The sequence below is a fragment of the Dokdonella ginsengisoli genome (genome assembly GCF_042652785.1).
Lineage (GTDB): Bacteria > Pseudomonadota > Gammaproteobacteria > Xanthomonadales > Rhodanobacteraceae > Dokdonella_A > Dokdonella_A ginsengisoli.
The window spans coordinates 1-56,345 of record NZ_JBHSHD010000017.1 but is presented as its reverse complement, the minus strand read 5'-3'; the positions used below and the strand labels follow the sequence as shown (position 1 = coordinate 56,345).

49 protein-coding genes and 7 tRNA genes (1 of these 56 running past the window's edge) are annotated in these 56,345 nt (G+C 69.0%); 42 read left to right on the top strand and 14 right to left on the bottom strand.

Annotated features, from left to right (window positions below):
- The 3 genes from ACFO6Q_RS19245 to ppnN all read left to right on the top strand — a co-directional run.
- Nucleotides 1–1,606, top strand: partial view of a TonB-dependent receptor gene (locus ACFO6Q_RS19245; protein ID WP_380022777.1) — the 3' portion only. 1,625 nt of this gene lie to the left of the window's left edge; the window shows 1,606 of its 3,231 coding nt (coding positions 1,626–3,231); its start codon lies off the left edge, out of view; the stop codon is at nt 1,604–1,606.
- Between the two features lie 124 nt (nt 1,607–1,730).
- Nucleotides 1,731–2,297, top strand: coding sequence for a hypothetical protein (locus tag ACFO6Q_RS19240; protein WP_380022776.1), 567 nt, complete (start codon nt 1,731–1,733; stop codon nt 2,295–2,297).
- Nucleotides 2,298–2,444: 147 nt separating this feature from the next.
- Complete coding sequence (gene ppnN, locus ACFO6Q_RS19235; protein WP_380022775.1) at nt 2,445–3,875, top strand: nucleotide 5'-monophosphate nucleosidase PpnN; 1,431 nt, start codon at nt 2,445–2,447, stop codon at nt 3,873–3,875.
- A gap of 372 nt (nt 3,876–4,247) precedes the next feature.
- On the opposite strand, the gene ACFO6Q_RS19230 is transcribed toward ppnN, so the two are convergent.
- Together ACFO6Q_RS19230 and ACFO6Q_RS19225 are read right to left on the bottom strand one after the other, a co-directional pair.
- A tRNA-Asn gene (locus ACFO6Q_RS19230) sits at nt 4,248–4,324 on the bottom strand.
- A gap of 59 nt (nt 4,325–4,383) precedes the next feature.
- A complete protein-coding gene (locus ACFO6Q_RS19225; protein ID WP_380022773.1) occupies nt 4,384–4,941 on the bottom strand; it encodes a GspH/FimT family pseudopilin in 558 nt (185 codons plus the stop codon).
- A 154-nt stretch (nt 4,942–5,095) separates the two neighbouring features.
- Here ACFO6Q_RS19225 and uvrB point away from each other — a divergent pair, with 154 nt between their 5' ends.
- From uvrB to pip, 15 genes are all read left to right on the top strand, one after another.
- Nucleotides 5,096–7,123, top strand: a complete 2,028-nt coding sequence (uvrB, locus tag ACFO6Q_RS19220; protein WP_380022771.1) for an excinuclease ABC subunit UvrB — start codon at nt 5,096–5,098, stop codon at nt 7,121–7,123.
- A 128-nt stretch (nt 7,124–7,251) separates the two neighbouring features.
- Nucleotides 7,252–8,586, top strand: coding sequence for a sensor histidine kinase (locus ACFO6Q_RS19215; RefSeq protein WP_380022770.1), 1,335 nt, complete (start codon nt 7,252–7,254; stop codon nt 8,584–8,586).
- Complete coding sequence (locus tag ACFO6Q_RS19210; protein ID WP_380022768.1) at nt 8,583–9,524, top strand: response regulator; 942 nt, start codon at nt 8,583–8,585, stop codon at nt 9,522–9,524. Before ACFO6Q_RS19215 ends, ACFO6Q_RS19210 begins: the two co-directional genes overlap by 4 nt.
- A gap of 103 nt (nt 9,525–9,627) precedes the next feature.
- Nucleotides 9,628–9,702: transfer RNA gene (locus ACFO6Q_RS19205), tRNA-Val, on the top strand.
- A gap of 181 nt (nt 9,703–9,883) precedes the next feature.
- Nucleotides 9,884–11,983 carry a TonB-dependent receptor plug domain-containing protein gene (locus tag ACFO6Q_RS19200; protein WP_380022767.1) on the top strand — a complete coding sequence of 700 codons (2,100 nt, stop codon included), beginning with the start codon at nt 9,884–9,886 and terminating at the stop codon, nt 11,981–11,983.
- Between the two features lie 316 nt (nt 11,984–12,299).
- Entirely contained in the window at nt 12,300–14,204 is a 1,905-nt protein-coding gene (thrS, locus tag ACFO6Q_RS19195; protein ID WP_380022765.1) for a threonine--tRNA ligase, read from the top strand.
- Nucleotides 14,205–14,246: 42 nt separating this feature from the next.
- Nucleotides 14,247–14,771, top strand: a complete 525-nt coding sequence (gene infC / locus ACFO6Q_RS19190; RefSeq protein ID WP_380022889.1) for a translation initiation factor IF-3 — start codon at nt 14,247–14,249, stop codon at nt 14,769–14,771.
- Between the two features lie 214 nt (nt 14,772–14,985).
- Entirely contained in the window at nt 14,986–15,183 is a 198-nt protein-coding gene (gene rpmI, locus ACFO6Q_RS19185; protein ID WP_380022764.1) for a 50S ribosomal protein L35, read from the top strand.
- Between the two features lie 12 nt (nt 15,184–15,195).
- Entirely contained in the window at nt 15,196–15,555 is a 360-nt protein-coding gene (gene rplT, locus ACFO6Q_RS19180) for a 50S ribosomal protein L20 (protein WP_380022762.1), read from the top strand.
- A 131-nt stretch (nt 15,556–15,686) separates the two neighbouring features.
- On the top strand, nt 15,687–16,694 hold the full coding sequence (gene pheS / locus ACFO6Q_RS19175; protein WP_380022760.1) for a phenylalanine--tRNA ligase subunit alpha: 1,008 nt from the start codon (nt 15,687–15,689) through the stop codon (nt 16,692–16,694).
- A gap of 57 nt (nt 16,695–16,751) precedes the next feature.
- On the top strand, nt 16,752–19,124 hold the full coding sequence (gene pheT / locus ACFO6Q_RS19170; protein WP_380022759.1) for a phenylalanine--tRNA ligase subunit beta: 2,373 nt from the start codon (nt 16,752–16,754) through the stop codon (nt 19,122–19,124).
- A gap of 1 nt (nt 19,125) precedes the next feature.
- Nucleotides 19,126–19,428 carry an integration host factor subunit alpha gene (gene ihfA / locus ACFO6Q_RS19165; protein ID WP_300621111.1) on the top strand — a complete coding sequence of 101 codons (303 nt, stop codon included), beginning with the start codon at nt 19,126–19,128 and terminating at the stop codon, nt 19,426–19,428.
- Nucleotides 19,406–19,762, top strand: coding sequence for a MerR family transcriptional regulator (locus ACFO6Q_RS19160; RefSeq protein ID WP_380022756.1), 357 nt, complete (start codon nt 19,406–19,408; stop codon nt 19,760–19,762). The genes ihfA and ACFO6Q_RS19160 overlap by 23 nt, the downstream gene beginning before the upstream one ends.
- Before the next feature lie 401 nt (nt 19,763–20,163).
- Nucleotides 20,164–20,240 (top strand) — tRNA-Pro (locus ACFO6Q_RS19155).
- Nucleotides 20,241–20,403: 163 nt separating this feature from the next.
- Nucleotides 20,404–21,354 carry a prolyl aminopeptidase gene (gene pip, locus ACFO6Q_RS19150; protein WP_380022755.1) on the top strand — a complete coding sequence of 317 codons (951 nt, stop codon included), beginning with the start codon at nt 20,404–20,406 and terminating at the stop codon, nt 21,352–21,354.
- Nucleotides 21,355–21,419: 65 nt separating this feature from the next.
- On the opposite strand, the gene ACFO6Q_RS19145 is transcribed toward pip, so the two are convergent.
- Together ACFO6Q_RS19145 and ACFO6Q_RS19140 are read right to left on the bottom strand one after the other, a co-directional pair.
- On the bottom strand, nt 21,420–21,773 hold the full coding sequence (locus tag ACFO6Q_RS19145) for a PsiF family protein (protein WP_380022754.1): 354 nt from the start codon (nt 21,771–21,773) through the stop codon (nt 21,420–21,422).
- 167 nt (nt 21,774–21,940) lie between these two features.
- The gene (locus tag ACFO6Q_RS19140) at nt 21,941–23,449 is read right to left on the bottom strand and encodes an aminotransferase class III-fold pyridoxal phosphate-dependent enzyme (RefSeq protein WP_380022752.1); all 1,509 of its coding nucleotides are present in this window, start codon (nt 23,447–23,449) and stop codon (nt 21,941–21,943) included.
- Between the two features lie 253 nt (nt 23,450–23,702).
- Here ACFO6Q_RS19140 and ACFO6Q_RS19135 point away from each other — a divergent pair, with 253 nt between their 5' ends.
- From ACFO6Q_RS19135 to ACFO6Q_RS19125, 3 genes are all read left to right on the top strand, one after another.
- Nucleotides 23,703–24,602: an ABC transporter ATP-binding protein gene (locus ACFO6Q_RS19135; protein ID WP_380022751.1), complete on the top strand. Its 900-nt coding sequence runs from the start codon at nt 23,703–23,705 to the stop codon at nt 24,600–24,602.
- A 53-nt stretch (nt 24,603–24,655) separates the two neighbouring features.
- The gene (locus ACFO6Q_RS19130; protein ID WP_380022750.1) at nt 24,656–25,447 is read left to right on the top strand and encodes an ABC transporter permease; all 792 of its coding nucleotides are present in this window, start codon (nt 24,656–24,658) and stop codon (nt 25,445–25,447) included.
- A 138-nt stretch (nt 25,448–25,585) separates the two neighbouring features.
- Nucleotides 25,586–26,746, top strand: coding sequence for a sensor histidine kinase (locus tag ACFO6Q_RS19125; RefSeq protein WP_380022748.1), 1,161 nt, complete (start codon nt 25,586–25,588; stop codon nt 26,744–26,746).
- 230 nt (nt 26,747–26,976) lie between these two features.
- On the opposite strand, the gene ACFO6Q_RS19120 is transcribed toward ACFO6Q_RS19125, so the two are convergent.
- From ACFO6Q_RS19120 to ACFO6Q_RS19110, 3 genes are read right to left on the bottom strand one after another with little or no spacing between them, the layout of a single operon-like run.
- The gene (locus ACFO6Q_RS19120; protein WP_380022746.1) at nt 26,977–28,071 is read right to left on the bottom strand and encodes a tetratricopeptide repeat-containing glycosyltransferase; all 1,095 of its coding nucleotides are present in this window, start codon (nt 28,069–28,071) and stop codon (nt 26,977–26,979) included.
- A 4-nt stretch (nt 28,072–28,075) separates the two neighbouring features.
- On the bottom strand, nt 28,076–29,392 hold the full coding sequence (locus ACFO6Q_RS19115) for a collagen-like domain-containing protein (protein ID WP_380022744.1): 1,317 nt from the start codon (nt 29,390–29,392) through the stop codon (nt 28,076–28,078).
- Nucleotides 29,392–30,153, bottom strand: a complete 762-nt coding sequence (locus tag ACFO6Q_RS19110) for a hypothetical protein (RefSeq protein WP_380022742.1) — start codon at nt 30,151–30,153, stop codon at nt 29,392–29,394. The genes ACFO6Q_RS19115 and ACFO6Q_RS19110 overlap by 1 nt, the downstream gene beginning before the upstream one ends.
- Before the next feature lie 205 nt (nt 30,154–30,358).
- On the opposite strand from ACFO6Q_RS19110, the gene ACFO6Q_RS19105 reads away from it, so the two are divergent.
- The 7 genes from ACFO6Q_RS19105 to secF all read left to right on the top strand — a co-directional run bounded on the left by ACFO6Q_RS19105 (nt 30,359) and on the right by secF (nt 37,283).
- Complete coding sequence (locus ACFO6Q_RS19105) at nt 30,359–30,961, top strand: response regulator transcription factor (RefSeq protein WP_380022741.1); 603 nt, start codon at nt 30,359–30,361, stop codon at nt 30,959–30,961.
- 161 nt (nt 30,962–31,122) lie between these two features.
- Complete coding sequence (gene queA, locus ACFO6Q_RS19100) at nt 31,123–32,166, top strand: tRNA preQ1(34) S-adenosylmethionine ribosyltransferase-isomerase QueA (RefSeq protein ID WP_380022740.1); 1,044 nt, start codon at nt 31,123–31,125, stop codon at nt 32,164–32,166.
- A gap of 43 nt (nt 32,167–32,209) precedes the next feature.
- Nucleotides 32,210–32,698, top strand: a complete 489-nt coding sequence (locus ACFO6Q_RS19095; RefSeq protein WP_380022739.1) for a hypothetical protein — start codon at nt 32,210–32,212, stop codon at nt 32,696–32,698.
- Between the two features lie 75 nt (nt 32,699–32,773).
- Entirely contained in the window at nt 32,774–33,889 is a 1,116-nt protein-coding gene (gene tgt / locus ACFO6Q_RS19090; RefSeq protein WP_380022737.1) for a tRNA guanosine(34) transglycosylase Tgt, read from the top strand.
- 105 nt (nt 33,890–33,994) lie between these two features.
- Entirely contained in the window at nt 33,995–34,327 is a 333-nt protein-coding gene (gene yajC, locus ACFO6Q_RS19085) for a preprotein translocase subunit YajC (protein ID WP_291188614.1), read from the top strand.
- 101 nt (nt 34,328–34,428) lie between these two features.
- Nucleotides 34,429–36,342, top strand: coding sequence for a protein translocase subunit SecD (gene secD, locus ACFO6Q_RS19080; RefSeq protein ID WP_380022735.1), 1,914 nt, complete (start codon nt 34,429–34,431; stop codon nt 36,340–36,342).
- Nucleotides 36,342–37,283: a protein translocase subunit SecF gene (gene secF, locus ACFO6Q_RS19075; RefSeq protein WP_380022733.1), complete on the top strand. Its 942-nt coding sequence runs from the start codon at nt 36,342–36,344 to the stop codon at nt 37,281–37,283. Before secD ends, secF begins: the two co-directional genes overlap by 1 nt.
- Before the next feature lie 10 nt (nt 37,284–37,293).
- Here the strand turns inward: secF and ACFO6Q_RS19070 are convergent, their stop codons facing one another.
- From ACFO6Q_RS19070 to ACFO6Q_RS19055, 4 genes are all read right to left on the bottom strand, one after another.
- Nucleotides 37,294–38,229, bottom strand: a complete 936-nt coding sequence (locus tag ACFO6Q_RS19070) for a DUF1295 domain-containing protein (RefSeq protein ID WP_380022731.1) — start codon at nt 38,227–38,229, stop codon at nt 37,294–37,296.
- 237 nt (nt 38,230–38,466) lie between these two features.
- Nucleotides 38,467–39,243, bottom strand: coding sequence for a polyphosphate kinase 2 (gene ppk2, locus ACFO6Q_RS19065; protein ID WP_380022730.1), 777 nt, complete (start codon nt 39,241–39,243; stop codon nt 38,467–38,469).
- Between the two features lie 40 nt (nt 39,244–39,283).
- Nucleotides 39,284–39,805 carry a molybdenum cofactor biosynthesis protein B gene (moaB, locus tag ACFO6Q_RS19060; protein ID WP_380022729.1) on the bottom strand — a complete coding sequence of 174 codons (522 nt, stop codon included), beginning with the start codon at nt 39,803–39,805 and terminating at the stop codon, nt 39,284–39,286.
- Between the two features lie 126 nt (nt 39,806–39,931).
- A complete protein-coding gene (locus tag ACFO6Q_RS19055) occupies nt 39,932–42,049 on the bottom strand; it encodes an O-linked N-acetylglucosamine transferase, SPINDLY family protein (protein WP_380022727.1) in 2,118 nt (705 codons plus the stop codon).
- A 131-nt stretch (nt 42,050–42,180) separates the two neighbouring features.
- Here ACFO6Q_RS19055 and ACFO6Q_RS19050 point away from each other — a divergent pair, with 131 nt between their 5' ends.
- The gene (locus ACFO6Q_RS19050; protein WP_380022725.1) at nt 42,181–42,909 is read left to right on the top strand and encodes an energy transducer TonB; all 729 of its coding nucleotides are present in this window, start codon (nt 42,181–42,183) and stop codon (nt 42,907–42,909) included.
- A 55-nt stretch (nt 42,910–42,964) separates the two neighbouring features.
- Nucleotides 42,965–43,690 carry an energy transducer TonB gene (locus ACFO6Q_RS19045; protein ID WP_380022724.1) on the top strand — a complete coding sequence of 242 codons (726 nt, stop codon included), beginning with the start codon at nt 42,965–42,967 and terminating at the stop codon, nt 43,688–43,690.
- Nucleotides 43,691–43,694: 4 nt separating this feature from the next.
- Here the strand turns inward: ACFO6Q_RS19045 and prfA are convergent, their stop codons facing one another.
- Together prfA and hemA are read right to left on the bottom strand one after the other, a co-directional pair.
- A complete protein-coding gene (gene prfA, locus ACFO6Q_RS19040) occupies nt 43,695–44,777 on the bottom strand; it encodes a peptide chain release factor 1 (RefSeq protein WP_380022723.1) in 1,083 nt (360 codons plus the stop codon).
- A 111-nt stretch (nt 44,778–44,888) separates the two neighbouring features.
- Nucleotides 44,889–46,166, bottom strand: a complete 1,278-nt coding sequence (gene hemA, locus ACFO6Q_RS19035) for a glutamyl-tRNA reductase (RefSeq protein WP_380022722.1) — start codon at nt 46,164–46,166, stop codon at nt 44,889–44,891.
- Nucleotides 46,167–46,332: 166 nt separating this feature from the next.
- Here hemA and ACFO6Q_RS19030 point away from each other — a divergent pair, with 166 nt between their 5' ends.
- The 8 genes from ACFO6Q_RS19030 (at nt 46,333) to ychF (ending at nt 53,699) form a co-directional block, all read left to right on the top strand.
- Entirely contained in the window at nt 46,333–48,075 is a 1,743-nt protein-coding gene (locus ACFO6Q_RS19030; protein ID WP_380022721.1) for a tetratricopeptide repeat protein, read from the top strand.
- Nucleotides 48,072–48,689, top strand: coding sequence for a lipoprotein insertase outer membrane protein LolB (gene lolB / locus ACFO6Q_RS19025; RefSeq protein WP_380022720.1), 618 nt, complete (start codon nt 48,072–48,074; stop codon nt 48,687–48,689). The genes ACFO6Q_RS19030 and lolB overlap by 4 nt, the downstream gene beginning before the upstream one ends.
- Nucleotides 48,686–49,570, top strand: coding sequence for a 4-(cytidine 5'-diphospho)-2-C-methyl-D-erythritol kinase (gene ispE, locus ACFO6Q_RS19020; protein ID WP_380022718.1), 885 nt, complete (start codon nt 48,686–48,688; stop codon nt 49,568–49,570). Before lolB ends, ispE begins: the two co-directional genes overlap by 4 nt.
- A 320-nt stretch (nt 49,571–49,890) precedes the next feature.
- A tRNA-Gln gene (locus tag ACFO6Q_RS19015) sits at nt 49,891–49,965 on the top strand.
- Nucleotides 49,966–50,036: 71 nt separating this feature from the next.
- A complete protein-coding gene (locus tag ACFO6Q_RS19010) occupies nt 50,037–50,993 on the top strand; it encodes a ribose-phosphate diphosphokinase (protein ID WP_380022888.1) in 957 nt (318 codons plus the stop codon).
- A 167-nt stretch (nt 50,994–51,160) separates the two neighbouring features.
- The gene (locus ACFO6Q_RS19005) at nt 51,161–51,832 is read left to right on the top strand and encodes a 50S ribosomal protein L25/general stress protein Ctc (RefSeq protein ID WP_380022717.1); all 672 of its coding nucleotides are present in this window, start codon (nt 51,161–51,163) and stop codon (nt 51,830–51,832) included.
- Between the two features lie 93 nt (nt 51,833–51,925).
- Nucleotides 51,926–52,513 carry an aminoacyl-tRNA hydrolase gene (pth, locus tag ACFO6Q_RS19000; RefSeq protein WP_380022715.1) on the top strand — a complete coding sequence of 196 codons (588 nt, stop codon included), beginning with the start codon at nt 51,926–51,928 and terminating at the stop codon, nt 52,511–52,513.
- Between the two features lie 94 nt (nt 52,514–52,607).
- Nucleotides 52,608–53,699, top strand: a complete 1,092-nt coding sequence (gene ychF, locus ACFO6Q_RS18995; protein WP_380022714.1) for a redox-regulated ATPase YchF — start codon at nt 52,608–52,610, stop codon at nt 53,697–53,699.
- Nucleotides 53,700–53,785: 86 nt separating this feature from the next.
- On the opposite strand, the gene ACFO6Q_RS18990 is transcribed toward ychF, so the two are convergent.
- On the bottom strand, nt 53,786–54,859 hold the full coding sequence (locus ACFO6Q_RS18990; RefSeq protein WP_380022713.1) for a hypothetical protein: 1,074 nt from the start codon (nt 54,857–54,859) through the stop codon (nt 53,786–53,788).
- Between the two features lie 136 nt (nt 54,860–54,995).
- Between ACFO6Q_RS18990 and ACFO6Q_RS18985 the strand changes: the two genes are divergently transcribed.
- From ACFO6Q_RS18985 to ACFO6Q_RS18970, 4 genes are all read left to right on the top strand, one after another.
- Nucleotides 54,996–55,487, top strand: coding sequence for an acyl-CoA thioesterase (locus ACFO6Q_RS18985; protein ID WP_380022711.1), 492 nt, complete (start codon nt 54,996–54,998; stop codon nt 55,485–55,487).
- A gap of 145 nt (nt 55,488–55,632) precedes the next feature.
- Nucleotides 55,633–55,718: transfer RNA gene (locus tag ACFO6Q_RS18980), tRNA-Tyr, on the top strand.
- Between the two features lie 213 nt (nt 55,719–55,931).
- A tRNA-Gly gene (locus ACFO6Q_RS18975) sits at nt 55,932–56,005 on the top strand.
- A gap of 101 nt (nt 56,006–56,106) precedes the next feature.
- A tRNA-Thr gene (locus tag ACFO6Q_RS18970) sits at nt 56,107–56,182 on the top strand.
- Nucleotides 56,183–56,345: the final 163 nt, after the last annotated feature.

The following is a 56,345-nucleotide window of genomic DNA, read 5'->3' as shown; positions in this document are numbered from 1 at the left end:
GTACCGGCCGACCAACGGCGACATCAACAGCATCGCCGCGCAGTTCCGCCTCGACCAGTGGGGCCTGTTCGCGCAGGACACCTGGCAGATCACCCCGCAGCTCTCGCTGCAGTACGGCCTGCGCTGGGACATCCCGCGCGTGCCGGACCGCCCGGTCGCCAATGAGCGGTTCCGCAACGCGTTCGGCTACTCGAACCAGGGCACGATCAACGGCAACGGCGTGCTCGAGCCGCGCATGTCGTTCAACTACGATTTCGACACCGAGCGCAAGACGCAGCTGCGCGGCGGCATCGGCATCGTGCAGGGCGTGACGCCGGCGGTGTGGCTGGCCAATCCGTTCACCAACAACGGCATCACGCTGCAGACGTTCGACATCCGTCCGCCGTCCGGACAGTCTTCGCAGTGCTGCTTCAATCCGGATCCGTTCACGCAGGATCCGCCCGGCAGCGCCGGCGCGCAGCAGACTGTCGACGTCGTCGACAAGGACATGAAGCTGCCGACCGCGCTGAAGATCGGCCTCGCCTTCGACCGCGAGCTGCCGTGGTGGGGCCTGATCGGTACGGTCGAGTTCGCCCACGTCGGCGTGCGCAACGCGATCCAGTACAACGCGATCAACCTCGGACCGGGCAACGGCTTCCTGCCGGACGGGCGCATCAACTACTGGACCAATGCCGGCCTGAATCCGGCCAACTTCCTGGACCGCAACGGCAATCCGGTCGGCTCCAACAGCCCGACGGGCTACTCCGCGAACCAGCGCGCCGGCAACAATCCGGGCTTCGGCGCCAGCTCGACCTACCTGACCAACACGCGCAAGGGCGAGTCGAACTACCTGACCCTGTCGCTGCGCAAGCCGTACTCGGAAAACTGGTTCGGCACGATGGCGCTGACCTACGGCCGCTCGACCGAAGTGAATCCGGGCACGTCGAGCCAGGCGTTCAGCAACTACAACAGCCGTCCGACGTACAACCCGAACGAGGACGTCGCGCGTCGTTCGAACTACGACATCCGTCTGCGCTTCCTGACCGCGCTGACCTGGCAGCACAAGTTCTTCGGTGACTACACGACCAGCGTCTCGGGCGTGTGGAACATCAACTCGGGTCAGCCCTACACCTGGACCTTCGCCAACGACATGAACGGCGACGGCATCCGCGGCAACGACGTGTTCTACGTGCCGCGTCCGGGCGACGTGAGCTTCACGCCGGGCACGACGCAGGCGCAGATCGACCAGTTCTACGCCTTCATCAAGGGCAACGACTATCTGCGCAACCACCAGGGCGGCGTGGTTTCGCGCAACGGTGCGACGTCGTCCTGGGTCAACCAGTTCGACATGAGCTTCGTGCAGGAAGTACCGGGCCTGTTCGCCGGCAACAAGGGCGAGATCCGCTTCGACTTCTTCAACATCGGCAACATGCTGAACAAGAAGTGGGGCCAGATCTACAACCCGAACTTCCCGTACAACCGCTCGCTGGCAAACTTCGCCGGTGTCGGACCGGACGGCAAGTACATCTACAACCTGACCGATCCGAAGTCGATCGCGCAGACGAAGCAGGACGACAACGCCCAGTCGCGCTGGTCGGTGCTGGTGACCCTGCGCTACACGTTCTGACGGGACATTCCCGCGGTTCGAGAACGGCCGGCCTTGCGCCGGCCGTTTTTTTTTCCCAAAAAATTATTTAATGTAATTCTGGATACGATCGAAATCGGCAATCAATTGACGCGAGTGGGCCGGGTTGGTAGAACGGTTCACCGAAAGTGCCTTACTTTCGGCAATTCATTTATTTTTCCGAATATTGAAACCGGAGGGTAATATGAAGGCATTATCTGCTTCACTTGCATTGCTGATTTGTGGTTTTGCGGATGTTGCGTACGGCGCATCCTGGACCACCACCGGACGCAGTGAATACTGGGTGGACGAATACGGCTACTCCTACACGAACCAGTGCGCTCCTCCCTATTCGGGTACCGGCCAGCCTCCCTGTCCGACGGACGCGGCCAGGGGCTGGGTGCAGAATTCGGATGCCGCGCTCGGCAACATCTATCAGCAGATCGGTAGTTGCAATACGAGGCAAAACGGAGAGTGCGGCGGATTTGCCTACGCCATAGGCGGCGTGGCCAGTCAGGGACAGGTGGCGGGCTCGTGTTCCGTCGTTGGGGCTTTTGCCGTCAACGTCGACTATCGCAGGTACATGTACTATCTCGGCTCCTGCAGTCCATCCTTGCCGCCGGACCCCGCGACCTGCCCAAATGACGCAGTTGAAGGCGCCTCCTATCAGGCCATCGAGCTTCAATGCCGATAACGCAAGATTCCGGATTCGCCCAGTGTCGAGTGTGCAAACGGCCGAGATTCCTTCGGCCGTTTCTTTTTCGGACTTGACCGAAAGGGCTGCAGATGGCATTGCTAGCAGTCCCATGCGGCGCCAGCCGCCATCGCGAAGGAATATCACATGAGCACGGAGCCGGGTTCGACCACCGAACCGAAACCGATCAGGCACGCGGAGCCGACACCCGCGGCGACCGCCAGCGCGCGCATCTCGCCGGCGGCCGGCGGTCTCGACGTGCTGTCGCGTCACGAAGTCGCGCGGCTGCGCGACGCCGGCGCGGGCGGCCTGCACGAGCTGCTGCGCCGCTGCGCGCTGGCCGTGCTGACCCAGGGCACGGCCAGCGACGACGCGCGCGCCCTGCTCGAGCGCTATCCGGACTTCGACATCCAGATCCTGCAGCAGGACCGCGGCATCAAGCTGGAGCTGAAGCACGCGCCGGCCGAGGCCTTCGTCGACGGCCAGGTCATCCGCGGCGTCAACGAGCTGCTGTTCGCGGTTGTGCGCGACATCGTCTATGTCGCGATGCAGATCGAGGCGGGCGGCTTCGAGCTGGACGATTCGCCGGGCATCACCCACGCGGTGTTCGAGATCCTGCGCAACGCGCGTGTGCTGCGCCCGAACGTCGATCCGAACCTGGTGGTCTGCTGGGGCGGCCACTCGATCAATCGCGAGGAATATCTCTACACCAAGCGCGTGGGCTACGAGCTGGGCCTGCGTGCGCTCGACATCTGCACCGGCTGCGGCCCCGGCGCGATGAAGGGACCGATGAAGGGCGCGACGATCGCTCACGCGAAGCAGCGCCGCCGGACGAACCGCTACATCGGCATCACCGAGCCCGGCATCATCGCGGCCGAGTCGCCGAACCCGATCGTCAACCACCTGGTGATCATGCCGGACATCGAGAAGCGCCTGGAGGCCTTCGTCCGCATCGCGCACTCGATCATCGTCTTCCCGGGCGGCGTCGGCACGGCCGAGGAAATCCTCTACCTGCTCGGCATCCTGCTGCACCCGGACAACGCGAGCCTGCCGTTCCCGCTGATCTTCACCGGTCCGCGCGAATCGGCCGCCTATTTCGAGCAGATCGACCGCTTCCTGCGCCTGGCGCTCGGCGACGAAGTGGCGCGGCACTACAGGATCGTCGTCGACGATCCGCGCGAGGTCGCGCGCCAGGTCCGCAAGGGCGTCGAGCGCGTGCGGCAGTACCGCCTCGACAACAAGGACGCCTTCTTCTTCAACTGGGCCCTGAACATCGAGCGCGAGTTCCAGCTGCCGTTCCAGCCCACGCATGCGGCGATGGCCGCGCTGAACCTGCATCGCGAACAGCCGCCGCACCGGCTGGCCGCCGACCTGCGCCGCGCGTTCTCGGGCATCGTCGCCGGCAACGTCAAGGAGGAGGGCATGCGCGCGATCGAGAAGTACGGCGTGTTCGAGATCAACGGCGACCGCGAGATCATGCAGGCGCTGGACGCGCTGCTCGCCAGCTTCGTCGCGCAGCAGCGCATGAAGCTGCCCGGTTCGCGCTACGTGCCGTGCTACCGGATCCACGCCGGCTGATCGACGTCGTGTCGGGGCGCGGGAATTCCTGCGTCCGGATGGGCGGCGGCGGACGAGGCGAGGGAAGGTCGGAGCCTGGTGCGCCGGCTTCGTGCCGGCGAGAATTGGCCATCCTTGGCGACCCCGCCGTCCCGCCTGGCTGCACTTCTCACGAAGGACGACCGCGGCCGGCAAGCGTCAACGGGGAGGGAGATCGGCCTGCCGCGGCCGAGACCCAAGCTATGGGCCATGGCGGGCAGTTCAATGGCTGCCCCGCGACGATTTCGATGAAGAAGAATTTAGGTGCGCGGGCTCGCCCGGCGTGCCGGCTCCCTGCGACGATCGGGAACGAAAAAGGGCCGCATCGCTGCGGCCCTTTTTGCGTTTCGAAGATGGCGCCCGAAGTTGGACTCGAACCAACGACCCCCTGATTAACAGTCAAGTGCTCTAACCAGCTGAGCTATTCGGGCGAGCCGCGTATTTTGTTGACAGTGCGGGCGCGCGTCAAGATCCCGTCGCGAACCGGGCCTCAGCCGGCGGCGCGCAGGCAGGCTTCGGCCTGCTCCGGCGTCGGTGCGCCGTTGCGCGTCCGGCCGGCGTTGCTGACCACCAGCTGCAGGGCGGCCTGCGCGCCGGCGGCGCGGTCGCAGATCGTCAGGCTGAGGTTGGACCCGCCGGCCGTGCCGTCGGGTTGGAAATCCACGTCGAGCCGGCCGCCGGAGGTGACGATCGCGACGCCGTCGGGTAGTGCCTGGGTGGCCACGACCAGCGGCTCGTCGGCGGAGCGTTCGCCGTCGCGGTCGGCGTCGACGAAGGCGATCCAGCCGTGCTGCCAGCGTGTCGTGCGGTCGCAGCCGTCCTGTCCCTCGCTCGGGCAGGCGACGACGTGCATGCCGCGCGAGACGGAGGCCAGCCGGCCCTGGCTGAGGCTCGCGTTCAGCGCGCTGCGCGCGGCGCGAACGTGGGTGCGGCCGACCAGCGTGGCGTAGGACGGCGCGGCGAGGGTGAGCAGGACGGCGAGGATGGCGACCGCCATCAGCAGTTCGATCAGGGTGAATCCTTTCCGGCGAAGCATGGATTTGCGCATGGCGAGCCTCCAGATCGGGACTCCGGCATCCTAGGAGCCGCCTTCGCCCCGGACGATGGCCGGACGCCGGTATCCGCCGTAGGAAATCCGCCCTCGCGCTCGTCGGAGCCGGTCGGGGGCGGCCGCTATAATCGAAGACCGACACGGAGTTCCGATGTCCGAACGTTTCCAGCTCGCCGCGCCGTTCAAGCCATCCGGCGACCAGCCGGGCGCGATCGCCCGCCTGCACGAAGGCTTCGACGCAGGCCTCGCGCAGCAGACGCTGCTCGGCGTGACCGGTTCGGGCAAGACCTTCACCATCGCCAACCTGGTCGAGCGCATCCAGAAGCCGACCCTGGTGATGGCGCCGAACAAGACGCTGGCGGCCCAGCTGTACGGCGAGTTCAAGGAGTTCTTCCCGAACAACGCGGTCGAGTACTTCGTCAGCTACTACGACTACTACCAGCCGGAAGCCTACGTTCCGTCGAGCGACACCTACATCGAGAAGGATTCCTCGATCAACGAGCACATCGAGCAGATGCGCCTGTCGGCGACCAAGACGCTGCTGTCGCGGCCGGACGCGCTGATCGTCGCGACCGTGTCGGCGATCTACGGCCTCGGTGACCCCGAGGACTACCTGTCGATGCGCCTGATCCTGGCGCGCGGCGAGCACACCGACCAGCGCAAGCTGATCCGGCACCTGACCGAGCTGCAATACACGCGCGGCGACATGGACCTGCGCCGCGGCAGCTACCGCGTGCGCGGCGAGGTCATCGACGTGTTCCCGGCCGAGTCCGAGACCGAGGCCCTGCGCATCGAGCTGTTCGACGGCGAGATCGAGAACCTCAGTGTGTTCGATCCGCTGACCGGCACGACCGTACGCAAGGTGCCGCGCTACGTGGTCTACCCCAAGACGCACTACGCGACCACGCGCGACCGCGTGCTGCACGCGATCGACACGATCAAGGCCGAGCTGAAGGACCGCCTGGACTATCTCTACAAGGCGAACAAGCTGGTCGAGGCGCAGCGGCTGGAGCAGCGCACGCGCTTCGACGTCGAGATGATGGCCGAGGTCGGTTACTGCAACGGCATCGAGAACTACTCGCGCCACCTGACCGGACGCGCGCCGGGCGAGCCGCCGCCGACGCTGTTCGACTACCTGCCGCCGGACGCGCTGCTGGTGGTCGACGAATCGCACGTGACCGTGCCGCAGATCGGCGCGATGTACAAGGGCGACCGCTCGCGCAAGGAGACACTGGTCGAGTTCGGCTTCCGCCTGCCGTCGGCGCTGGACAACCGGCCGCTGCGCTTCCACGAGTGGGAGGAGCGGATGCCGCGCACGGTGTTCGTCTCCGCCACGCCCGGCCCGTACGAGAAGGACAAGTCCGGCGGCAACGTCGTCGAGCTGGTGGTGCGGCCGACCGGCCTGATCGATCCGCGCGTCGAGGTGCGCCCGGCGCGCACCCAGGTCGACGACCTGCTGTCCGAGGCGAACGCGCGTATCGCCCAGGGCGACCGCGTGCTGGTCACGACGCTGACCAAGCGCATGGCCGAGAACCTCACCGAATACCTCGAAGAACACGGCGTGCGGGTGCGCTACCTGCATTCGGACATCGAAACGGTCGAGCGCGTGGAGATCCTGCGCGACCTGCGCCTGGGCAAGTTCGACGTGCTGGTCGGCATCAACCTGCTGCGCGAAGGCCTGGACATGCCCGAGGTGTCGCTGGTGGCGATCCTCGACGCCGACAAGGAAGGCTTCCTGCGCTCCACCGGCTCGCTGATCCAGACCATCGGCCGCGCCGCGCGCAACCTGCGCGGCACGGCGATCCTGTACGCCGATCAGGTCACGCGCTCGATGCGGGCGGCGATCGAGGAGACCGACCGCCGCCGCGCCAAGCAGGTCGAGTACAACCGCGAGCACGGCATCACGCCGAAGTCGGTGGTGCGCAAGATCACCGACGTCATGGAGGGCGCGCGCGCCGAGGGGGCGGCCGAGCGCGGCCGCGGCCGTACCGCGCCGGCGGCGCGCAAGGTCGCCGAGCCGGCCGCCGACTATCGCACGCTGTCGCCGGAACAGATCGCGGCGAAGATCCGGCAGCTCGAGGCGCAGATGTACAAGCACGCGCAGAACCTGGAGTTCGAGGACGCCGCGCGCCTGCGCGACGAGATCCACAAGATCCGCGAGCAGGGCCTGATCGGCTGAGGGCGGCCGCCGGAGAAGGCGTCGCGTGCGGCAGTCACGGATCTGTCGCGCGCGCCGGCTAGGCTTGGCCGCTGCCCCTGTAAGTTGCGTCGCCTGCGCATGGGCGCCGCGCCGCGAAGTCCAGCACGATGAATCCAGCCCTCACGACGCGCGCCCGCGCGCCGGGTGCCGCCGCGCCGACGGACCTGCAGCCGCTGCTGCTGCAGACCGCGCCGGTCGAGACGCAGACCAGCGTGCTGGACGTCGCGCGCCTGTTCCTCGATCCGCGACACGGCGGCCTGCTCAGTCTCGCCGTCGTCGACGCGGCGCGGCCGATCGGTTCGATCAGCCGCTACGAACTCATGCGCGTGTTCCTGATGCCCTACGGGCGCGAGCTGTACGGACGCCGCCCGATCACGGCGCTGATGAACGCGCAGCCGCTGGTGCTTTCGCTGGCCACGCCGCTGGACCAGGCGGCGCGCGCGATCGCCACGCACATCCGCAGCCCGATCACCGACGACTTCGTGCTGGTCGACGCCGACGGCTGCTATCTCGGCACCGGCCTCGTGCTCGACGTGCTGCGCGCGGTGGAAGGGCGCCTGACCGACCGCGGCAGCGAGCTGGAGCGCGCCTACGCGCGGCTCAAGTCCTCGCAGCTGCAGCTCGTGCAGTCGGAGAAGATGGCCTCGCTCGGCCAGATGGTCGCCGGCCTCGTGCACGAGATCAACACGCCGCTCGGCTACGTGCGCAACAACGTCGAGATGACGCGCGGCGCGCTCGGCGACGCGGCGCAGCTGGTCGCCGCCCAGCAGGCCGTCATCGACGTGCTGACCGGCGCGGCCGAGCCGAGCGCCGATCTCGAGATGCACATGGCGCAGATCGAGGAGCTGCGCCCGCGCATCGACACCGCCGCGCTCGGCGACCTGTGCGACCTGCTCGACGACACCCTGCACGGCGTCGGCCAGATCGGCGACCTGGTGTCGAACCTGAAGGACTTCAGCCGCCTGGACCAGTCCGGCCTGCAGAAGGCCGACGTCAACAAGCTCGTCGACAGCGCGCTGAAGATCGTGCAGCACCTGCTGCGCAAGCGCGAGGTCGCGGTCGTGCGCGAAGCCGGCGAGCTGCCGCAGATCGAGTGCGCGCCGGCGCGGATCAACCAGGTGCTGCTGAACCTGCTCAGCAACGCGATCCAGGCGATCGAGCACGAGCGCGGACGCATCGTCGTGCGCACGCAGGTGCTGGACGGCCGCGTGCTGATCCTGGTCGAGGACAACGGCAAGGGCATCGCGGCCGAGCATCTGGCGCGCATCTTCGACCCGTTCTTCACCACCAAGCCGGTCGGGCAGGGCACCGGCATGGGGCTGGCGATCTCGCACCAGATCGTCGAACAGCACGGCGGCATGATCCGCGTGGCGTCCAGGCCCGGCGTCGGCACGCGCTTCCTGGTCGTGCTGCCGGTCGACGGACGCGGGAAACGCTCATGACCGACGCGCTGCCGAGCGTGCTGTTCGTCGACGACGAGGAGCGCGTGCTGCGTTCGCTGCGCATGCTGTTCCGCGGCCGCTGCGAGATCCTCGCCACCACCTCCGGCCGCGAGGCGATCGACTGGGTACGGCAGCGGCGCATCCACGTGGTGGTCAGCGACCAGCGCATGCCCGGCGTGACCGGCGTGGAGGTGCTGCGCGCGGTCGCCGAGCACTCGCCGGCGACGATGCGCGTGCTGCTGACCGGCTATGCGGACATGGACTCGGTCGCCGCCTCGGTCAACGAGGGCGAGATCTACCGTTTCGTGGAGAAGCCGTGGAACGGGCCGTATCTGCTCGACGTGGTCGAGCAGGCCGCGCGCGTGGCGATGCGCGACTTCGCCGCGGCGCAGGCGCGCGCCGCGGTCGTGCCGGCGCCGGTGGAGGCAGCGTCGGTCATCGCCGCGCGCGTGGTCGTGCTCGACGACGGCGGCGCGATCGCCGCCCAGGTGCGCGAGCTGCTGCCCGCAGCGGTGCACGTCGACCACGCGCGCACCCTCGAAGAAGCGCTCTCGGTGCTCGCCGAGCACGACGTCGCGGTCGTCGTCGCGCAGCTGTCGAGCACGCACGGCGACGTCGCCGATGCGCTCAAGCGCCTCAAGCGCCTGCGCCCGGCGACCCTGGCGATCGTGGTCTCGCCGCTGCGCGACAGCCGTCTGGTGATCGGGCTGATCAACGAGGGCCAGATCTTCCGTTTCCTGCTGCAGCCGCCGGTGCGCGAGCTGCTGCGCCGCGGCCTGACCGCCGCGCTGGAGCGCCACGCCGAGCTGCGGGCGAACGCGGGCCTGCAGCACCGCTACGGCGTGGAACCGCTGCGCGGCGAGCCGTCCGGCGTGCCGGGCCGGCTGCTGCAGGTCTGGCGGCGCATCCGCGAGGCCGCGGTCGCGCGGATCGGCTGAGACCGGCCGAAAGGACCTTCCGGCGGCGGGGATTTGCGCAAAACCGGGTCGTGCGGCTTGTGCCGCGGCGGCGACTCGGTTAGGCTTCGCGCCCCCATTCCAGGGGCGGTTAGCTCAGCGGTAGAGCACTACCTTGACATGGTAGGGGTCACAGGTTCGATCCCTGTACCGCCCACCACCTTGAACGTGGCGAAACGGCGTGACCTTGCGGTCGCGCCGTTTTTCGTTGGGCGCTCGGCGGCTGGCGCAGGCTTTGCGACGCTTGGGTCAATAGGCTGATTTATCATCCGTCTAAAGGCTGAATTCATCTCATTCCCCGCCCCGCATACTGGACGGATATCCGTACCGGGGAGAGGTCGATGCGTCGTTCCTTGTTCGCTTGTCTGATGGCGGCGGCCGCCGCGCCCGTGGGCGCCGACGAGGTGACCGCCAGCGAGCCGGCGGCGGAGGCGGAAGCGCGCCGCCGCAAGGACGCCGGCGGGGAAGCGATCGCGCTGCAGCAGGTGCAGGTCACGGCGACGCGGCGCCCGGAGAGCGGCTTCGACGTTTCCAGCGGCGTCACCGTGGTCGGTCCCGACGAGATCGCCGCGCGCGCCCCGCAGACCGTGGCCGACTACCTGCGCGGCCAGCCCGGCGCCTTCGTGCAGTCGACCACGCCGGGGCAGGCGATCCCGATCGTGCGCGGCCTGAAGGGCTCGGAGGTTCTGCACATGGTCGACGGCTTCCGCCTGAACACCGCGTTCTTCCGCAATTCGCCGAACCAGTACTTCGCCCTGGTCGACGCGCAGAACGTCGAGCGCGTCGAGGTCGTGCGCGGACCGTCGTCGACGCTGTACGGATCGGACGCGATGGGCGGCGTGGTGCAGGTGATCACGCCGGAGCAGCGCTTCGACGGCGACGGATGGGGCGGGCGCGGGCATTTCCGCACCCAGCTCGCCAGCGGCGACCTGTCCAAGCTGGCCCGCGTCGACGGTGCCGCCGGCCGGCAGGATTTCTCGATCTCCGGCGGCGTCACCTGGCAGGACGTCGGCGAGCGCCGGCGCGGCGACGGCCCGCGCCTGCCGCACACGCAGTTCCGTGCCTGGGCGGCCGACACCAAGCTGATCTGGAACCTTGCGCCCGAACACGAGCTGATGTTCAACGCGCAGTACCTGAAGCAGCCCAAGACGCCGCGTTTCGACGAGCTGGTGCCCGGCTTCCATCAGGAAACGGCCAATTCGGACGAGTTCTATTTCGAGCCGAACGACCGCCTGTTCGCCCATGCGCGTTACCGCTGGAACGCGATGAACGTGGCGTTCGACACCGCCGAGCTGCACCTGGGCTACCAGGAGATCAACGACGACCGCCGCAGCCGCGGCGCCGGCAGCGCGAACCGCGACTTGGAGCAGAACCGCGACCGTCTGCGCGGCTTCACCGGCAGCTTCACCAAGCAGATCGGCGCGCATGCGCTGGCCTACGGCTTCGAAGCGTACTGGGACACGGTCGACAGCCGCCGCACGCGCGTGAACGTGGACAGCGGCGCGGCCTCGACGCGCGCGCCGCGCTTCCCGGACGGCTCGACCATGGACAGCTTCGCGCTGTACCTCGACGACAGCATCGAGCTGGCGCCGCGCTGGCAGCTCGACCTCGGCGCGCGCTACAGCCGCTTCGAGATCGAACTGCCGGCGAACGGCGGCATCGGCTCCAAGCTCGATCCCGACGACGTGACCGGCAACGCCGGCCTGACCTTCAAGGCCACCGACACGCTGCATCTGGTGACCAATCTCGGCCGCGGTTTCCGTGCGCCGAACATCTTCGACCTGGGCGTGTTCGGCGACCGCCCCGGCGGCCGTTTCGCCATTCCCAATGCCGACCTGAAGCCGGAAACCGTGGTCACCTGGGACGTCGGCGTCAAGTACGACACGCCGGGCTTCCAGGCCGAGGCGTTCCTGTGGCGCTCGAACTACAAGGACAAGATCACCTCGGTGGACATCGGCGAGGACGAGGAGGGTCGCATCCTCGTGCAGAACCGCAACGTCACCGAGCTGAAGCTGTGGGGCGCGGAGATCGGCGCGCGCTGGACGGTCAACGAGGCGCTGACTGCGTACGGCGTGCTGAACCTCACGCGCGGCGAGGAGGAATACACCGGCGATCGCTACGACGCGGACCGCATTCCGCCGCTGAACGGGCGGCTCGGTGTCGAGTGGCGCGTGGCGCCGCACTGGGACGTCGAGGCCTGGGCACTGTATGCCGCGCGCCAGGACCGCCTGAGCCCGCGCGATCTGGAAGACCCGCGCGTGAATCCGGCCGGCACGGCGGGCTGGAACACCTGGAACGTGCGCGTCGGCTGGGATTTCGCGCCGGGCGCGACGCTCGGGCTGCGCCTGGAGAACCTCGCCGATCGCCGCTACCGCGAACACGGTTCGGGGCTGGACGAAGTCGGCCGCAGCGCCGTTCTGACGCTCGACTGGCGCTTCTGACATTCGCGTTGACAGCGTTCGCCGGCTGCTCTAGTTTTGCCGGCGTTCTTCGGCTCTGCCCAACGAGGTGGCCCGCGGGTAACCGCCGGCCGAGCGTGCGACATGTCGACGCGAACTTTCCGACGCTGAAATCCGATTCGCCGACGTCGCTCGAAAAGGCGCCGCAGCGCCTTTTTTGTTGCCAGGAACACCCGTGCCGCGTCGTTCCGGCGAAAGCCGGAATCCCTCGTGACGTCCGCTTCGAGAGGCGGCGAGCGAGAGGGATCCCGGCTTCCGCCGCGACGACGGGCGAAGGCACCAAGCTGGAATCTCCACCATGATCAACATCACCCTTCCCGACGGCAGCCAGCGCCAGTTCGACCATCCGGTCACGGTCGCCGAGGTCGCCGCGTCGATCGGCGCCGGGCTCGCCAAGGCCGCGCTGGCCGGCAAGGTCGACGGACGCCTGGTCGACGCCGGCTACCGCATCGACTACGACGCCGACCTGGCGATCGTCACCGACAAGAGCCCTGAAGCGCTCGACATCCTGCGTCACTCGACCGCGCACCTGCTCGCGCAGGCGACGCAGCGGCTGTTCCCCGACACGCAGGTCACGATCGGCCCGGTGATCGAAAACGGCTTCTACTACGACTTCGCGCGCAAGACCGCCTTCACGCCGGAGGACCTCGAGAAGATCGAGGCCGAGATGCAGAAGATCGTCGCCGAGAACCTGCCGGTGACGCGATCGGTCATGTCGCGCGACGAGGCGGTGAAGTTCTTCCGCGACAAGCACGAGGAGTACAAGGCGCAGATCATCGAGTCGATTCCGGCCAACGAGGAGCTGTCGCTGTACTCGCAGGGCGAGTTCGTCGACCTGTGCCGCGGCCCGCACGTGCCGAACACGAACAAGCTGCGCGCGTTCAAGCTGATGAAGGTCGCCGGCGCCTACTGGCGCGGCGATTCCAACAACGAGATGCTCCAGCGCGTCTACGGCACGGCCTGGCTCAACGACAAGGACCTGAAGGCGTACCTCACGCAGCTGGAGGAGGCCGAGAAGCGCGACCACCGCAAGATCGGCAAGGCGCTCGACCTGTTCCACGTGCAGGAGGAAGGCCCCGGCCTGGTGTTCTGGCACCCGAAGGGCTGGGCGATCTGGCAGGTGGTCGAGCAGCACATGCGCCGCGTCTACCGCGAGTCCGGCTACCAGGAAGTGCGCTGCCCGCAGGTGCTGGACGTGTCGCTGTGGCAGAAGTCCGGCCACTGGGACAACTACAAGGAGAACATGTTCTTCACCGAATCGGAGAAGCGCACGTACGCCTTGAAGCCGATGAACTGCCCCGGCCACGTGCAGATCTTCAACCACGGCCTGCACAGCTACCGCGACCTGCCGATCCGCTACGGCGAGTTCGGCGCCTGCCACCGCAACGAGCCGTCCGGCGCGCTGCACGGCATCCTGCGCGTGCGCGGCTTCACCCAGGACGACGGGCACATCTTCTGCACCGAGGACCAGATCGAGGCCGAGGTGACGGCGTTCCATCGCCAGGCGCTGAAGGTGTACGAGGATTTCGGCTTCGCCGACATCCAGATCAAGATCGCCCTGCGCCCCGAGCCGCGGCTGGGCGACGACGCCACCTGGGACAAGGCCGAGAACGCGCTGCGTTCGGCGCTGAGCGCCTGCGGGGTCGAATGGCAGGAGCTGCCCGGCGAGGGCGCCTTCTACGGCCCGAAGATCGAGTACCACCTGCGCGACGCGATCGGCCGTACCTGGCAGCTCGGCACGATGCAGGTCGATTTCATGATGCCGGGGCGCCTGGGCGCCGAATACGTCGACGAGCACAGCCAGCGCCGCCAGCCGGTCATGCTGCACCGGGCCATCGTCGGCTCGATGGAGCGTTTCATCGGCATCCTGATCGAGCACCATGCCGGCCAGTTCCCGGCCTGGCTGGCGCCGACCCAGGCGGTGGTCATGAACATTACCGACGCGCAGGCCGATTTCGTGAGCGAAGTCGCGCAAACCCTTGTCTCGCAAGGTTTCCGGGTCGAGGCGGATTTGCGCAACGAGAAAATCGGCTATAAAATCCGCCAACACACGTTGGACAAGGTCCCCTATCTCCTGGTCGTCGGCGACCGGGAAAAGGAGGCGGGGGCCGTCGCCGTGCGTACTCGCGCAGGCGAGGATCTGGGGTCCATGCCGATCACCAGCTTCGCTGCACGCCTGAAGTCCGAGGGCGAGCGGGCCTGACCCCGCCCGTCCCGGGAAACGTTTCTCCAAGAGGATTCGCATATCGCCACCGACAGCAAGCCGAACCGCAGGAACCTGGAAATCCGCGTTCCGCGAGTTCGCGTCATCGGAGCAGAAGGAGAGCAGGTCGGCATCCTGTCGCGCGACGAAGCGCTGGCCATGGCCCAGGAAGCCGGTCTGGATCTGGTCGAGATCCAGCCCAACGGCGATCCGCCGGTGTGCCGGATCATGGACTTCGGCAAGTTCAAGTTCGAGACGCAGAAGAAAGCGCACGCGGCCAAGAAGAAGCAGAAGCAGCAGGAAATCAAGGAACTGAAGTTCCGCCCGACCACGGACGTCGGCGATTACGCGATCAAGTTGCGCAATCTGCGGCGGTTCCTGGAGGAAGGCGACAAGGTCAAGATCACGATCCGCTTCCGCGGTCGCGAGATGGCCCATCAGGAGCTGGGACGGGCGATGGTCGACAAGATCTCGGCCGACATCGTCGAGGAGGCGGTGATCGAACAGTACCCGCGCATGGAAGGGCGCCTGATGGTCATGATGATCGCGCCGAAGAAGAAGCAGTAACCGTTTTTCCTCTCCCGCTCGCGGGAGAGAAAAGGTGAGGGACCTCCTGCGGGAACCCTCATCCGCCCCTTTGGGGCACCTTCTCCCTTGATCGGGAGAAGACCATCAAGGAGGCCGCTTCGCGCGGCTCAACACAAACCGGAACGAGCAGGACGGAAAGCGTGGCGAAGGCCACCGCTCGGACCAGTAACGAAAATCAACGAAGGAAGTAGTCATGCCCAAGATGAAGACCAACCGGGCCGCTGCCAAGCGGTTCCGCAAGACCGCGTCCGGCAAGTTCAAGTGCGGCCACGCGTTCAAGAGCCACATCCTGACGAAGAAGGCGACCAAGCGTAAGCGCGGTCTGCGTGCCACCAACCATGTGCGCAAGGAAGACGCCGGCCGCGTCTCGCGCATGCTGCCGTACAGCTAAGGAGAAGCAGCCATGGCACGAGTCAAGCGCGGCGTCATCGCCCACCGTCGTCACAAGAAGATCCTCGGCAAGGCCAAGGGTTACTACAACGCGCGCCGCAAGGTTTTCCGCGTCGCCAAGCAGGCCGTCACCAAGGCGCACCAGTACGCCTACATCGGCCGCAAGCAGAAGAAGCGCAATTTCCGTGCGCTGTGGATCGTCCGCATCAACGCGGGCGCCCGCCAGTTCGGCCTGTCCTACAGCCGCCTGATGAACGGCCTGAAGAAGGCCGGCATCACGCTCGACCGCAAGGTGCTGGCCGACATCGCCGTGCACGACATCAAGGCGTTCGGCGCCCTGGCGGAGAAGGCCAAGGCCAGCCTGGCGGCGTAGTCGCGGCGCCCGGTTCCGGGCGCACGGACCGAAGGTTCCTGCGAGGCGAAGCCGTGCAGGGACCGGAAGATACGCGGGGAGGAGGCCGAGCCTCCTCCCCGTTTTTTTTGTGATTCATTCGGAAATCGCCGATGGATGTGTTGCACGATCCCCAACAATCGATCGACCGGATCGCCGCCGCCGATTCGCTCGAGTCGCTCGATGCGCTGCGCGTCGCCCTGCTCGGCAAGAACGGTGCGGTCACCGCCGCGCTGAAGGCGCTGGGCGCACTGCCCGCCGAGGAGCGCAAGGCGCGCGGAGCCGAGGTCAATCGCGCCAAGGAGCGGCTCGCCGAAGCGATCGCGCTGCGCAAGGCCGCGCTCGAGCAGGTCGAACTCGACCGCCGGCTGGCTTCCGAGCGCGTCGACGTGAGCCTGCCCGGCCGCCGCGCCGAACGCGGCAGCCTGCATCCGCTGACGCGCGCGCTCGACCGCATCGTCTCGATCTTCGCGCGGCTCGGCTACGACGTCGCCGACGGCCCCGAGATCGAGGACGACTGGCACAACTTCGGCGCGCTGAACTTCCCGCCGGACCACCCCGCGCGCACCATGCACGACACGTTCTGGTTCGAGCCGGACCGGAACGGGATCGCCCGCCTGCTGCGCACGCACACCTCGCCGGTGCAGATCCGCTCTGCCAAGGGCCGCACGCCGCCGATCCGCATCATCGCGCCGGGCAAGGTCTACCGCTCCGATTCGGATCAGACCCACTCGCCGATGTTCCACCAGGTCGAAGGCCTGCTGATCGACGAGACCTCGACGATGGCGGACCTGAAGGGCACGCTGCGCGAATTCCTGCGCGCGTTCTTCGATCGCGACTTCACGATGATGTTCAAGCCGACGTTCTTCCCGTTCGTCGAGCCCGGCGCCGACGTGGTGATCCGCTGGGAGCTTCCCGACGGCGGCTCGCGCTGGCTGGAAGTGCTCGGCTGCGGCATGGTGCATCCGGAAGTTTTGCGCAACTGCGGCATCGATCCGGAGCGCTACACCGGCTTCGCCTTCGGCATGGGCGTGGAGCGCCTGGCGATGCTGCGCTACGGCGTCACCGACCTGCGCGCGTTCTTCGAGAACGACGTGCGCTTCCTCCGGCAGTTTGCCTAGTCCAGTGTCGCCGCTCCCGCCCAGCGGGAACCACGAGCAGAGAAGAAGATTTCCTCGATGAAGATTTCAGAGAACTGGCTCCGCGAACGGGTGCCGCTGCAGGCCGACCGCGCCACGCTGGCGGAACGCTTCGACATGATCGGCCACGAGGTCGAGAGCATCGAGCCGCTCGGCGCGCAGCTCGACGGCGTCGTCGTCGCGCGGATCGTCACCTGCGCGAAGCATCCCGAAGCCGACCGCCTGCAGGTGTGCGAGGTCGACGCCGGCGGCCAGACGCTGCAGATCGTCTGCGGCGCGCCGAACGCGCGTCCCGGATTGAAGGCGCCCCTGGCCAAGGTCGGCGCGCAGGTCGGCACGCTTTCGATCAAGGCGGCCAAGCTGCGCGGCGTCGAGTCGTTCGGCATGCTGTGCTCGGCGAAGGAGCTGGGTCTGGACGCCGACGCCTCCGGCCTGCTCGAGCTGCCGGACGACGCGCCGGTCGGCACACCGCTGGCCGACTATCTCGGGCTGCCCGACGCGGTGTTCGATCTCGGCCTGACTCCCAACCGCGCCGATTGTCTTTCGCTGGAAGGCCTGGCCAGGGACGTCGCGGCCGCCTTCGACGTGCCGTTCGCGCCGCTGGCGATCGAGGCCGTGCCGGCGCAGTCCGACCGCCGCATCGAGATCCGCCTGGACGCACCGGCCGACTGCCCGCGCTACTGCGGCCGCTACATCACCGGGCTCGACGCCGCGGCACAGACGCCGCCGTGGATGCGCGAGCGCCTGCGCCGCAGCGGCCTGCGTCCGATCAGCCTGCTGGTGGACGTGACCAACTACGTGATGCTGGAACTCGGCCAGCCGCTGCACGCCTTCGACGCCGACACGCTGCACGGACCGATCGGCGTGCGCCGCGCGCGCGCCGGCGAGACGCTGCGCCTGCTCGACGAGCGCGAGGTTGCGCTGGACGGGCAGTTCCTCGCCATCACCGATGCCGATCGCCCGATCGCCCTGGCCGGGCTGATGGGCGGCTGGGACACGCGCATCGGCGCCGCGACCAGGAACGTCTTCCTCGAAGCGGCGCATTTCGCTCCGTCCGCGCTGGCCGGCCGCGCGCGCAGGCTCAGCATGCACACCGACGCCGCCCACCGCTTCGAGCGCGGCGTCGACCCGGAACTGCCGCGTCGCGCGCTCGAACGCGCCGCGCGCCTGATCGTGGAGGCCGGCGGCGGCGAGGTCGGTCCGATCCTCGAAGCGGTGTCCGCTGCACACCTGCCGGCGCGTGCGCCGGTGCGCCTGCGCCGCGCGCGCATCGAGCGCGTGCTCGGCATCCGGGTGCCGGACGCCGAAGTCGAACGCATCCTCGCTGCCCTGGGCATGACGGTCCGCGCCGACGCGGAAGGCTGGAGCGCGACGCCGCCGAGCGCGCGCTTCGACATCGCGATCGAGGAGGATCTGATCGAGGAAGTGGCGCGCATCCACGGTTACGAGCGCATTCCCGACCGCGCGCCGAGCGGCGAGCTGGTCGGTCCGTCGCTGCGCGAGGATCGCGTCGGCCTGGCCGCGCTGCGCGAGCAGCTGGCCGCCCGCGGCTATCTCGAGGCGATCACCTTCGCTTTCGTCGAAGGCGCGCAGCTCGCGGCCTGGAACCTGGCCGAGGACTCGATCGCGCTGTCCAATCCGCTCTCCGCCGAGCTGTCGGTGATGCGCACCAGCCTGCTGCCCGGACTGGTGGCGGCGCTGGCCGCCAACCGCAGCCGCCAGCAGGTGCGCGTGCGCCTGTTCGAAACCGGCCGGGCGTACTTCGCCGGAGCCGAGGGGCCGCGCGAGGTGGCGCGCATCGCCGGCGTCGCCTGCGGCGGCGCGGTCGCCGAGCAGTGGGGCGAAGCGGCGCGCGCGCTCGACTTCTTCGACGTCAAGGGCGACGTCGAGTCGCTGTTCGCGTTGAGCGGAAGCGAGCGGGAGTTCTCGTTCGAACCGGCCACGCAGCCTTGGCTGCATCCGGGCCAGAGCGCGGCGATCCTGCGCGACGGCCGCACGCTTGGCCACGTCGGGGCGCTGCATCCGAACCTGGCCCGGACGCTGGATCTCGGCGGCGACGTGTACGCCTTCGAGCTGGACGTCGACGCGCTGGCCGTCCGCGCGGTGCCGTCCGCGCAGCCGCTGTCGCGCTTCCCGTCCGTGCGGCGCGACCTGTCCTTCGAGCTGCCGGAGGAGGTGCCCTACGCCGAGGTCGAGAAGGCGATCCGGGCCGCCGTTGGCGAAACTTTGACGGACATCGTGCTATTCGATCGCTACGCCGGCGCCAATCTAGGATCGGGTGTCAAAAGTCTCGCTATGGGCTTGATTTTGCAGGATCGTTACCGCACGCTTACGGACCCGGATGCCGATCGCTGCGTGGCTCTCGCCGTTGCCGCGCTGGAGTCCGGTTGCAAGGCCAGGTTGCGAGGATAGGATGGCGCTGACGAAGGCGGAGATGGCCGAACGTCTGTTTCTGGACGTGGGGCTCAACAAGCGCGAAGCCAAAGAGTTCGTCGACGCGTTCTTCGAGGTCGTGCGCGACGCGCTCGAGAAAGGGGAGCAGGTGAAGCTGTCGGGTTTCGGCAATTTCGACCTGCGATTCAAAAATCAGCGTCCTGGGCGCAACCCCAAGACCGGTGAGGAGATTCCGATCTCCGCCCGGCGCGTGGTGACGTTCCGTCCGGGGCAGAAACTCAAGGTCCGGGTCGAAGCCTATGCTGGATCAGGGCAGCAATAGCGAACTGCCGGTCATACCGGCCAAACGCTATTTCACGATCGGCGAGGTCAGCGAGCTGTGCGGCGTGAAGCCGCACGTGCTGCGCTACTGGGAGCAGGAGTTCCCGAACCTCAAGCCGGTCAAGCGGCGCGGCAATCGCCGGTACTATCAGCGCCACGACGTGCTGATGATCCGGCAGATCCGCTCGCTCCTGTACGACCAGGGTTTCACCATCACCGGCGCGCGCCAGCGGCTGGAAGGGTCCCAGGCCAAGGTCGAATCGACGATCTCGCACCAGATCGTGCGCCAGGTGCGCATGGAGCTGGAGGAAGTGCTGCAGATCCTGCGCCGCTGACGCCTTTCGAGAATGCGCTCTCTCGTGCGCTCCGCGCTCGCATGTGCCCTGATCTTGGCGGTCGGCCCCGGTACCGTGGCGGCCAGTGCGCCGACCACGGCCGAAGAGTGCGCCGCGCGCGGTGGATCGTGGCGGCGCATGGGCATGGCTCCGACGGAAGTGTGCGAAATGCCGACAGGCGATGCCGGCAAACCCTGCAGCGACAGCAGCGAATGCGAAAGCTACTGCGTCGCTCCGAAGGGAGTCGAGAAAGGGGCTGTCGTCACCGGCACCTGTCACGGGACGTTTCTTCGCCTCGGGTACTGTTTTGCCGAAGTGACCAAGGGGCATGCCGAGCAGAGTGCGTGCCGAGACTGATCCACGGGCCGCATATCTGCTACAGTTGAGAACTTCGACTACTTCGGGGCGTAGCGCAGCCTGGTAGCGCACCTGCCTGGGGGGCAGGTGGTCGTCGGTTCGAATCCGGCCGCCCCGACCATTGCTTTTGCTCGCGTCCCTGCGAGCCGCTTCGGCAGGGAAATCCCCATCCCGTGGGCTGTCTTCCTCCTGGCGGTCCAGAGCGCACGTCCCTGTGCGCACTCTTCAATAACGGCATCCGTCGTGCGACGCTTTCGCTCCGAGCCTTGCCACGGATTGCCGGAATGACCGATCGCCGCACGTTGTATCCCGATATCGAACCGTTCGACACCGGCTTCCTGCAGGTGTCGCCGCTGCATCGCCTGTACTACGAGCAGTGCGGCAATCCGGCCGGCAAGCCGGTGGTGTTCCTGCACGGCGGTCCCGGCGCCGGCTGCAATCCGAAGACGCGGCGCTTCTTCGATCCCGCGCGCTACCGCATCGTGCTGTTCGACCAGCGCGGCTGCGGACGCTCGACGCCGCACGCCGAGCTGACCGACAACACAACCTGGCATCTGGTGGCCGACATCGAGCGCCTGCGCGAGCGTCTGGGCATCGATCGCTGGCAGGTGTTCGGCGGGTCCTGGGGCTCGACCCTCGCGCTGGCGTACGCGCAGACTCATCCGGAGCGGGTGACCGAGCTCGTGCTGCGCGGCATCTTCATGCTGCGCCGCTGGGAGCTGGAGTGGTTCTACCAGCGCGGCTGCGACGCGATCTTCCCGGACGTGTGGGAACGCTACCTGGAGCCGATTCCGGCGGTCGAACGCGGCGACCTGATGAGCGCCTACCACCGCCGCCTGACCAGCCCGGACGCGGCGGTGCGGATCGAGGCCGCGCGCGCGTGGTCGACCTGGGAAGGCGCGACGAGCTTCCTGTTCCAGGACGAGACGCACATCGCCGCCACCGGCGAGGACGAGTTCGCACTCGCCTTCGCGCGCATCGAGAACCATTATTTCGTCAACGGCGGCTTCTTCGACGCCGACGACCAGCTGCTGCGCGACGCGCACCGGCTGAAACGGATTCCGGCGGTGATCGTGCAGGGGCGCTACGACGTGGTCTGTCCAATGCGCAGCGCCTGGGACCTGCACCGCGCCTGGCCGGAGGCGGACCTGCGCATCGTCGCCGACGCGGGGCATTCGGCGCTGGAACCCGGCATCACGCACGAACTGATCGAAGCGACCGACCGGTTCCGCTGAGCGCAGCGGTGCCGCAAAAGAAAGGGCCCGCGAGCGGGCCCTTTCCGTTCCTGCGAAACCGGATGTCAGTGTGCGGGCGCGGCGGTGGAATCGCTCTTGAGGCAGGTGCTCATGAAGGACTTGCGGTCGGCACCCTTCAGCGACTTGGTCTTCGCTTCGGTGCTGCAGGTCTTCATCTTCTCCTGCTGCGTCGTCTTCGCCGCCGGCGCGGCGGCGACCGTTTCGCCCTTGAGGCAGGCGCTCATGAAGGTCTTGCGCTCGGCGCCGGCCAGCGCCTTGGTCTTGGCCTCGGCGTTGCAGTCCTTCATGCGCTGCTGCTGGGGCGTCAGCGCCTTGGTGCCGTCGGCCGCGAAGGCCGCGCAGGAACCGAAAGCCAGCGCGGAAGCCAGCGCCAGCGAGAACATCGTCTTGAGCTGCATGGTGAACTCCTTCTCCGGGTGTGTCCGCTGCCGAGCGGCATCGGTGCGGCGCAGTCTACGCCCGCGTCCACGACAGGGAAGTGGCCATGCGGCGATTTTTACGAAGGGGTTGTCCGCGATTCAGGCGACGACAAGCGCCGCCCGGATGTAGGAAAACGGCGCGCCCCTCACGCGGCGGCGTGCAGCGGCTGCGACTTGCGCGGTCCTTCGACCAGTGCGCGGCGCACGCCTTCGACCAGCAGGTCGACCTCGTCGGACCGGATGCCGAAGTGCGGCGTGAAGCGCAGCGAGTTGGCGCCGCCGTGGATCACGCCGTAGCCGTGCTCGCGCATCCATTCCTCGGTGCTGCCGGCGCCGTAGCACTTGAAGTCGGCCGCCAGCTCGCACGAGAACAGCAGGCCGGTGCCCTGCACCTTGGTGATGTAACCGGGCAGGTCGGCCTTGAGCTTCTCGAGCTTGACCAGAAACTCCTTGCCGCGCGCGCGGATGTTCTCGCGCAGCTCCGGCGTGAGCGCGCCGAGCACGCTGACGCCGACGTCGAGGGCGCGCGGGTTGGCGGTCATCGTGTTGCCGTAGATGCCCTTCTTGTACAGCGCGGCGGCGCGCTCGGTGGCGGCCAGCACGGACAGCGGATACTGGCCGGCGTTGAGCGCCTTCGAGTAGGTTTCCAGGTCGGGCGCTTCGAGTGTCTCGAAGCCGGGGTAGTCGACGATCGACAGCACGCCGTGCGCGCGCAGGCCGGCCTGGATCGAGTCGATCAGCAGCAGGCTGCCGTGCGCCTTGGTCAGTTCGCGCGCAGCGGAATAGAACTCGGTGGTCAGCGCACGGCCCGGATCGCCTTCGCCCATGACCGGCTCGATGAACACCGCCTCGATGAACCAGCCGTTGCGGTCCGCATCGGCGAACACCTGCTTGAGCTGCTCCACGCTGTACGGGTCGACCGTGATCAGGCTGGTCTCGTCGCGGTAGCTGGCGAGGTTCTGCTGGTAGACCTTGCGCGAGGAGTCCGAATACAGCGCCGGACGCTCGGTGCGGCCGTGGAACGCGCCCTTGACCGCGACGCGCTTGACCGTGCGGCCGGCGTGGCGCGCGCCCGCGTCGGTCATCAGCTTGGCGTTGACGTCGACGATGCGCGCGGCCAGCGACACCGACTCGGAGCCCGAATTCAGGCACAGGAACTTCGCGTACGGGCAGCCGCCCTCGCGGTTCTGGCCGATCTCGCGCTTGAGCGCCTTGCCGAACTTCAGCTGCGACAGGTTCGGCGTCATCACGTTGGCCATCACCTGCGGCCGCGACATCACGCCGAGGATCGCCTTCGGCGCGTGGCCGAAGCCGAGCATGCCGTAGCCGCCGGCGTCGTAGATCACCGCGCCCTTCAGCGTGATCAGCCACGGGCCGTGCGCGGCCAGCGCGACGTAGGGATTGACGCCGTCTTCCGGATAGAAGTTGACGAGGTCGGCTTGCGCGGCGCGCATCTGCTCGACTTCGTCCAGATGCAGGAACTCCGGCATGCACGAGCGCAGCGCGAGGTGCGCCGCATACGCCTCGTCGATGGCCTCGACCAGCTGCGGATCGGTCTGCACGAAGCGCTCGATCGCCGCGTCGACGAGACCGCTGGTGCGGACGGCGCCGTCGAATTCGCGCATTTCCTTCAGTTTGGCCAGCATCGGATTCATTCGGAGCCTCCCGGAAAACGACCGTGCCCGCCCCCTGGCAGGTGCAGGCACGATGGGTTTAAGCCTTGATTGGAATGGAAAAATCAAGCCGCCAATGTAGCACAGCGGGTACCGCGGCGGTACCCCGCGCGGGGCGCGGCGGCGTGCGGGACCGCGCATGACATCCGTCAGGTACGGCGCCTGACGCCTGCTTCTGCCGCCGCGGCGGACCGGCGCCTAGAGTGGCTCCATCGATCCGGAGGGGAGTGGCTCCATGCTCGCGCCTGCAGCCGAACTGCGAAACGTCATCAAGCGCTACGGCGCCACCGTCGCGCTCGACAGCGTCGATCTGGTCGCGCGCAACGGCGAACTGCTGGCCCTGCTGGGGCCGAACGGCGCCGGCAAGAGCACCGCCATCGCCCTGTGGCTGGGCCTGGCGCGGCCGGACGCTGGCCGGGCGGCCCTGTTCGGCGCGGCGCCGGGGGCGATGGCCGTGCGCCGCCGCGTCGGCGTGATGCTGCAGAGCGCCGGCGTGCCGTACACGCTGAAGGTCGGCGAGCTGCTGGCGCAGATCCGCGCCGCCTATCCGGCGCCGTATCCGACCGGCGAGTGCGTGCGCCTGGCCGGCCTCGACGGCTTGCTGGACCGGCGCTACGACCGGCTTTCCGGCGGCCAGCAGCGGCGCGTGCAGTTCGCGCTGGCGATCTGCGGCCGGCCGCAGCTGCTGTTCCTCGACGAGCCGACGGTCGGGCTCGACGTCGACGCGCGCACGGCCTTGTGGCAGGCGATCCGCACCCTGGTGGCGGAAGGCTGCGCGGTGGTGCTGACCACGCACTATCTCGAGGAAGCCGAGGCGCTGGCCGACCGCGTCGCTGTCCTGGCGCAGGGACGCATCGTCGCCGCGGGCAGCGTGGCCGAGGTGCGCGCGCGCGTTTCGCAAAAGCGCATCCGCTGCGTCAGCGCGCTCGATGCGCAGCTCGTCGGCGCCTGGCCGGACGTGCGCACGGTGCGCCGCGACGGCGAGCGCATCGAGATCGTCACCGACGCTGCCGAAGCCGTCGTGCGCCAACTGCTGTTCGAGGATCCGGCGCTGGGCGAACTCGAAGTGCGGCGCGCCGGGCTGGCCGAAGCCTTCGTCGAAATCACGCGAACGGTCGCGGCGAAAGCCGCCTGAGCCGGCACCGGCGCCGACGGCGCCGGCCGCCGCGCCATCCATCGGGAGAGATCATGCACGCCATTGCCGCCACGCCGCATCCCGCCGACCGCGCGTTCGGCGCCCGGCGCTACTACCTGCTCGAGGCCCGGCACGAATTCCTGCGCCTGCTGCGCACACCGATGTTCTGCATTCCGACGCTGGCGTTTCCGGCGATGTTCTACCTGCTGCTCGGCGTGCTGCTCAATCGCGGCAGCGGCAGCGGTGCGTTCACGCCGGCCGTCTATTTCCTCGCCGGCTACGGCGTCTTCGGCGTGATGGCGCCGGGCCTGTTCGGCTTCGGCGTTTCGGTCGCGTTCGACCGCGACCAGGGCTGGCTCACCCTGCGCCGCGCGCTGCCGCTGCCGCCCGGCGCGTATCTGATCGCCAAGCTCGTCATGGCGATGCTGTTCGCGGCGCTGGTGTTCGCGCTGCTCGCCGCGATCGCCGTGTCGGTCGCCGGCGTGCGCCTGCCGGCCTCGGCCTGGGCGCTGCTGTTCGTCGTCGAGGTGCTCGGCGTGCTGCCGTTCTGCGCGATCGGGCTGTTCATCGGCAGCCTGCTCAGCGGGCAGGCCGCGCCGGCCGTGATCAACCTGATCTACCTGCCGATGTCGTTCCTGTCCGGCCTGTGGGTTCCGCTGATGATCCTGCCGGCGGTCCTGCGCGAGGCGGCGCCGCTGTGGCCGGCCTACCATCTCGGCCAGCTCGCCTATGCCGCGGTCGGCCAGCCTTCCGTCGGCCCGGTCGCCACGCACGTGGCCGTGCTGGCCGCGTTCACGCTGGTCTTTCTGGCCCTGGCGCGGCGGCGTCTGGCGCCCGCGACCTGAGAGGGGGGCGAACGTGCAAACGATCCTTCGGCGCCTTCTGCTCAGTGCGCTGTCCTTCGCGCTCGTGCTGCTCGCCGGCGCCTGGCACGCGTGAGGCGCGCGCGTATGATGCCTGCGGTCCGGCAACGCGGTGTGGCGATGGCTTCGATCGACTCCTGGTTCGCGAACCTGCGCCGGCGTCTGTCGCCGTCGCATTCGTACGAGCAGGGGCCGCCGCTGTGGAGCCTGCTCTACCTGCTGTTCCTGTTCGTCAACTGGGTGGAGTTGCCGCTACGCACCTGGCTGCCGCCGACGCTGCTCAGCATCGCGATTTTCCTGCCGTTGTACTTCCGCTTGCCCCGCTACAAGGGCACGAAGTGGTCCGCGCACATCGCGGCGATCGCGGCGCTCGGCTTCGCGCTGGCGCCGATCAACAGCTGTGCGCACACCTATCTGATCTACGCCTCCGCCTGCCTGCCGTTCGGCGGCCTGTCGTTGCGTCGCTCGATCATGGTCATTTCCGGCATGCTCGCGCTGTATGCGCTGGAGCTGTATCTCGTCGGCTATCCGCCGAAATACGTGGCGTTCATACCGACCATCACCGGCATCATCGCGGTCGCGGTGTGCGCAGCGAACCACTACCACCGCGAGAAGCACCTGCGCCAGGCGGAGCTGAAGCTCAGCCACGACGAGGTCCGCCGCCTCGCGGCGCTGGCCGAGCGCGAGCGCATCGGTCGCGACCTGCACGACCTGCTCGGCCACACGCTGTCGCTGATCACGCTGAAGTCCGAACTCGCGGCCAAGCTGTTCGAGCGCGACCCGCAGGCGGCGCGGCGCGAGATCGTCGAAGTCGAGCGTGTCGCGCGCGACGCGCTGGCGCAAGTGCGTCGTGCAGTCAGCGGCATCCGCGCCGCGGGGCTGGCGGCCGAACTCGCCTCGGCGCGGTTGCTGCTGGAGTCCTGCGACGTGCAACTCGACTACCGTCTCGGCGACGTCGTGCTGCCGCCCGAGGTGGAAACCGTGTTCGCCCTGACCGTGCGCGAGGCGATCACCAACATCCAGCGCCACGCGCAGGCGCTGAAGGCACGCGTCGAACTCGTCGCGCAAGGCGGTGAGGTGCGGCTGACCATCGAGGACGATGGCCGCGGCGGCGCGATCGAACCCGGCAACGGCCTCGCCGGCATGCGCGAACGCCTGCGCGCGCTCGGCGGGCGGCTGGACATCGAGTCCAGGCCCGGTCGCGGAACGCACCTGGTCGCGGCCTTGCCGCTGCCCGATGCGCTGTCGTCTGCCGTGCCGGTCGGCGTCGCGCTGCGTTGAGACGCGACCGGCGCTGCCTCGTCGAATGCACAATGGATTCCCGCTTTCGCGGGAATGACACCAGGGACGCAGTCCGGCGAGTCGCGCGCTGGCGTTCGCTTCCGTCGCCGCGGGCTGGTTCCGGCGATTTCCGCCTCACCGACGTCATGCCCGCGAAAGCGGGCATCCATTGACAGAAGGCACGGCGGATTGCCGCATTCGCAGGAGCGACGAGGCGTCGTTTCCCACGCCTAGCAAAGCGCGAGGTTCGCCTCGATGCGCGGCCGCTGTTCGGCCGGCAGGGCAGGGTCGGCGAGCAGCTCGCGGCACAGGGCGGCGCATTCGTCGCGGCGGCCGACGTAGAACGCGGCGACCGCGCGCTCGTCCCGTGCGCGCCAGCGGTAGACCGAGGCATCGATGAACAGCAGATCCGCGGGCGGCGCGATCTCGCTGGCGGCACGTGCGTGCAGATACGCGGCGGCGTAGCGCTGGCGCAGGCGCAGGTGGCGCGCCAGTTCGCACAGCGGTTCGGCGCGGCTCGGGCGTGCGTCGTAGGCGGCGAGGTAGGCGTCGACGATCTCGCCCGGCGGTCTTTCCAGCCGTTCGAGCAGGACGGCGATCTGGAATTTCGAGTACCACACTTCCTCTTCCCAGCCGCCCATCGCGGCGCGGCGTTCGTAGCCGGCGAGCGCGGCGGCGTTCTCGCCGGCGTCGCGCAGGCTCTGCGCGAGGTAGAACGCGTAGCGCGCGTTGTCCGGTTCCGCGGCGAGCGCGGCCTCGAGCACGCGCGCGTCGTCGAGGTACTTGTCGCGCAGCGGCCGGCGGCTGCGCGCACCGTCGGGGAAGCTGCGCACGCGCAGGCCGGGCAGCCGTGCCAGCGCCGGCGTCGGCTCGGCGGCCGGATATTCGTGCAGCACGCCCTGCCAGCGCCAGCCGGCGTCGTGGCGCAGCAGCTTCGCGCTCTGGTATTCGAACTCGACGCCGTCCAGGCGCTGGCCGAGGTAGTAGCCCGGTGCGTCGAGGCGCGCGGGAAACGACGCATCGGCATCGCGTTCGAGGATCTCGTCGGCGTCGATGATCAGCGCGTAGTCGCCGAAGCGGCGGGCGAGGTCGAGCGCCTGGTTGCGGTTGCTGGCGAAATCGACCCAGGGCCGTTCGATCAGCTCGCCGGGCAGGTCGCGCAGGCGGTCACGCACGCGCTGCTGGGTGCCGTCGGTCGAGCCGGTGTCGACGATCGCCCAGGCGCCGATGTACGCAAGCACCGATTCGAGGCAGCGGTCGATCACCGCCGCCTCGTTCTTGACGATCATGCTGAGGCAGAGCTGCCGCGCGAACGGTGCGGTCACGGGCTCATTGACAGCTGAATTCGCCGACCAGAAACGCGCTTGCGGTGTTGAAGTTGGCGGTGCCGTCGAGCTGGATCGAGACGCTGTCGCCGGCCGCCAGGGCGGTGGGGGCCGATGCGTTGCACGAGTGTTGCGCGGCGGACACCACGCAGGAGAGACCGCTGATCGGGACGCCGGGAAGCGTGGCCGCCGGTCCGGTGATCTTGTTCGCGCTGAGCGTGTACGACGAAGCCGGGTCCGCCGTGAGGCCGAATCGGATCGACGCGTTGGTGCAGGCACGGGGGATCATGAACAGACCGTAGGCTTCGCTGACGTTGGTGAGGCCGACGCCGATCAAATAGGCCCTGCCGTTGCCGAATGCGGCGCCTGGCGGCACGCGCAGCGGGATCGTGTAGCCGCCGCCCGCTCCGGTCGCGCCGGTGGCTCCGGTCACGCCTGTGGCGCCCGTCGGTCCCGTCGGCCCGGTGGTGCCGAAGCCGGTCGCGCCGGTAGCTCCCGTGGTTCCGGTCGGGCCGATCGGGCCCTGCACGCCTTCCGGTCCCATCGATCCGGCGGGGCCCACGGGGCCGGCCGGTCCGGGTGGACCCGCATCTCCCTGCGGTCCGCTCGGTCCGATGGCGCCGGTGTTGCCGGTGTTGCCGGTGGCACCTGTGACGCCGGTCGGACCGGTCGGACCGATGGCGCCGGTCACGCCGGTCACTCCGGCCAAGCCGGTCGGTCCGGTGGCGCCGATCGGTCCGGCCGGACCCGGCGCACCAGTGGCACCGGTCGCGCCGATGGCGCCCGTGGGACCGGTCAGGCCGGTCGCGCCCGTCGCTCCGGCCAAGCCGGTCGGTCCGATGGCGCCGGTGATGCCCGTCGCGCCGGTCGGTCCGGTTGCTCCTGCGGGACCGGCAGGGCCCGTCGGTCCGGTCACGCCGGTGGTCGGACCGGTGGCGCCCGTTGCGCCCGTCGCACCGGTCGGTCCGGTCACGCCGATGCCGGTCGCCCCGGTGGGGCCGATCGGGCCAGCCGGGCCGGCGGGACCAGCCGGGCCGGTGGCTCCGCCGGGCACGCCGGCGCAGCTGCCGAGCACGCCGCTGGTGGCGTCGAAGCAGACGAAGCTCTGCTGCTGCAGCGCCGCCGGCAGCGAAGGGATCAGCACCTGGCCGTTCTCGTCCACGCGCAGCCGGACGACGCTGCCGGCACTGTCGGTGACGCTGAAACCGCCGCCGGCCGGCGGCGTGACCTTGACGTCGTCGGCGCCGGCGAGGCCGCTGGCGCAGGCCAGGCCGAGCGCGACGAACAGGGTCGAGCGGCGATTCGGGATCGGGCGGATCATCAGGAGGCTCCGGCGGAAGCGAAACGGCGGAAGGCGAGCAGGGCGGCGCCCAGCAGGGTCAGTGCGAACAGGGCCAGTCCGCCCGGCGAGGAACTGGGCACGGACACGGCTTGCCCGATCGGGCCGCCGCCGTTGCCGAACCAGCCGGTGTCGTTGCCGCGGCCGCCCTGGTTGGTCTGGTTCGGTGCCAGCGCCTGGCCGATGGCGTGCACGTCGGAAACGCCGACGTTGGCGATGCTCTGCGTGCCGGACGGCAGCAGATCGAGGAAGGCGACCGAGCCGGGCTGGGTCACGTCGATCTGCACCGGCGCGCCGGTGCCGAGGATGTCCAGCTGCGCTGCGACCGACTGCGTCGAGCCGGATTCGAACCGGTAGCGCTTGCCGGTCGCGCTGACGAACGAGGCACTGGCGAACGTGGTGCTGCCGAGCAGCGCACTGTCGGCGGGGCCGTCGACGAAGCGCACGCGGCTGCTGCCGGCGGCGAGGCTGCCGCGGTTTTCCCAGTCGCCGCCGAGCTCGACGACGCCGGAGCCGAGATCGGCCTGTCCGCCGGCACCCAGGCGCAGCGAGGCAAGGTCGAGGACGGAGCCGCTGCCGAGCGTGAGCGCGCCGTCGATGCGCAGGTCCTGGGCGGCGAGGGCGGCGGCGCCGCCGTTCAAGTCCAGCCGGGAGCCGGGCGGCAGGCTGATGCCGGCTGCGGCGGCGACCGAGCCGATCAGCAGCAAGGCCGGTGTCAGTGCGACGCACGCTCGTGAACGCATCGAAGCCCCCTGTGGCGCGATCGGACGGCGGCATCGTAGTGCGCGCCGGGGGCGGCATCAACACTTTTTACACATTGCAAATTGGTGAATAGTGGCGCGGTTCGGGCGCCTGTCCGTACCGGCCCCGGAGCGCACGATTCCGCCCGGATGGCCTGCTAAAGTCCGTGCCGGCGGCCGACGCACCGGCCGCGGGAGTGGCGTGCTCGTGATTCGCGTTCTGCTGGCCGAAGATCAGGCGATGGTGCGCGGCGCCCTGTCCGCGCTGCTGGGGCTGGAGCCGGACATCGAGGTCGTCGGCAGCGCCGCCGACGGCGAGGAGGCCTGGCGCCAGCTGCAGCAGCTGCGGCCCGACCTGCTGGTGACCGACATCGAGATGCCGGGGCTGACCGGGCTCGAGCTGGCGCAGCGCGTGCAGCGCCACGAGCTGGCCTGCAAGGTCGTCATCGTGACCACCTTCGCGCGCGCCGGCTTCCTGCGCCGTGCGCTCGACGCCGGCGTCGGTGGCTATCTGCTCAAGGACGCGCCGGCCGAACAGCTCGCCGACGCGCTGCGCAAGGTGCATCGAGGCGGGCGTGCGATCGACCCGCAGCTCGCGGTCGAGGCCTGGTCGGAAGCCGATCCGCTCAACGACCGCGAACGCCAGGTGCTGCGTTACGCCGGCGAGGGGCTCACCGCCGGCGACATCGCGCAGCGCCTGAACCTGTCGCAGGGAACGGTGCGCAACTATCTCTCCGAGGCGATCGGCAAGCTCGGCGTCGGCAACCGCATCGAGGCCTACCGCCTGGCCCGGCAGAAGGGGTGGTTGTAGCGCGCCGCGCTTGCGCGATGCCCCCAGGCATCGCGCGCGGTGCGCTACAGGTGAGCCATGGATGGCGAACGGCGGCGCTCCATGGACGGCTGCTTGCGAGCTTTGGCTCTGCGAGCATCGAGCGCTCTATCATTTGCAGTCCCCAATCCCCAATCCCGGCATTGAAAAAATCCGATTTCCACTTCGACCTGCCGCCCGAGCTGATCGCCCAGGCACCGTTGCCTGCGCGCTCGGCCAGTCGTCTGCTCATCGTCGGCCCTGATGAGGCGCCGTTCGAGGATCGGCGCTTCGCCGAGCTGCCCGGACTGCTGCGCGCGGGCGATCTGCTCGTGTTCAACGACACGCGCGTGCTGCCGGCGCGCCTGTTCGGGCGCAAGGAAAGCGGCGGCGCGGTGGAAATCCTGATCGAGCGCGTGACCGGCACGCACGAAGCGCGCGCGCAGCTGGGCGTCAGCAAGAAGCCGAAGGCCGGCGGCCGCATCCTGCTGCAGGACGGCAGCATCGCCACCGTGCTCGGGCGCGACGGCGAATTCTTCCTGCTGCGCTTCGAAGGCGCCGAGCCGCTGGAAAAGCTGCTCGTCCGTCTCGGCCGCATGCCGCTGCCGCCCTACATCGCGCGTGACGCCGGGACGGCGGACGACGAGCGCTACCAGACCGTCTACGCACGCGAGGCCGGTGCCGTCGCGGCGCCGACCGCCGGCCTGCACTTCGACCAGCCGCTGCTCGACGAGCTGCGCGCGCGCGGCGTCGAATCCGGCTACGTCACCCTGCACGTCGGCGCGGGCACGTTCCAGCCGGTGCGTGCCGAGCGGCTCGAAGACCACGCGATGCACCGCGAATGGCTGAACGTCGGCGCCGGCCTGGTCGAACAGATCCGCCGCACGCGTGCGCGCGGCGGTCGCGTGATCGCGGTCGGCACGACCGTGGTGCGCGCGCTGGAATCCTCGCTGCAGCACGGCGAAGTCGCGCCGTTCGCCGGCGAGACGCAGATCTTCATCTTCCCCGGCTACCGCATCCGCAGCGTCGACGCGCTGGTGACGAACTTCCACCTGCCCGAATCGACCCTGCTGATGCTGGTGTCCGCGTTCGCCGGGCGCGAACGCGTGCTCGAGGCGTACCGGCACGCGGTCGAGCAGCGCTATCGTTTCTTCTCCTACGGCGATGCGATGCTGGTGTGGCCGACGAGGGAAGCGGCGCAGGTGTAGCATCGCGCCGGGCTCGCCGAGGAGGGGTGTCGTGAAACGGTGGATGAAGTGGAGCGCCATCGTTCTTGCCTGCGCGGTTTGCGTGGTCGGCGGCATGCTGCTCGGCGTCTGGTTGTCGTTCAAGGCATACGGCGGCCCCGTGGAACGCATCGCGTCGCAATTCGTCGACGAGGCGATGATCGTCCGGCTTGCGGCGCTGGACGGCGAGACCGCGCAAAGCAGCCAGATCGTGCGCACGCTGCTGCCATTGCTGCAATCGAACACGGCGACGATGGCGGCCATTGCGGCGGAGGGTCTGGACGCGCCGTATCCGGAACTCGTGCACCGTGCGATGCGCCAGCTCGACGCCAATCCGATCGTGCAGGCCGACGAAGGGCCATGGGCCGCAGCGGCGAAGGCGGCGCGGACCTGCATCCTGGCCTTGCCGCCCAAGGCGCACGCCTGGTCGACGTGCGTCGAGCCGGTGAAGGCGGCATGGCCGAAACCGGCCATCGAGGATCCGCGGATGTCGGAGCTGGCGAACGCGCGGTAAAGAGAGCGCATCGAGGGGCAACGGGCGCAGCAGCGCGTATCATGCGCGGCCCGCTTCAGGATCGCGCCCGTTTCCATGCAGTTCGAGCTACTTGCCTCCGACGGCGCCGCGCGCCGCGGTCGCCTGACTTTCCCGCGCGGCAGCATCGAAACACCGGCCTTCATGCCGGTCGGCACCTACGGCTCGGTCAAGGCGATGACGCCGCAGAACCTCGTCGACATCGGTGCCGAGATCATTCTCGGCAACACCTTCCACCTGTTCCTGCGGCCCGGGCTGGACGTGATCGGGGAGTTCGGCGGTCTGCACCGCTTCATCGGCTGGCATCGGCCGATCCTGACCGACTCCGGCGGCTTCCAGGTGTTCAGCCTGGCGCACAAGCGCAAGATCACCGAGGAGGGCGTCACCTTCGCCTCGCCGGTCGACGGCTCGAAGGTGTTCCTGTCGCCGGAAGTCTCGATGCGCATCCAGCGCACGCTCGATTCCGACATCGCGATGATCTTCGACGAATGCACGCCGTACCCGGCGACCGAGAAGCAGGCGCGCGATTCGATGGAGCTTTCGCTGCGCTGGGCGCTGCGCTCGCGCCGTGCGTTCGACGAACTCGGCAATCCGAACTCGCTGTTCGGCATCGTGCAGGGCGGCGTGCATGCGGATCTGCGCCGGCGCTCGGCCGAGGCGCTGGTCGGCATCGGCTTCGACGGCTACGCGATCGGCGGCCTCGCCGTCGGCGAGCCGGAGCACGAGCGCAACGCCACGCTGGAAGGCGTGGAACCGCTGCTGCCCAGGGACCGCCCGCGCTACCTGATGGGCGTGGGGCGGCCGGAGGACATCGTCGAGGCGGTGCGCCGCGGCGTGGACATGTTCGACTGCGTGATGCCCACGCGCAACGCGCGCAACGCGCACCTGTTCACGCGTCACGGCGTGCTGCGCATCCGCAACGCCAAGTACGAACGCGACACGCGTCCGCTCGACGAAGCCTGCACCTGCTACACCTGCCGCTCGGGCTTCAGCCGCGCCTACCTGCGCCATCTGGACCGCTGTGGCGAGATGCTCGGGCCGCAGCTGGCGACGATCCACAACCTGCACTACTACCAGGAACTGATGCGCGGACTGCGCGAGGCGATCGCCGGCGGAACCCTGCAGGCGTTCGTGGCGGACTTCTACGCGCAGCGCGCGTCCGGGGCCGGCTAGGGCCGCCCTGCCGAGGAGGGACGGCCCGCCGGGCCTGTGGCATACTTCGCAACCTTTTTCTAACGGCCGGCCGTTCGCGCCGGCCGCGGAATCACTGGAGACACCATGGACTTCTTCATCGCCAACGCCTATGCCCAGGCCGCCGCGCCGGGCCCCGCGCCGAACCCGCTGCTTTCCTTCCTGCCGCTGCTGATCCTGTTCGGTGTCTTCTACTTCATGCTGATCCGCCCGCAGATGAAGCGCGCGAAGGAGCAGCGCGCGATGATCGGCGCGCTGGCCAAGGGCGACGAAGTGCTGACCAACGGCGGCCTGCTCGGCCGCATCGAGGACATCGCCGAGCAGTTCGTCACGCTCGAAGTCGCGCCGAACGTGGTGGTCAAGCTGCAGAAGCAGGCGATCTCGGCGGTGCTGCCGAAGGGCACGCTGAAGTCCGCGTGATCTCCGTTTTTCCATCGCCCGCACGCCGCTCCGGACGTGCGGGCCGCGCCTGCGCATTTCCCGGCCCTCGGCCCTCAGCCCTCAGCCCTCAGCCCTAACAAATGAACGATTTTCCCCGCTGGAAATACGCGCTCGTCGTCGTCGTGCTGCTGCTCGGCGTGCTGTACGGCGTGCCGAACCTGTTCGTGCAGCAACCGGCCGTGCAGATCATCGCCAACCGCGGCGCGACCGTGGACCAGGCGCTGAAGGAGAAAGTGCAGGGCGCGCTGGAGAAGCAGAAGATCGGCTTCGATGCGATCGACCTGACCGGCACCCACCTGCTGGTGCGCCTGCCGGTCGGCGCCAGCGACGAGCAGACCAAGGCGGTCGAGGATCTCAAGCAGGCGCTCGGCGACCAGTACACGGTCGCGCCGAACCTCGCCTCGACCGTGCCGGCCTGGATGCGCGCGATCGGTGCGCGTGAAATGCCCAAGGGTCTGGACCTGCAGGGCGGCGTGCACTTCCTGATGGAAGTGGACGACAAGGAAGTGCTCGAGAAGCAGCTGCAGCGCTACGCCGACGACATCCGCACGACCCTGCGCGACAAGAACATCCGCTACCAGTCGGTCGGCCGCGGCCCGCAGGGGCTGGTCGTGCAGCTGCGCAGCGCGGAGGACCGCGACGCGGCCCTCGGCGCGATCCGTATCGGCGTGCCGGACCTGACCATCGCCGAAGGCGCCCAGGTCGGCGAGGCCTACACGCTCAACGCCAGCGTGAAGCCGGAGAAGGTGCGCGAGATCGCGCTGAACACGATCCGCCAGAACCAGGCGACCCTGAGCAACCGCATCAACGCGCTCGGCGTGGCCGAGCCGCTGATCCAGCAGCAGGGCGAATCGCGCATCGCGGTCGAGCTGCCGGGCGTGCAGGACACGGCCGAGGCGAAGAAGATCCTCGGCGCGACCGCCACGCTGGAGTACCACGCGGTCGACGAGGGCGGCAACGCGGTCGAGGCCGCCAATGGCGGCGTCGTGCCGCCGGACAGCAAGCTCTACTTCCGCCGCGAGCTCGGTCCGGGCGGGCAGAAGCAGCCGGTCCTGCTGAAGAAGAAGATCATCGTCAGCGGCGACGAGATGGTCGACGCGTCGAGCGCGCCCGATCCGCAGACCGGCACGCCGGCCGTGTCGGTGCGGCTCAATTCCGTCGGCGGCAAGAAGATGCTCGACTTCACCTCGCAGAACGTCGGCAAGCCGATGGCGGTGGTCTACATCGAGCGCACGCCGGAGACCAAGATCGTCGACGGCAAGGAAGTGCGCAGCACGAAGATCACCGAGGAAGTCATCAGCGTCGCCAACATCCGCGGCGTGTTCTCCAACCAGTTCTCCACCACCGGCCTGGAGAGCAACAAGGTCGCCTCCGACCTCGCCCTGATGCTGCGGTCCGGCTCGCTCGCAGCGCCGGTCGACATCGTCGAGGAGCGCGTGATCGGCCCGAGCCTGGGCAAGGACAACATCGAGAAGGGCATCAAGGCGGTGCTGCTCGGCCTCGTCGCGGTGCTGATCTTCATGGCGTTCTACTACTGGGTGTTCGGCCTGATCGCCGACGTCGCCCTGTTCTTCAACCTCGTGCTGCTGCTCGCCGTGATGAGCGCGATCGGCGTGACCCTGACGATGCCCGGCATCGCCGGCATCGTGCTGACCCTGGGCATGGCGATCGACGCGAACGTGCTGATCTGCGAGCGCATCCGCGAGGAACTGCGCAACGGCTCCTCGCCGCTGGCTTCGATCCGCGCCGGCTACGACAAGGCCTGGGCGACAATTCTCGACGCCAACGTGACCCACCTGCTCGCCGCGCTGGCGCTGATGACCCTGGGTTCCGGCGCGATCCGCGGCTTCGGCGTGACGCTGTTCATCGGCATCCTGACCTCGATGTTCACCTCGGTCACGGTCTCGCATGCGATCACCAACTTCGTGCACCGCGGGCGCAAGCTGAAGGGCTTGTCGATCGGCAGCGGCTACACCAGCGCGGGAGCGGCGTAATGGAACTTTTCAACCCGAACAGCAACATCGACTTCCTCGGCTGGCGCAAGATCAGCGTGACGATCTCGATCGTCCTGATGATCGCCTCGCTCGCGCTGATCTTCACGCGCGGGCTCAACTACGCGCTGGACTTCACCGGCGGCGTGCTGGTGGAGGCGAAGTACGAGCAGCCGATCGAAGTCGACCAGGTGCGCGCGGCGCTCGACGCCGGCGGCTTCCACGGCGCGCAGGTGCAGAGCGCCGGCAGCACGCGCGAGGTCTCCATCCGCCTGCAGCCGCACGAGGAGCAGAAGGACGCCGCGCGCGTCGGCGCCGACGTCATCGCCGCGCTGTCCAAGGAGCGTGCGGACGTGGCGCTGAAGCGTCCGCCGGACCTGGTCGGCTCGTCGGTCGGCGCGGACCTGCGCAACGACGGCATCGTCGCCGCCGTGTTCGTGATGATCGGCATCATGATCTACATCGGCATCCGCTTCGAGAAGCGCTTCGCGATCGCCGCGATCGCCAGCGAAATCCACGACACGATCCTGACGCTGGGCTTCTTCTCGCTGATGCAGATCGATTTCGACCTGACCGTGCTGGCCGCGCTGCTCGCGGTGATCGGCTACTCGATCAACGACAAGGTCGTCGTCTTCGACCGCGTGCGCGAACTGTTCCGCCTGACGCGCAAGGCCGACTCGTATTCGATCCTGAACAAGTCCATCAACCAGACGCTGTCGCGCACCATCATGACCTCGGTGACCACGGCGCTGTCGATGTTCGCGCTGTACTTCGTCGGCGGTCCGGCCGTGCACGGCTTCGGCCTGACGATGCTGGTCGGCATCGTGATCGGCACGCTGTCGTCGATCTTCTTCGCCAACCCGATCCTGTACTGGCTCGGCGTGTCGAAGACCGACCTGATGCCGGTCACGCGCGAGAGTCCGGAACTCGAGCGCCGCCCGTAGGCGGCGCGCGTCAGCCGTCCGGCGAGATCTCGCTGCCGCTCGTCCTCGACGGCGGCGGCGGCGTCTCGCGGCGCACGTAGGCCTGCGGCGGCACCCGCGTCGCCGCACGCACGGTCCGTCGCGACGGCGGCAGCGGCGTCTGCCACGACGAGGTTTCCGGCTGGTCGTCCGGCCATCCGCGCGGAAACCACGGCAGCAGCATCGGCGTCGCCGCTCGGTAGTGGCGGTAGTCGTCGCCGCGCGTGCGGATCGCCTGCGCTTCGGCGGCCGGAATCGACACGACCCAGCCGAGCACGGTCAGCAGCGGGCCGAGCAGGGTCAGCGACCACAGCGGCCACGGCATGCCGACCGCGAGGAACGCGTAGCTGGACCAGTGCACGGCGCTGAAGAAATAGTTCGGATGGCGCGAGTAGCGCCACAGGCCGCGCCGGCAGGTGTGGCCCAGATGCCGCGGGTTGTTGCGGAAGGTCGACAGCTGCAGGTCGGCGTAGGCCTCGCCGGACATTCCGATCAGGTAGGTCGCCGCGGCGAGCAGGGTCCAGACGTCGACGTCGGCCAGCGGATTGCTCGCCGCGACGTACAGCGGCAGCGAATACAGGTTCGCCGAGAGCGCGCGCAGTACGAACAGGCCGAAGAACAGGCCTTCGTCGTCGGGCCGCGCCTCGCGCAGGTGACGGTAGCGCGCGTCCTCGCGCTCGACCAGGATGCGGCGCAGCAGGTGCATGATCAGCCGGAAGCCCCACAGCCCTCCCATCAGGGCGACCAGCAGCTGCGAGGTCGGCGAGCCGGACGAAACCACCGCGTAGTAGATCGCGCTGGCGCAGATGCAGCACGCCCACAGCAGGTCGGCGAGGCCGGCATTGCGCAGCCGGCGCTGGATCAGCCAGCCTGCGAGGAGCACCGCCACGTTGGCCAGCAGCACCCAGAGCGGCACCAGCGGATTCATGTCTTCGCGCGGCCGGCTTTCACGCTGCCCCCTCGACGAACGAACGCAATGCTCCGCGCCGCCGTGGCGTTTCGGCGTCGCCGTGTCCCGCGCGTCCTTGAACGTCGGCAACGGACGCGCCCCCCACGGACGTTCCCACCGACGCGGGCAGCATCCGCCGCGCGGGGTATACGGGGTGTGAAAAGCAGACTCATCAGGACAGGAGTTGTCTCTATCCCGTCACAGTCCCACGCGGAGTCAGACCGCCTCGGGAATCCAGAAGCGCTTGTCGGCCAGGCGCTCGCGCTCCGGCTTGCCCTTGAGCCTGGGCAGTTTCGGGGCCTTGGCCGGCGGCGCCCGCTCGGGCAGACGCGAGAGCAGGTGCGTGATCAGGTTGAGGCGGCCGCGCTTCTGGTCGTTGAAGTCGGCCACGAACCACGGCGCCCACTGCGCGTGCGTGGCCTTGAGCATGGCGTCGCGCGCCGTGCCGTAGGCGGCGTACTGCTCGCGCGCGCGGACGTCGACCGGCGAGATCTTCCAGCGCTTGAGCGGATCGGTGGCGCGTTCGGCGAAGCGCTCCTCCTGCTGTTCCTGGTCGACCGCGAGCCAGTACTTGAGCAGGATCAGGCCGTCGTCGGCGAGCAGCTTCTCGAACACGGGGCAGTCGGCCATGAAGCGGCGGTACTGCGCCTGGTCGCAGAAGCCCATCACGTGCTCGACGCCGGCGCGGTTGTACCAGCTGCGGTCGAACAGCACGAGCTCGCCGGCGGCCGGCAGGTGCTCGACGTAGCGCTGGAAGTACCACTGCGTCGCCTCGCGGTCGTTCGGCTTGGGCAGGGCGACGGTGCGCGTGTAGCGCGTGTTGAGCGGCTCGCTGATCGCCTTGATCACGCCGCCCTTGCCGGCCGCGTCGCGGCCTTCGAAGATCACCGCCACGCGCTTGCCGGTGGCGATGATCGAGTGCTGCAGGTCGACCAGCTGCTTGTGCAGTTCTTCGAGTTCGCTCGCGTACTGCTTCTTCTTCAGCTTTTCCACGTGACCGTCTCCGTGCTGCGGATGGTGTCAGGTTCGCCGATCAGGTTTCGCGCAGGCGCGGCAGCAGGCCGGCCAGGTTGCAGGGGCGGGTGGTCGCGTCCAGCTGCGCCCGGATCAGCTTTTCCCAGGCCGTGCGGCAGGCCGAGGTGGAGCCCGGCAGGCAGAACACGAAGGTGTTGTTCGACAGGCCGGCGAAGGCGCGCGACTGCATGGTCGAGGTGCCGATCTCCTCGTAGCTGATCAGGCGGAACGTCTCGCCGAAGCCGGGCATTTCCTTGTCGAGCAGCGGCAGGATCGCTTCCGGCGTGGAATCGCGGCCGGTGAAGCCGGTGCCGCCGCTGACGATGATGCCGTGCACGTTCTCGTCGGCGATCCACGTCGCGACGATCGCCCGCACCAGGTAACGGTCGTCCTTGGCGATGCGCCGTTCGACCAGCCGGTGGCCGGCCTGTCCGAGCGAGAGAATCAGGTAGTCGCCGGAGGTGTCGTCGGCGGCGCTGCGCGTGTCGGACACGGTCAGCACGCACAGGTTCAGCGGAACGAAATCGGCTTGGGCAGTCATGCGCCGAGCGTAGCGCGGCCCGGCAGCGACGGGAAGCCGTGGCAGGAAACCGCGGTTTTCCCTTCTCCCGCTCGCGGAGAGGCTGGCGCGCCGCGCCGGACGAGGGACGTTTCGCCCAAAAAGCCTCTAGCCGATCGGTGCCGGCCGCTCGCCGGCACGATGGCGGCGCGACATCTCGTGCAGCACCGCGGCGAAGTCCGCGGCGAAGCCGCTCATGTCGAACAGGCCGCTGTCGCGCCGCCGTTCGGCCAGTTCCGCGCGCAGCACCGCGCGTGCGCCGGCATCGCCGCCCAGGCGGACCGCCGCGTCGACGAAGGCCGCGTCGTCGCCCGCGTTCAGCGCCGGCAGGCCCAGGTGGTGGTTCAGGCTCGCCGCCACGCGCGAGGCGAAGGTCGCGCCGGCCACGGTCAGCACCGGGCAGCCCGCCCAGATCGCATCCGAAGCGGTGGTGTGCGCGCCGTACGGCGCCGTATCGAGGAACAGGTCGGCGTGGCGGTAGCGCGCCAGATACTCCGCGTGCGGCAGCTTGGGCATGAACACCAGCCGCGCCGCATCGACGCCGCGCCGCTGCGCCTCGGCGCGCAGGCGCTCGTCGGCGCGATCCGGTCCGGACAACAGCCACAGCACCGAGCCGGGCACGCCGCGCAGCACCGCGAGCAGACGCTCGAACGCCGCCGGATTGATCTTGTAGCTGTTGTTGAAGCAGACGTAGACGACGCCGGCCTCCGGCAGGCCGCACCCCGCGCGCGGCGGTGGATCGCCGACCGCGCGCGACGGGTCGGACGGCTGGAAGCAGCGCGGCAGCCAGGCGACCGCCTCGGAGAACTGCGCGCGCAGTACGTCCGGCAGCACGACGCGGTCGGCGATCGTGTAGTCGATCCACGGCGCTCCGGACGTGCCCGGATAGGCTAGCCAGCCGACCTGCAGCGGCGCCGGCCGCAGCGCCAGCGCCTCGCCGACGCCGCCGCCGCCCCAGCCGCGCAGGTCGACCAGGATCTCGACCTCGCGTTCGCGGATGCGGCGCGCCAGGGCGAGCGCGGAAAGGTCCGAGCATTCGTGCAGCGCCTGTGTCGCTTCGCACAGGCGCCGGCGGATCGGGCCCTGGTCGTCCGCGGCGGTGGCGAACAGCTCGACCTGCAGGCCGTGCCCGTCCCGGCGCAGGGCGTGCAGCGATTCGAACATCGCCACGGTCAGCAGCCCGGTCGGATGGTTGCCGAAACCGTTCGAGACGAAGCCCACGCGCAGCGGCGCGTCCGCCGCGGGCGCCGCCGGTTCGAAGGCGAGGCGCTCGCGCAGCCTCGCCGCATTCGCCTCGACGTCGCGCGCGGCATTGCGCGCGCAGTGCAGCTGCTCGGCGGCGTCGGCCGGTTCGGACAGGAAGCCGAACGGCGCGATGCCAGGCGCGCCGGCGCGCACGCGTGCGCGCAGGTTCGCCGACAGCGCGTCGAGATCGCGCCAGTCGCACAGCTGGCGGCGCAGGAAGACGAGCTGGCCGAGTGCGTGATGCAGGTTCGGATCCAGCGCCAGCGCGTGCGCGTGCGCCTCGGCGGCGAGCGCGAATTTGCGCTGCTCCTCGGCCATCAGCCCGATCTGGTAAGGAAAACGCGCATCGCGCGGCGCGGCGCGCGCGCCGGCCGCGTAGGCGGCTTCGGCTTCGGCATGGCGGCGCTGCGCGGCGAACACGTGGCCGAGCAGCAGCAGGCCTTCCGGATGGCCCGGAACGAGCGTCAGCGCGTGGCGCACGTCGCGCTCGGCCTGCGCGAGGTCGCCGAGCGCGAGTTCGACCGCGGCCAGGTTGAACCAGGTGCCGGGATAGTCCGGCGCGGCGCGCGTGCCGGCGCGATAGGCCTCGATCGCGCCGGCGAGGTCGCCGGTCGCGCGGCGCGCGTTGCCGAGGCCGTTCGATACCGCCGGATGCGCCGGTGCCAGCGCGAATGCCTGTTCCAGCGCGGCGACGGCCGCCGCCGCGTCGCCTTCGGCGAGCAGCGCGCTGCCGAGGTTGCACAGGATTTCGATCGAGCGCGGTGCCAGATGCTGCGCCTCGCGCAGCGCGGCGAGCGCATCGGCGGTGCGGCCCAGCTGCAGCAGCGCGATCGCATGCAGGCGCAGGGTTTGGGCATCAGCCGGGAAGCGGCGGCGCAGCTCGGCGGCGTGCGTCTCGGCTTCGGCGAGGCGGCCGCGTTCGAGCAGTTCGGCGATCGGTTGCAGTGCGGCCTGCGGCGCCGCGGACGTGGTTTCGGTCATCCGGGCACGCTAACCGACGCGGCCGGTTTGTGCCACGCCCGGTGGTTGCGCCCGCGCACGGCGGATTCGATACTCGTCGCGCAAGGGGATCCGGGAGCCTTACGGCCGGCGTCGCACGAGGGAGAAGAGCGATGAAGAGAACGTTCGCAGCGGTGGTCGCGGCCGCGCTGCTGGCCGGCGTGGCGACGGCGGAGCCGGCGGCCGACAAGCCGCTCAGGACAGCCGGGGAGTGGGCGGTATCGCTCGACGCGCAAGGGCACGTCGTGGCGCTGAAGCAGACGACCTCGCTCAAGCCGATCCTCGGCGAGCCGCTCGAACGTGCGATCCGCGGCTGGACGTTCGAGCCGGGCCGCATCGACGGCCGGCCGCAGCCGACCGAGACGACATTGAATGTGTCGGTCGTGCTCGAGCCGAGCGGAACCGACGGCTACGCGATCCGCATCGACGACGTCGGCACCGGCGGCGGCATCCGCAAGCTCCCGACCCTGCGTGTCAATCCGCGCGACGTGCGCGAAGGAACCTATCTTTACGTGATGCGCGTGGCCTACGACCGCGACGGCAAGGTCGTCTCGGTCACGCCCGAAGCCGGCACGCCCGAGGTGCCGTCCGGCGTGCGCAGGAACATGGAGATCGTCATGAAGGGCGCGACCTTCGCGCCGGAGCGCGTGGGAGGGCAGGCGGTCGCCGCGGACGTCGTCATCCCGATGTGCGTTTCGATGGCGCGCAACCGGATGCCGCCCGCCGACGGCGCCTGCGAATGGACGCCGCCGCGCAAGCGCTCGGCGATCGGCAGCGGCCAGCGGGTCGCCGTCGATCCGGCAGCCAAGCTGCTCAGCGACGTGATCGGCAGGACGCTCTGAGCGGCCCGGCTGCCCGGAGACGCCGCCCGACAATCCCGGAAAGGAGACGGAACTGGTGAAGAAACTCGTTCGTGTACTCGCCGCCGCCGCGGCCATGATCGGCGCGGCCTTCGTTCACGCCGCGGCGCAGCCGCAGGTCGTTTACCTGACGTGGAGCATCACCGTCGATGCGAGCGGAAGCGTCACGCGTCTGGACAGCGAGAGCAGGCTGGGGCCGGAGCTGAAGGATCGGCTGGAACGGGAAATCCGCAGCTGGCGCTTCAAGCCTGGCGCGATCGATGGTCAGGCCGCCGTGACCGAATCGAAGCTGCACCTCGCGCTGCAGGTGACGCCGATCGACGATGGGCGTTCGAGCCTGCGCGTGGTCCGCGCCGGCACCGGCGGCGGCTACGGCAAGATGGTGGCGCCGAACTATCCGGAAGTATCGGTGCGTGCGCGCCGGCAGGGCCTGGTTCTGCTGAAGGTGCGTTACGGCGAAGACGGGCAGGTGTCGGAGCTGGCCGCCGACGAAGGTGCCCCGTACGCGGACAAGGCGCTGGTCGACGCCGCGATCGCGGCGGTGAAACGCTGGACGTTCACTCCCGAAGTGGTCGGCGGCCGTCCGCTGGCCGGCGTCGCGCTGGTACCGGTCTGCTTCGGCTTGCGCGGCACGCGCTTTTCGCCGCCGAAGTGCGAATGGAACCGCCCCGGCGAGTCGATCGCCGCCGACGGAGACGATCCCACGCCGGCCTTCGACTCCGTGCTGAAGCTCGAAACCGCCGTCGCCGGCCGCACGCCCTGAGCGGTCAGCCCGCCGCGGTCAACCGCTGCAGCTGATCGGCCTGGTCCTCGCGCGTCAGCGCGTCGACCAGTTCGTCGAGATCGCCGGCGATGATTTCCGGCAGGCGGTACAAAGTCAGGTTGATGCGGTGGTCGGTCACGCGGCCCTGCGGGAAGTTGTAGGTGCGGATGCGCTGGCTGCGGTCGCCGGAGCCGACCTGCAGCTTGCGCGACTCGGCTTGCGCGGCAGTCTGCTTGGCCTGCGCGTCGTCGAGCAGGCGCGCTTTCAGCAGCGACATCGCGCGCGCCCGGTTCTTGTGCTGGCTGCGCTCGTCCTGGCATTCGACGACGATGCCGCTCGGCAGATGCGTGATGCGGATCGCCGAGTCGGTCTTGTTGACGTGCTGGCCGCCCGCGCCCGAGGCGCGAAACGTGTCGACCTTCAGGTCGGCGTCCTTGATCTCGATGTCGTCGACCTCGTCCAGCTCGGGCAGGATCGCGACCGTCGCCGCTGAGGTGTGGATGCGGCCCTGCGCCTCGGTTTCCGGCACACGCTGCACGCGGTGCGTGCCCGATTCGTACTTCAGGCGCGAGTACGCGCCGTGGCCTTCGACGCGCGCGATGACTTCGCGGTAGCCGCCGTGCTCGCCCTCGTTGGCGGAGAGGATCTCCACGTTCCAGCGCCGCCGTTCGGCGTAGCGCAGGTACATGCGCATGAGGTCGCCGGCGAAGATCGCTGCCTCGTCGCCGCCGGTGCCGGCGCGGATCTCCAGGAACAGGTTGCCCTCGTCGCGCGGATCCTTCGGGATCAGCAGGCGGTTGAGCTCGTCTTCGAGCCGGCTGCGCTCGGCTTCGAGCGTGGCGACTTCCTCCACCGCCAGGTCCTTCAGCTCGGGGTCGCGCAGCATCGCCTGCGCCGATTCGAGCGCGCTGCCGGTTTCGTCGTAGGCGCGCAGCGATTCCGTCAGCGGCGTCAGCTGCGCGTGTTCGCGCGAAACCTCGCGCAGGCGTTTCGCGTCGGCGAGCACTTCGGCGCTGGCCAGGAGATGTTCCAGTTCCTCGTGGCGCTCGGCCAGTTGTTCGAGCTTGCGGCGGATGGTGGGTTGCATGGGCGGAAAAGGGCTGAGGGCTGAGGGGCGAGGGCTGAAGAGCGGCAGACCGGTGGCTTCGCTGCGTGCCTGGCGGCCCTCAGCCCTCTGCCCTCAGCCCGGCATGTCCAGCTAACGCTCGCGCTCGTCGCCGCCGACCGGCTCGGTGTCGAACAACCGCTCCGCTGCGCGCAGCAGTTCTTCGTCGCCGCGCAGCGCGGCGGCGCGCAGGTTCGCGCTCGGTGCGTGCAGCAGCTTGTTGGTCAGCGTGTTGGCGAGGAAGGCGAGCGCCTCCTGCGGCGACTTGCCGCGCGCCAGCATCGCCTGCGCCTTGGCCAGCGTCTCGTCGCGGCTGGATTCGGCGACGCGGCGCAGGTCCACCAGCGGGTTGTGCGCGTCGAGCGCGCGCCACCAGCCCATGAAGTGCTCGACCGACAGCTCGATCATCGCTTCGGCCTCGCGTGCCGCTTCGCGGCGCGAGCGCAGGTTATCGTCGATGACCTGGCGCAGGTCGTCGATCGTGTAGAGGTAGACGTCCTCGATCTCCGCCGCGGCCGGATCGATGTCGCGCGGTACCGCGATGTCGACCAGGAACATCGGCCTGCGCCGGCGCGCGGCGATCGCCGCGGCGACCTGGTCGCGGCCGAGCACCGGCTCGCGGCTGGCGGTCGAGGCGATCACGATGTCGGCTTCCGCCAGGTGCTTGCCGAGGTCCGCCAGCGCGATCGCGTAGCCGCCGAAGCGCGTGGCCAGGGTCTGGGCGTGGTCGAGCGTGCGGTTGGCGACGATCAGCCGGCGCACCTTCGCCTCGGTCAGGTGGCGCGCGGCCAGCTCGATCGTCTCGCCGGCGCCGATCAGCAGCACGCAGGCCTCGCGCAGGTCGGCGAACACGCGCTCGGCCAGGCGCACCGCAGTGAACGCGACGGAAACCGAGTTGGCGCCGATGCGCGTGTCGGTGCGCACGCGCTTGGCGACGGCGAAGGTGTTCTGGAACAGGCGCTCGAGCGGCGCCTTCAGGGTGTTGGCATCGCGGGCGAGGGCGTAGGCGTCCTTGACCTGGCCCAGGATCTGCGGCTCGCCGAGCACCATCGACTCCAGGCCGGTGGCGACGCGGAACAGATGGCGCACCGCGTCGGCGTCGTGGTGGCGGTAGAGGAACTCGTCGACGCGCGCGCGGGTCAGGTCCTGGTGACGCTGCAGCCAGGAGGCCGGAACGCCTTCCGCACCGGGTTCGACCGTGCAGTACAGCTCGGTGCGGTTGCAGGTCGACAGGATCGCCGCCTCGCGCACGCCCGGCTCGGCCAGCAGGTCCGCCAGCGCCGGGGAGGTCGCTTCGGGCGGGAACGCGGCACGCTCGCGCAGGGCGACCGGTGCGGTCAGGTGGTTGAGTCCGAGGGCGACCAGGGCCATATCGAGCGGTGGAAGTGTGGCGCGGCGGGTCTCGACGGTGGAATCAGCGACGACGGGATCGGCTAAGCTAGCTCGCGACCGATGTCGACATTGGCGCAGCGATTGCGCCGAGCGCCGCGAATTGTGCGGGCGCGGTCCCGCGATATCAAGCAAGACAAGGCTTTGCATGCACGACGGAATGCCGCACCGCCATCCAAACCGGGTTCGTTTCGGCGTCGTCGGTGTCGTGCTGGCGATCGCCACGGCGGCCTGCGCGCCGCTGCCGCGCAAGACCGCGGCCGGCGACGCGCCGGCGCCGCCGGCGGTGACCGCGGTCGCGCCCGAGAACGACCTGATGCTGAAGCTGCTGGCGGCCCAGTTCGCCCTGCAGGGCGACGATCTCGCCGCCGGCGCGCAGGGCTATGCCGAGGCGGCCGACCTGTCCGACGACCCCGCCGTGGCCGAGGAAGCCACCCGGCTGGCGCTGGCGGTCCGGCAATGGCCGATGGCGCGCCGTGCGCTGGCCCGCTGGCAGCAGCTCGCGCCGAAGGAGCGGGGCATCGTGCAGTCGCGCGCGGCGCTTGCGCTCGGCGAACAGCGTGCCGACGACGCCTACGTCGACCTCGCCGCGCTGGCCGCGCGCGGCGACGACCAGAGCTGGCGGCTGGTCGCACAGGCTCTGCTGAATGCACCGGACAAGGCCGCGGCTGCGAAGCTGCTCGAGCGCCTGGCCACGCCCGAACACCTGGCGGCGAAGGAGACCAACTGGATCGCGATGAGCCAGCTCGCCTTCAAGCTCGGCGACAAGGGCGTCGCGCAGCGCCTCGCCGATCGCGCCGTGTCGACGTTCCACGGCAGCGAAAGCTACGCCTGGAGCGCGCGTCTGGCGCTCGATCGCGGCGACAAGGCAGCCGCGCGCGCGCAGTACGCCGAGGCGCTGAAGCGCGATCCGGACAGCCTGCGCCTGCGCGGCGGCTACGCCGCGCTGCTGGCCGATGCCGGCGACAACGCCGCCGCCGCCCGTGCGCTCGAGCGCGGGCCGCAGAACGACACCACGTTTGCCTCGCGCGCCGCCTACGCCGCGCGTGCCGAGGACAAGGCCGCCCTGACGCGGCTCTATCGCGAGATGCAGGCCGGCAAGGGCGAGCGTTCCGGCGAACGCTCGTACCTGCTCGGCCAGGTCGGCGAGATGCTCGACAAGCGCGCCGAGGCGCTGGAGTGGTACCGCGAGGTCGGCGACGACGACGAGCACTGGTTCGACGCGCGCATCCGCGAAGCGGTCCTGCTCGACCAGCTCGGACGCGAGGCGGAAGCGCTGGATTTCCTGCACCAGCTGCAGGCGCAGACCGGCGAGGACAGCGAGCAGCTCGGCAGCGCCTATCTCCTGGAGGCCGAGCTGTTCGTGCGCAGGCAGCGTCCGCGCGATGCGCTGGCGGTCTACGAGCGGGCGCTCGGCGTGCTGTCGGACGACACGCGGCTGCTCTACGCGCGCGCGCTGCTCGCGGTCGAGCAGGGCGATGCGGATTCCGCCGAGCGCGACCTGCGGCGCGTGGTCGAGCTCAAGCCCGACGACGCCGAGGCGATGAACGCGCTCGGCTACACGATCGCCGACGGCAGCCCGCGCGGCAGTCCCAAGCTGGGCGAGGCGCGCGAGCTGATCCGCCGCGCGATCGAGCTGAAGCCGAACGAGCCGGCGATCATCGACAGCCTGGGCTGGCTGCACTACCGCCTGGGCGATCTCGACGCGTCGCTGAAACAGCTGCGCCGCGCCTACGAGAAGCAGCCCGAACCCGACATCGCCGCGCATCTGGGCGAGGTGCTGTGGGTCAAGGGCGAGCGCGACGAGGCGCGCCGGATCTGGGACGAGGGGCGCAGGAAGGATCCCAAGAACAAGGTGCTGCTCGAAACGATCAAGCGGCTGACCTCATGAGCCGGCGCACGCGGATTCGCCTCGCCGTGCTCGCCGCGGCGTCCCTGCTCGCCGCCTGCGTCGGCCCCCGCGTGAAGCCGCCGATCGTGCCGGCGGACGCCGCGCTGCTGGATCAGCAGGCCGCGCGGGAGCAGGCGCTCGGCGCGCGGGCGGACTGGAGCCTGCGCGGCCGCCTCGGCGTTTCCGACGGCCGCGACAGCGGCAGCGGCTCGCTCGAATGGAGCCAGCGCGGCGACGCGTTCCGCTTCAGCGTGCACGCGCCGGTCACCGGCAAGACCTGGACCCTGTCCGGCGACGCCGGGCACACCACGCTGCAGGGGCTGCGCGAGCAGCCGGTCGAGGCCGGCGATGCGCAGAGCCTGCTGCAGCGCGAGCTGGGCTGGCACGTGCCGGTCGCCGAACTGACGCATTGGGTGCGCGGCCTGCGCGCCTCGCCGGACGCGCGCATCGCGTTCCGCGCCGACGGCCTGCCGGCCGAGATCGACGAGGGCGGCTGGAAGGTGCAGTACCTCGACTACGACACTTCGCGCGATCCGGCGCTGCCGACGCGGGTGTTCGCCGCGCAGGGCGAGTACAAGGTGCGGCTGGCGATCCGCGAGTGGAATCCGCCGTGACGGACGAGGCGGCGCCCGGCGCCGGCTGGAGCGACTGGCCGGCACCGGCGAAGCTGAACCTGTTCCTGCACATCGTCGGCCGCCGCGCCGACGGCTATCACCTGCTGCAGACGGTGTTCCAGCTGCTGGACTGGGGCGACACGCTGCGCCTGCGTCCGCGCCGGGACGGCGAGATCCGCCGCGTCGACCCCATGGCCGGGGTCGCCCCGGAAGCCGACCTGGCCGTGCGCGCGGCGCGCCTGCTGCAGTCAGCCGCGGGCGTCCGGCTCGGCGCCGACATCGCGATCGACAAGCGCATTCCGCTCGGCGGAGGGCTCGGCGGCGGCAGTTCCGACGCGGCGACCGCCCTGGTCGCGCTGAACGCCCTGTGGCGGACCGGCCTGGGCGAGGACGAGCTGGCCGCGCTAGGCCTGCGCCTGGGGGCCGACGTGCCGGTATTCGTGCGCGGGCGCAGCGCCTGGGCCGAAGGGGTGGGCGAGCGCCTCGCCCCGGTCGATCTTCCGCAGCGCTGGTACGCCGTCCTGGACCCCGGTGCCGCGGTGCCGACGGCGGCCCTTTTCGCGGCCCCGGAATTGACACGTGCTGCACCGCAGCTGACAATTCCGCACTTCCTTGCGGGCGTCCGGACGGGCAATGTGTTCGAGCCGGTCGTGCGCGAACGCTTTCCCGCGGTGGCGCGAGCGCTGGACTGGCTCGGCCGGCACGGCGAAGCGAGGCTCAGCGGCTCGGGTGGCTGCGTCTTCGTCGCGGTCGACGCGCGCGAAACGGCAATGAAGATCGTGGAAAGTCCGCCGCACGGAATGCGTGGCTTCGCCGCACGCGGGGTGGCGGTTTCTCCGCTGCTCGCGCGGCTCGAGGAATGGCGGATCGAAGCGGGTTGACGGCGCCGACGCGGTAACAGTTTTTCCTTCTCCCGCTCGCGGGAGAAGGTGCCGAAGGCGGATGAGGGCGGCCCTGACAGGCCGGTGCAAGCGTTTCCCTCACCCGCGCCTGCGGCGCGACCTCTCCCGCGAGCGGGAGAGGTGAGGCAACGGCTTCACGGTTTGGATGGTTGCGGTGTTTGGAAGCACCGTGGCTAGGCTTCTTGTGGTACAGGACGTACCACCCGCGCGGTGCGGAGCACCGCGGCGACGAAAACGTGGCGCAGCTTGGCTGCGACCGTTTTCATGCGAGGCGGGCAGGAGCCCGCTTCGCTCGTTAGTGGGGCGTCGCCAAGCGGTAAGGCACCGGGTTTTGATCCCGGCATTCGCAGGTTCGAATCCTGCCGCCCCAGCCAATCCAGCGGTTCGTCACGGTGCCACGGCGCCGGCGGTTTGCGTATCGGAGTTTTGCAGCGTGGACACCAACGTGAACAGCCCCGGCATCCTCGTTTTCACCGGAAATGCGAATCGCGCACTCGCTTCGGCGATCTGCGCCGAACTGAACGTTCCCCTCGGCAAGGCGCTGGTCGGTCGCTTCAGCGACGGCGAGGTGCAGGTCGAGATCGAGGAGAACGTGCGCCGGCAGGAAGTCTTCGTCGTGCAGCCGACCTGCGCGCCGACGGCCGACAATTTCATGGATCTGCTGGCCCTGATCGACGCGCTCAAGCGCGCATCGGCGGCCAGCGTGACCGCGGTGATCCCGTACTTCGGCTATGCGCGGCAGGACCGCCGGCCGCGCTCGGCGCGCGTGCCGATCACGGCCAAGGTCGCCGCCGAGATGATCGGCGTGGTCGGTACCGACCGGGTGCTGACGGTCGACCTGCACGCCGACCAGATCCAGGGCTTCTTCGACATCCCGCTCGACAACGTCTACGCCTCGCCCGTGCTGCTGGCCGATATCTGGCGCTACTACGCCAAGGACGACCTGATCGTGGTCTCGCCGGACGTCGGCGGCGTGGTCCGCGCGCGCGCGATCGCCAAGCGCCTGGACGACGCGGACCTGGCGATCATCGACAAGCGCCGCCCGCGCGCCAACGAGGCGACGGTGATGAACATCATCGGCGAGGTCGAGAACAAGGTCTGCGTGCTGGTGGACGACATCGTCGACACCGCCGGCACGCTGTGCGCGGCGGCGGCGGCGCTGAAGAAGCGCGGTGCGCGCAAGGTCGTGGCCTACTGCACGCATCCGGTGCTGTCGGGTCCGGCGATCCAGAACATCACCGGCTCGGCGCTGGACGAGCTCGTCGTCACCGACACGATTCCGCTGTCGGACGCGGCGAAGGCCAGCGGCCGCATCCGCCAGCTGTCGGTGGCGGAGCTGCTGGCCGAGACGATCCGCCGCATCGCCTACGGCGAATCGGTGAGTTCGCTGTACGTAGATTGAGGAGCGGGAATCGGGAATGGAGAATGGAGAATCGGAAAGGCGGCGCTTTCGCTTCGACGATTCTCCATTCCCGATTCCCCATTCCCGGTATTCACCCCCTCTCCTGGTCGCGGGAGAGGATCCATGCCGCCGCGAGGCGGCTTCACGGCAACAAAGGCAACACGAAAATGGCAAAGACACATCAAATCAGCGTTGAGAAGCGCGATGACGAAGGCAAGGGTGCGAGCCGCCGCCTGCGTCGCGCGGGTTTCGTTCCGGCGATCGTCTACGGCGGTGAGCTGAAGCCGGTCAGCATCCAGATCCTGCACAAGGACGTCTGGCACGCGAGCCAGAACGAGTGGTTCTACTCGTCCATCCTCGACCTCAGCCTCAACGGCGACGTGCAGAAGGTGCTGCTGCGCGACATGCAGCGCCATCCGTTCAAGCAGCTCGTGCTGCACCTGGACTTCCAGCGCGTGAACGAGAACGAGGCGATCCGCGTGCGCGTGCCGCTGCACTTCCTGAACCAGGAAGGCTCGCCGGCCGGCAAGACCTCGGGCGTGGTCATCACGCACGAGCTCAACGAAGTCGAAGTCTCGTGCCTGCCGGGCAACCTGCCGGAGTACATCGAGGTCGACCTGGGCGAGCTGAAGGTCGACGACATCCTGCACCTGTCCGACCTCAAGCTGCCCAAGGGCGTGGAGATTCCGGAACTGCGCCTGGGCAAGGAGCACGACCACGCTGTCGTCGTCGCCAAGGAAGTGCGCGAGGAAGCCGAGGCCGCTCCGGAAGCGGGCGAGGGTGAAGCGGCTGCTGCGGCCGCGCCCGCCGCTGCCGCGAAGAAGGACGAGAAGAAGTAAAACCCGGCTCTCCGTCGCTGCCGCGCCCGGCGCGGCAGCCGCCGTCCTTCCCGCGCTCGCGCGGGAGGGCGCGGCGCGGGGAGTGGTCTGGTCATGAGCGGACTTCGCCTCATCGTCGGCCTCGGCAACCCCGGGGCCGAGCACCTCAGGACCCGGCACAACGCCGGGTTCTGGCTGGTGGATGCCCTGGCGCAGCGCGAGGGCGCGCGTTTCGGCGTCGAATCGAAGCTGCGCGGCGAAACCGCCAAGATTTCGCTGGCCGGCGGTCCGGTCTGGCTGCTCAAGCCGACCACCTACATGAACGCGAGCGGCGCCTCCGTCGGTGCCGCGCTGCGCTACTGGAAGATCGCGCCGGAAGAAATGCTGGTCGTGCACGACGACCTCGATCTGCCGCCAGGCGTGGCGCGGCTGAAATTCGACGGCGGCCACGGCGGCCAGAACGGATTGCGCGACCTGTTCGCGCACGTCGGCCACGGCAAGTTCCATCGCCTGCGCCTGGGCATCGGCCATCCCGGCCACAAGGACCGGGTGCACGGCTGGGTGCTCGGACGCCCGTCCGCCGCTGACGAGGGGGCGATGCTCGAGGCGATCGGGCGCTCCCTGGACGTGCTGCCGCTGGCTGTGGCGGGCCAGTTCGAGGCGGCGATGAAGCAGTTGCACACGACCGGAAATCGGGAGTAGTCAGAGGCGGGAATCGAGAATGGGGAATCGGGAATCGTAAAAGCCTGCTCTTACGATTCCCGATTCCCGATTCTCCATTCCCGGATTTAAAGCCATGGGCATCAAATGCGGCATCGTCGGCCTGCCGAACGTCGGCAAGTCGACCCTGTTCAACGCGCTCACCAAGGCCGGCATCGCGGCGGCGAACTTCCCGTTCTGCACGATCGATCCGAACGTCGGCGTCGTGCCGGTGCCTGATCCGCGCCTGGAGGCGCTGTCGGGTATCGCCAAGCCGCTGAAGATCATTCCGACCTCGATCGAGTTCGTCGACATCGCCGGCCTCGTCGCCGGCGCGTCGAAGGGCGAGGGGCTGGGCAACAAGTTCCTCGCGCACATCCGCGAGGTCGATGCGATCGCGCACGTCGTGCGCTGCTTCGAGAACACCGACATCGTGCACGTCGCCGGCAAGATCGACCCGATCTCCGACATCGAGACGATCGACACCGAACTGGCCCTGGCCGATCTGGAATCGGTCGAGAAGGCGCTCAACCGCGTCGAGCGCGCGGCGAAGGCCAACGACAAGGACGCGCTGGCGCGCCGGCCGGTGCTGCAGAAGGTGCAAGGCGTACTCAACGAAGGCCGTGCGGCGCGTTCGGCCGGGCTCGACGACGACGAGAAGGCGCTGCTGCGCGACCTGTTCCTGCTGACCCTCAAGCCGTTGATGTACATCGCCAACGTCAAGGAAGACGGCTTCGAGAACAATCCGTTCCTCGACCGGGTGCGCGAGCGCGCGGCGAAGGAAGGCGCCGAGGTGGTGCCGGTCTGCGCGGCGATCGAGGAGGAGATGGCGCAGCTGGAAGACGCCGACCGCGACGAGTTCCTGAAGGACCTGGGCCTGGACGAGCCGGGCCTGAATCGGGTGATCCGCGCCGGCTACAAGCTGCTCGGCCTGCAGACCTACTTCACCGCCGGCGAGAAGGAAGTGCACGCCTGGCAGGTGAGAAAGGGCTCGACCGCGCCGCAGGCGGCCGGCGTGATCCATACCGACTTCGAGCGCGGCTTCATCCGCGCCGAGACGATCGCCTACGACGACTACATCAAGTACAAGGGCGAAGCCGGCGCGCGCGACGCAGGCCGCCTGCGCCTGGAAGGCAAGGACTACGTCGTGCAGGAAGGCGACGTGCTGCACTTCCGCTTCAACGTCTGAGCGTCCGGCGCTCCTGCGTGCGGCTGACGTAGGCCGGCCATCCCCGGCCTGCCCGGGCCGGGGGAGGAACGAATTCCCCCGGCCCCTCAGCGCGCGACGCGCGCGCGAACCGGCTTCAACCCGATCGCGGCACCGTCGAAGCCGTCGGCGAAGATCGCATCGTCGATGGAGGGGGCGAGATCGAGGGTCGCCGTGTTGTTCGCCGGTGTCGGGTCCGATACCGGTGCGTTGACGACGGCGGTCATGGAGTTGCTGAGCGTCGCTGCCGTGCCCGCTGCGACGACCCCGTCCGCGACGAACGTGAGCTGGCTTCCGGAGGGCAGACTTGCGGAACCGATGATGTTGCCGGTGCTGCCGGACGGGCAGATCGCGCCGCCGGTGCCGGTGCAGGTCCAGGTGGCATTCTCGTAGACGGCGGGGAACACGTCGACGAGCGAGGTGTTCGGCGATGGGGCCGGCCCGGCGTTGGCGACGACGATGGTGTACTGCAGCACGTCGCCGGCGACGTAGGCCTCCGCCGAGGCGGTCATCGCGACGGAGACGTCGGCATCGGTCGGCATGGCCTGGCAGTCGACTACCGCACGGATGACCCAGTCGCCGGCGACGCCTGCGGCGGCGCTGTCGATCCACTGGAAATTGCCGCCGCCGAGATTGGCATAGATGGCGTTGCGGCCGGAGGTATTGCCGTCGGTGTCGCGTACCACGCTCGGGTCGACGCCCGGCTGGGGCGCCTCGCCGAAGGCGAACGCCACGACGATCGTTTCGCCGCTGGTGACGGGGACGACCAGCGGCAGGGTGTTCTGGTCGTCCAGGTAGCGCCACTCGTTCAGCGCATTGTCCTGCAGTACGGGGCCGCCGATCGTCTGTGCGACGGCGCCGGGGTTCGGAAACGTGCCCTCGCGATAGAGGGTGATCGAATCGCCGATCACATCGCCCGTCGTGCCGGCGGGGGATCGCCAGAATATCTGCACGGCGACGAGGTCGCCGTCGCAGGGGCTGGTCAGCCACGAGCCGGCCATCTCGCCCTCGACGAAGCCCCACACGATCGCGGCGTTGCCGAAATCGGTCAGCGAATCGTTCTTGATTGTCACTTCGCTGGCGGCCGCGTGGCCGGCCAGCGCCAGGATGAGCCCGATTCCGCCTGCTGCGCGCGTGGCCATCTTCCATCCCCCTTTGGATCGGCCCGGACAGGGTACGCAGCCGCGGGTCCGGCCGGCGCGACAGAGGTCACACAAGGCGGCCTCCCCGCGTTAAGCTACGCGGTCACATCCGGGCAAATCGCCCAGGAACACCGAAATGCCCGGTCAGCAGCGCGAGGTCGAGTTCCGTTTCCTGGCCGAGCCGACCGACGTGAATTTCGGCGGCAAGGTGCACGGCGGCATGGTCATGAAATGGATCGACCAGGCCGGCTACGCCGCGGCGGTCGGCTGGAGCGGCCGGTACTGCGTGACGGTGGCGCTGGGCGGCATCCAGTTCGTCGCGCCGATCCTGATCGGCGACATCGTCAACGTGCGCTGCAAGCTGATCCACACCGGCAACTCGAGCATGCATTTCGCGGTCGACGTGGTGGCCCGGGACATCAAGACCTCGGTCGAGCGCGTGGCCACCAGCTGCGTCATCTCCTTCGTGGCCCTGGACGCCCCGGACGGCAAGCCGACGGCGGTACCGCCCTGGCTGCCGCTGAACGACGAGGACCGGCGTCTGGCCGAGCACGCCAGGCGCCTGATCGAGATGTCGAAGGCGATGGAGGTCGAGGTCGGCCGGTTCCGCCCCGGGGTGCCGGGCTGAGCCTCGCCGGCGGAGGGTGGGAATTGCGAATTTTCCGTTCCCGGGACCTTGACAGTGTCGCGCGACGGAAAGGACAATAAGCGGCTCCGTGCCCGAGGCTGCATCTGGGTGGCGGTCGGATCAAGAAATTCTGGAGCAAGTTTCCGGAGGGATACCCAAGCGGCCAACGGGGGCAGACTGTAAATCTGCTGGCTCACGCCTTCGGTGGTTCGAATCCACCTCCCTCCACCAAGTTGCGTAAAAACTCGAGCTGCGCCGAAGGTGGATTCGAACCACCGGCACGGCCCTCGGGCAGGTTCAACGAACAACGGAGCCGCAGGAGGTGGACGAGATCCACCGACGTGGTTCGACGAAATCGCAGGAGCGGTTTCGGGCAGCCGAAGGGCTGGAAGCGGCATCCGGAGAGTGCAAGCTCCGGCGTGACACCCAAGCAGGTCCTCCGGCGCGGGAGTAGTTCAATGGTAGAACCTCAGCCTTCCAAGCTGATTGTGCGGGTTCGATTCCCGTCTCCCGCTCCATCGAACTGCTGAAAGGCTTCAAGGTTTTTGGCTGTATTGAAAAGTGCTGCACGGATGCAGCTTTGTTCTTCGCAGTCAGGGAGGACTGCACAAGTACACCCGCTCACGTAGCTCAGTCGGTAGAGCACCTCCTTGGTAAGGAGGAGGTCGATGGTTCGATTCCATTCGTGAGCACCATTTCGCGGCCCCGCACGATGCGGATCCGCAACGGGTTTGAGATTCGGCATTTCGCCTCCACTTCATTCGTTTTCACATCAGATTCGGGGTTGTTCGTCATGTCCAAGGAAAAATTCGAGCGCAAGAAGCCGCACGTGAACGTGGGCACGATCGGCCATGTGGA

Excerpts from the sequence above, each read along its gene's own strand:
- ACFO6Q_RS19215 (WP_380022770.1), top strand. The coding sequence starts at position 7,252 with ATGAATCCAGCCCTCACGACGCGCGCCCGCGCGCCGGGTGCCGCCGCG.
- ACFO6Q_RS19125 (WP_380022748.1), top strand. The coding sequence starts at position 25,586 with ATGGCTTCGATCGACTCCTGGTTCGCGAACCTGCGCCGGCGTCTGTCG.
- secF (WP_380022733.1), top strand. The coding sequence starts at position 36,342 with ATGGAACTTTTCAACCCGAACAGCAACATCGACTTCCTCGGCTGGCGC.
- ACFO6Q_RS19160 (WP_380022756.1), top strand. The coding sequence starts at position 19,406 with ATGCTGGATCAGGGCAGCAATAGCGAACTGCCGGTCATACCGGCCAAA.
- pip (WP_380022755.1), top strand. The coding sequence starts at position 20,404 with ATGACCGATCGCCGCACGTTGTATCCCGATATCGAACCGTTCGACACC.
- ACFO6Q_RS19145 (WP_380022754.1), bottom strand. The coding sequence starts at position 21,773 with ATGCAGCTCAAGACGATGTTCTCGCTGGCGCTGGCTTCCGCGCTGGCT.
- ppnN (WP_380022775.1), top strand. The coding sequence starts at position 2,445 with ATGAGCACGGAGCCGGGTTCGACCACCGAACCGAAACCGATCAGGCAC.
- ihfA (WP_300621111.1), top strand. The coding sequence starts at position 19,126 with ATGGCGCTGACGAAGGCGGAGATGGCCGAACGTCTGTTTCTGGACGTG.
- ychF (WP_380022714.1), top strand. The coding sequence starts at position 52,608 with ATGGGCATCAAATGCGGCATCGTCGGCCTGCCGAACGTCGGCAAGTCG.
- tgt (WP_380022737.1), top strand. The coding sequence starts at position 32,774 with ATGCAGTTCGAGCTACTTGCCTCCGACGGCGCCGCGCGCCGCGGTCGC.
- ACFO6Q_RS19130 (WP_380022750.1), top strand. The coding sequence starts at position 24,656 with ATGCACGCCATTGCCGCCACGCCGCATCCCGCCGACCGCGCGTTCGGC.
- ACFO6Q_RS19050 (WP_380022725.1), top strand. The coding sequence starts at position 42,181 with ATGAAGAGAACGTTCGCAGCGGTGGTCGCGGCCGCGCTGCTGGCCGGC.
- rplT (WP_380022762.1), top strand. The coding sequence starts at position 15,196 with ATGGCACGAGTCAAGCGCGGCGTCATCGCCCACCGTCGTCACAAGAAG.
- ACFO6Q_RS19005 (WP_380022717.1), top strand. The coding sequence starts at position 51,161 with ATGGCAAAGACACATCAAATCAGCGTTGAGAAGCGCGATGACGAAGGC.
- hemA (WP_380022722.1), bottom strand. The coding sequence starts at position 46,166 with ATGGCCCTGGTCGCCCTCGGACTCAACCACCTGACCGCACCGGTCGCC.
- moaB (WP_380022729.1), bottom strand. The coding sequence starts at position 39,805 with ATGACTGCCCAAGCCGATTTCGTTCCGCTGAACCTGTGCGTGCTGACC.
- pth (WP_380022715.1), top strand. The coding sequence starts at position 51,926 with ATGAGCGGACTTCGCCTCATCGTCGGCCTCGGCAACCCCGGGGCCGAG.
- thrS (WP_380022765.1), top strand. The coding sequence starts at position 12,300 with ATGATCAACATCACCCTTCCCGACGGCAGCCAGCGCCAGTTCGACCAT.
- ACFO6Q_RS19200 (WP_380022767.1), top strand. The coding sequence starts at position 9,884 with ATGCGTCGTTCCTTGTTCGCTTGTCTGATGGCGGCGGCCGCCGCGCCC.
- pheT (WP_380022759.1), top strand. The coding sequence starts at position 16,752 with ATGAAGATTTCAGAGAACTGGCTCCGCGAACGGGTGCCGCTGCAGGCC.
- rpmI (WP_380022764.1), top strand. The coding sequence starts at position 14,986 with ATGCCCAAGATGAAGACCAACCGGGCCGCTGCCAAGCGGTTCCGCAAG.
- secD (WP_380022735.1), top strand. The coding sequence starts at position 34,429 with ATGAACGATTTTCCCCGCTGGAAATACGCGCTCGTCGTCGTCGTGCTG.
- ACFO6Q_RS19095 (WP_380022739.1), top strand. The coding sequence starts at position 32,210 with ATGAAGTGGAGCGCCATCGTTCTTGCCTGCGCGGTTTGCGTGGTCGGC.
- ACFO6Q_RS19030 (WP_380022721.1), top strand. The coding sequence starts at position 46,333 with ATGCACGACGGAATGCCGCACCGCCATCCAAACCGGGTTCGTTTCGGC.
- ACFO6Q_RS19135 (WP_380022751.1), top strand. The coding sequence starts at position 23,703 with ATGCTCGCGCCTGCAGCCGAACTGCGAAACGTCATCAAGCGCTACGGC.
- ACFO6Q_RS19210 (WP_380022768.1), top strand. The coding sequence starts at position 8,583 with ATGACCGACGCGCTGCCGAGCGTGCTGTTCGTCGACGACGAGGAGCGC.
- ACFO6Q_RS19070 (WP_380022731.1), bottom strand. The coding sequence starts at position 38,229 with ATGAATCCGCTGGTGCCGCTCTGGGTGCTGCTGGCCAACGTGGCGGTG.
- pheS (WP_380022760.1), top strand. The coding sequence starts at position 15,687 with ATGGATGTGTTGCACGATCCCCAACAATCGATCGACCGGATCGCCGCC.
- ACFO6Q_RS19140 (WP_380022752.1), bottom strand. The coding sequence starts at position 23,449 with ATGAATCCGATGCTGGCCAAACTGAAGGAAATGCGCGAATTCGACGGC.
- ACFO6Q_RS18985 (WP_380022711.1), top strand. The coding sequence starts at position 54,996 with ATGCCCGGTCAGCAGCGCGAGGTCGAGTTCCGTTTCCTGGCCGAGCCG.
- prfA (WP_380022723.1), bottom strand. The coding sequence starts at position 44,777 with ATGCAACCCACCATCCGCCGCAAGCTCGAACAACTGGCCGAGCGCCAC.
- ACFO6Q_RS18990 (WP_380022713.1), bottom strand. The coding sequence starts at position 54,859 with ATGGCCACGCGCGCAGCAGGCGGAATCGGGCTCATCCTGGCGCTGGCC.
- ACFO6Q_RS19055 (WP_380022727.1), bottom strand. The coding sequence starts at position 42,049 with ATGACCGAAACCACGTCCGCGGCGCCGCAGGCCGCACTGCAACCGATC.
- ACFO6Q_RS19115 (WP_380022744.1), bottom strand. The coding sequence starts at position 29,392 with ATGATCCGCCCGATCCCGAATCGCCGCTCGACCCTGTTCGTCGCGCTC.
- ACFO6Q_RS19110 (WP_380022742.1), bottom strand. The coding sequence starts at position 30,153 with ATGCGTTCACGAGCGTGCGTCGCACTGACACCGGCCTTGCTGCTGATC.
- uvrB (WP_380022771.1), top strand. The coding sequence starts at position 5,096 with ATGTCCGAACGTTTCCAGCTCGCCGCGCCGTTCAAGCCATCCGGCGAC.
- yajC (WP_291188614.1), top strand. The coding sequence starts at position 33,995 with ATGGACTTCTTCATCGCCAACGCCTATGCCCAGGCCGCCGCGCCGGGC.
- lolB (WP_380022720.1), top strand. The coding sequence starts at position 48,072 with ATGAGCCGGCGCACGCGGATTCGCCTCGCCGTGCTCGCCGCGGCGTCC.
- ACFO6Q_RS19225 (WP_380022773.1), bottom strand. The coding sequence starts at position 4,941 with ATGCGCAAATCCATGCTTCGCCGGAAAGGATTCACCCTGATCGAACTG.